Origin of the sequence: uncultured Sphingomonas sp., assembly GCF_937859915.1 — a bacterium.
Classification (GTDB): domain Bacteria; phylum Pseudomonadota; class Alphaproteobacteria; order Sphingomonadales; family Sphingomonadaceae; genus Solisphingomonas.
Map to the genome: position 1 here is coordinate 1 of NZ_CALMAW010000083.1, position 57,012 is coordinate 57,012.

General features: G+C 67.5%; 40 protein-coding genes, 1 tRNA gene, 3 pseudogenes and 1 riboswitch. Of the genes and pseudogenes, 21 read left to right on the top strand and 23 right to left on the bottom strand.

The window, feature by feature from the left end; all coding sequences use genetic code 11:
* The 4 genes and pseudogenes from Q0326_RS10650 to Q0326_RS10665 all read right to left on the bottom strand — a co-directional run.
* Positions 1–196: pseudogene (locus Q0326_RS10650) on the bottom strand (sodium transporter); the annotation flags it as partial.
* A 97-nt stretch (positions 197–293) separates the two neighbouring features.
* Entirely contained in the window at positions 294–1,682 is a 1,389-nt protein-coding gene (locus Q0326_RS10655; protein WP_363303990.1) for a glycoside hydrolase family 3 C-terminal domain-containing protein, read from the bottom strand.
* A gap of 18 nt (positions 1,683–1,700) precedes the next feature.
* Positions 1,701–2,929: pseudogene (locus Q0326_RS10660) on the bottom strand (glycoside hydrolase family 3 N-terminal domain-containing protein); the annotation flags it as partial.
* An 80-nt stretch (positions 2,930–3,009) separates the two neighbouring features.
* On the bottom strand, positions 3,010–4,239 hold the full coding sequence (locus Q0326_RS10665; protein WP_298689957.1) for a glycoside hydrolase family 27 protein: 1,230 nt from the start codon (positions 4,237–4,239) through the stop codon (positions 3,010–3,012).
* A 123-nt stretch (positions 4,240–4,362) separates the two neighbouring features.
* Here Q0326_RS10665 and Q0326_RS10670 point away from each other — a divergent pair, with 123 nt between their 5' ends.
* A complete protein-coding gene (locus Q0326_RS10670) occupies positions 4,363–5,337 on the top strand; it encodes a cupin-like domain-containing protein (RefSeq protein ID WP_298689960.1) in 975 nt (324 codons plus the stop codon).
* 29 nt (positions 5,338–5,366) lie between these two features.
* Here the strand turns inward: Q0326_RS10670 and nagA are convergent, their stop codons facing one another.
* The 3 genes from nagA to Q0326_RS10685 are packed head-to-tail and all read right to left on the bottom strand — an operon-like array spanning position 5,367 to position 8,268.
* Positions 5,367–6,521 (bottom strand): N-acetylglucosamine-6-phosphate deacetylase, encoded by a 1,155-nt coding sequence (gene nagA / locus Q0326_RS10675; RefSeq protein ID WP_298689962.1) that lies wholly within the window; start codon positions 6,519–6,521, stop codon positions 5,367–5,369.
* On the bottom strand, positions 6,518–7,519 hold the full coding sequence (locus tag Q0326_RS10680; protein WP_298689964.1) for an SIS domain-containing protein: 1,002 nt from the start codon (positions 7,517–7,519) through the stop codon (positions 6,518–6,520). Before Q0326_RS10680 ends, nagA begins: the two co-directional genes overlap by 4 nt.
* A 20-nt stretch (positions 7,520–7,539) precedes the next feature.
* Complete coding sequence (locus tag Q0326_RS10685) at positions 7,540–8,268, bottom strand: GntR family transcriptional regulator (protein ID WP_298689966.1); 729 nt, start codon at positions 8,266–8,268, stop codon at positions 7,540–7,542.
* Between the two features lie 181 nt (positions 8,269–8,449).
* Between Q0326_RS10685 and Q0326_RS10690 the strand changes: the two genes are divergently transcribed.
* Genes Q0326_RS10690 through nagE form a run of 3 tightly spaced genes read left to right on the top strand, consistent with a single transcriptional unit; the run spans position 8,450 to position 14,792 of the window.
* Positions 8,450–10,654, top strand: a complete 2,205-nt coding sequence (locus Q0326_RS10690; RefSeq protein WP_298689968.1) for a family 20 glycosylhydrolase — start codon at positions 8,450–8,452, stop codon at positions 10,652–10,654.
* Entirely contained in the window at positions 10,651–13,125 is a 2,475-nt protein-coding gene (gene ptsP, locus Q0326_RS10695; protein ID WP_298689970.1) for a phosphoenolpyruvate--protein phosphotransferase, read from the top strand. Before Q0326_RS10690 ends, ptsP begins: the two co-directional genes overlap by 4 nt.
* Complete coding sequence (nagE, locus tag Q0326_RS10700) at positions 13,122–14,792, top strand: N-acetylglucosamine-specific PTS transporter subunit IIBC (protein WP_298689972.1); 1,671 nt, start codon at positions 13,122–13,124, stop codon at positions 14,790–14,792. Before ptsP ends, nagE begins: the two co-directional genes overlap by 4 nt.
* A 12-nt stretch (positions 14,793–14,804) precedes the next feature.
* Here nagE and Q0326_RS10705 read toward each other — a convergent pair whose 3' ends face one another.
* Positions 14,805–15,791: a cupin-like domain-containing protein gene (locus Q0326_RS10705; RefSeq protein ID WP_298689974.1), complete on the bottom strand. Its 987-nt coding sequence runs from the start codon at positions 15,789–15,791 to the stop codon at positions 14,805–14,807.
* Positions 15,792–15,926: 135 nt separating this feature from the next.
* Between Q0326_RS10705 and Q0326_RS10710 the strand changes: the two genes are divergently transcribed.
* Positions 15,927–17,171 (top strand): ROK family transcriptional regulator, encoded by a 1,245-nt coding sequence (locus Q0326_RS10710; RefSeq protein WP_298689976.1) that lies wholly within the window; start codon positions 15,927–15,929, stop codon positions 17,169–17,171.
* A gap of 19 nt (positions 17,172–17,190) precedes the next feature.
* Here Q0326_RS10710 and Q0326_RS10715 read toward each other — a convergent pair whose 3' ends face one another.
* The 5 genes from Q0326_RS10715 to Q0326_RS10735 form a co-directional block, all read right to left on the bottom strand.
* Complete coding sequence (locus Q0326_RS10715) at positions 17,191–18,645, bottom strand: carboxylesterase family protein (protein ID WP_298689978.1); 1,455 nt, start codon at positions 18,643–18,645, stop codon at positions 17,191–17,193.
* Positions 18,642–19,403, bottom strand: coding sequence for a GDSL-type esterase/lipase family protein (locus Q0326_RS10720; protein ID WP_298689980.1), 762 nt, complete (start codon positions 19,401–19,403; stop codon positions 18,642–18,644). The genes Q0326_RS10715 and Q0326_RS10720 overlap by 4 nt, the downstream gene beginning before the upstream one ends.
* A complete protein-coding gene (locus Q0326_RS10725; RefSeq protein ID WP_298689982.1) occupies positions 19,403–20,752 on the bottom strand; it encodes a sugar porter family MFS transporter in 1,350 nt (449 codons plus the stop codon). The genes Q0326_RS10720 and Q0326_RS10725 overlap by 1 nt, the downstream gene beginning before the upstream one ends.
* A 72-nt stretch (positions 20,753–20,824) precedes the next feature.
* Positions 20,825–24,268, bottom strand: a complete 3,444-nt coding sequence (locus tag Q0326_RS10730; RefSeq protein ID WP_298689983.1) for a sugar-binding domain-containing protein — start codon at positions 24,266–24,268, stop codon at positions 20,825–20,827.
* A gap of 52 nt (positions 24,269–24,320) precedes the next feature.
* A complete protein-coding gene (locus Q0326_RS10735; protein ID WP_298689985.1) occupies positions 24,321–24,482 on the bottom strand; it encodes a hypothetical protein in 162 nt (53 codons plus the stop codon).
* A gap of 29 nt (positions 24,483–24,511) precedes the next feature.
* Here Q0326_RS10735 and Q0326_RS10740 point away from each other — a divergent pair, with 29 nt between their 5' ends.
* From Q0326_RS10740 to Q0326_RS10760, 5 genes and pseudogenes are all read left to right on the top strand, one after another.
* Positions 24,512–25,426, top strand: coding sequence for an ROK family protein (locus Q0326_RS10740; RefSeq protein ID WP_298689987.1), 915 nt, complete (start codon positions 24,512–24,514; stop codon positions 25,424–25,426).
* A 213-nt stretch (positions 25,427–25,639) separates the two neighbouring features.
* A complete protein-coding gene (locus Q0326_RS10745) occupies positions 25,640–28,771 on the top strand; it encodes a TonB-dependent receptor (protein WP_298689989.1) in 3,132 nt (1,043 codons plus the stop codon).
* A 100-nt stretch (positions 28,772–28,871) separates the two neighbouring features.
* Positions 28,872–30,407: a tryptophan halogenase family protein gene (locus tag Q0326_RS10750; protein WP_298689991.1), complete on the top strand. Its 1,536-nt coding sequence runs from the start codon at positions 28,872–28,874 to the stop codon at positions 30,405–30,407.
* A gap of 453 nt (positions 30,408–30,860) precedes the next feature.
* Positions 30,861–32,186: pseudogene (locus tag Q0326_RS10755) on the top strand (IS1182 family transposase).
* Positions 32,187–32,908: 722 nt separating this feature from the next.
* Positions 32,909–33,334 (top strand): hypothetical protein, encoded by a 426-nt coding sequence (locus Q0326_RS10760; protein ID WP_298689993.1) that lies wholly within the window; start codon positions 32,909–32,911, stop codon positions 33,332–33,334.
* 98 nt (positions 33,335–33,432) lie between these two features.
* On the opposite strand, the gene Q0326_RS10765 is transcribed toward Q0326_RS10760, so the two are convergent.
* Both Q0326_RS10765 and Q0326_RS10770 read right to left on the bottom strand, forming a co-directional pair.
* Entirely contained in the window at positions 33,433–34,140 is a 708-nt protein-coding gene (locus Q0326_RS10765; RefSeq protein ID WP_298689995.1) for an SDR family oxidoreductase, read from the bottom strand.
* A gap of 102 nt (positions 34,141–34,242) precedes the next feature.
* Positions 34,243–35,037 (bottom strand): SDR family oxidoreductase, encoded by a 795-nt coding sequence (locus Q0326_RS10770; protein WP_298689998.1) that lies wholly within the window; start codon positions 35,035–35,037, stop codon positions 34,243–34,245.
* 130 nt (positions 35,038–35,167) lie between these two features.
* Between Q0326_RS10770 and Q0326_RS10775 the strand changes: the two genes are divergently transcribed.
* The gene (locus Q0326_RS10775; RefSeq protein WP_298690001.1) at positions 35,168–36,052 is read left to right on the top strand and encodes a LysR family transcriptional regulator; all 885 of its coding nucleotides are present in this window, start codon (positions 35,168–35,170) and stop codon (positions 36,050–36,052) included.
* A gap of 915 nt (positions 36,053–36,967) precedes the next feature.
* On the opposite strand, the gene Q0326_RS10780 is transcribed toward Q0326_RS10775, so the two are convergent.
* Entirely contained in the window at positions 36,968–37,345 is a 378-nt protein-coding gene (locus tag Q0326_RS10780) for a helix-turn-helix domain-containing protein (RefSeq protein WP_298690003.1), read from the bottom strand.
* A gap of 90 nt (positions 37,346–37,435) precedes the next feature.
* Between Q0326_RS10780 and Q0326_RS10785 the strand changes: the two genes are divergently transcribed.
* On the top strand, positions 37,436–38,047 hold the full coding sequence (locus Q0326_RS10785) for an FMN-dependent NADH-azoreductase (RefSeq protein ID WP_298690005.1): 612 nt from the start codon (positions 37,436–37,438) through the stop codon (positions 38,045–38,047).
* A 630-nt stretch (positions 38,048–38,677) separates the two neighbouring features.
* Here the strand turns inward: Q0326_RS10785 and Q0326_RS10790 are convergent.
* The 4 genes from Q0326_RS10790 to Q0326_RS10805 form a co-directional block, all read right to left on the bottom strand.
* Positions 38,678–38,753, bottom strand: a tRNA-Thr gene (locus tag Q0326_RS10790).
* A 17-nt stretch (positions 38,754–38,770) separates the two neighbouring features.
* Positions 38,771–39,658 carry a hypothetical protein gene (locus tag Q0326_RS10795; protein ID WP_298690007.1) on the bottom strand — a complete coding sequence of 296 codons (888 nt, stop codon included), beginning with the start codon at positions 39,656–39,658 and terminating at the stop codon, positions 38,771–38,773.
* On the bottom strand, positions 39,655–39,993 hold the full coding sequence (locus Q0326_RS10800; RefSeq protein WP_298690009.1) for an MmcQ/YjbR family DNA-binding protein: 339 nt from the start codon (positions 39,991–39,993) through the stop codon (positions 39,655–39,657). The genes Q0326_RS10795 and Q0326_RS10800 overlap by 4 nt, the downstream gene beginning before the upstream one ends.
* Complete coding sequence (locus Q0326_RS10805) at positions 39,990–41,300, bottom strand: replication-associated recombination protein A (RefSeq protein ID WP_298690011.1); 1,311 nt, start codon at positions 41,298–41,300, stop codon at positions 39,990–39,992. The genes Q0326_RS10800 and Q0326_RS10805 overlap by 4 nt, the downstream gene beginning before the upstream one ends.
* Positions 41,301–41,534: 234 nt before the next feature.
* Between Q0326_RS10805 and Q0326_RS10810 the strand changes: the two genes are divergently transcribed.
* From Q0326_RS10810 to Q0326_RS10820, 3 genes are read left to right on the top strand one after another with little or no spacing between them, the layout of a single operon-like run.
* On the top strand, positions 41,535–42,191 hold the full coding sequence (locus Q0326_RS10810) for a PadR family transcriptional regulator (RefSeq protein WP_298690013.1): 657 nt from the start codon (positions 41,535–41,537) through the stop codon (positions 42,189–42,191).
* 2 nt (positions 42,192–42,193) lie between these two features.
* The gene (locus Q0326_RS10815) at positions 42,194–42,343 is read left to right on the top strand and encodes a hypothetical protein (protein ID WP_298690015.1); all 150 of its coding nucleotides are present in this window, start codon (positions 42,194–42,196) and stop codon (positions 42,341–42,343) included.
* Complete coding sequence (locus tag Q0326_RS10820; RefSeq protein ID WP_298690017.1) at positions 42,340–42,648, top strand: DUF2218 domain-containing protein; 309 nt, start codon at positions 42,340–42,342, stop codon at positions 42,646–42,648. Before Q0326_RS10815 ends, Q0326_RS10820 begins: the two co-directional genes overlap by 4 nt.
* A gap of 187 nt (positions 42,649–42,835) precedes the next feature.
* On the opposite strand, the gene Q0326_RS10825 is transcribed toward Q0326_RS10820, so the two are convergent.
* Positions 42,836–44,185, bottom strand: coding sequence for a voltage-gated chloride channel family protein (locus tag Q0326_RS10825; RefSeq protein WP_298690019.1), 1,350 nt, complete (start codon positions 44,183–44,185; stop codon positions 42,836–42,838).
* Between the two features lie 23 nt (positions 44,186–44,208).
* Positions 44,209–44,285: riboswitch (Fluoride riboswitch) on the bottom strand.
* Between the two features lie 390 nt (positions 44,286–44,675).
* On the opposite strand from Q0326_RS10825, the gene Q0326_RS10830 reads away from it, so the two are divergent.
* The 3 genes from Q0326_RS10830 (at position 44,676) to Q0326_RS10840 (ending at position 51,559) form a co-directional block, all read left to right on the top strand.
* Positions 44,676–47,807 carry an autotransporter outer membrane beta-barrel domain-containing protein gene (locus Q0326_RS10830; RefSeq protein WP_298690021.1) on the top strand — a complete coding sequence of 1,044 codons (3,132 nt, stop codon included), beginning with the start codon at positions 44,676–44,678 and terminating at the stop codon, positions 47,805–47,807.
* Positions 47,808–47,940: 133 nt separating this feature from the next.
* Positions 47,941–49,842, top strand: coding sequence for a molecular chaperone HtpG (htpG, locus tag Q0326_RS10835; RefSeq protein WP_298690023.1), 1,902 nt, complete (start codon positions 47,941–47,943; stop codon positions 49,840–49,842).
* A gap of 223 nt (positions 49,843–50,065) precedes the next feature.
* Positions 50,066–51,559, top strand: a complete 1,494-nt coding sequence (locus Q0326_RS10840; protein ID WP_298690025.1) for a hypothetical protein — start codon at positions 50,066–50,068, stop codon at positions 51,557–51,559.
* Positions 51,560–51,563: 4 nt separating this feature from the next.
* On the opposite strand, the gene Q0326_RS10845 is transcribed toward Q0326_RS10840, so the two are convergent.
* Positions 51,564–52,706 carry a glycosyltransferase family 2 protein gene (locus Q0326_RS10845; RefSeq protein ID WP_298690027.1) on the bottom strand — a complete coding sequence of 381 codons (1,143 nt, stop codon included), beginning with the start codon at positions 52,704–52,706 and terminating at the stop codon, positions 51,564–51,566.
* 273 nt (positions 52,707–52,979) lie between these two features.
* Between Q0326_RS10845 and Q0326_RS10850 the strand changes: the two genes are divergently transcribed.
* Both Q0326_RS10850 and Q0326_RS10855 read left to right on the top strand, forming a co-directional pair.
* Positions 52,980–54,119 carry an isovaleryl-CoA dehydrogenase gene (locus Q0326_RS10850; RefSeq protein WP_298690035.1) on the top strand — a complete coding sequence of 380 codons (1,140 nt, stop codon included), beginning with the start codon at positions 52,980–52,982 and terminating at the stop codon, positions 54,117–54,119.
* A gap of 124 nt (positions 54,120–54,243) precedes the next feature.
* Positions 54,244–55,842, top strand: coding sequence for a carboxyl transferase domain-containing protein (locus Q0326_RS10855; RefSeq protein ID WP_298690029.1), 1,599 nt, complete (start codon positions 54,244–54,246; stop codon positions 55,840–55,842).
* A 38-nt stretch (positions 55,843–55,880) separates the two neighbouring features.
* On the opposite strand, the gene Q0326_RS10860 is transcribed toward Q0326_RS10855, so the two are convergent.
* Positions 55,881–56,213: a GIY-YIG nuclease family protein gene (locus tag Q0326_RS10860; RefSeq protein WP_298690031.1), complete on the bottom strand. Its 333-nt coding sequence runs from the start codon at positions 56,211–56,213 to the stop codon at positions 55,881–55,883.
* 74 nt (positions 56,214–56,287) lie between these two features.
* Here Q0326_RS10860 and Q0326_RS10865 point away from each other — a divergent pair.
* The coding region (locus tag Q0326_RS10865) for a biotin carboxylase N-terminal domain-containing protein (protein ID WP_298690033.1) at positions 56,288–57,012 on the top strand (725 nt) is incomplete at its 3' end.

Consider the following 57,012-nt stretch of genomic DNA (forward strand, 5'->3'; position numbering starts at 1 on the left):
TCTGCTCGGCCGAGATGTTGGCCGCGATCAGCGAGGCGCCGATCGCCCACCAGGGCAGGTTCTTCGACGCCAGGAAATAGTCGGTGGTATTCTTGGGGCCAGCACCCGCCTTGTCGCGCGACACATATTGCGCGAGGCCGAAGATGGCGACCGCATAGGCGACGATCACGACGATATCGATGCTGCTCAGTGGCACGTCCTGCTCCTCCAGCCGCTGCGCGCTTGCAGGCGCCGGCCGTAATCCGGGCCCATCATGGCGGGGCGGGAGGGGCCCACCCCGCCGCGAGCGATCGTTAGTTCGGGCAGATTGCGCCCTCGGGTCCAGAGCTGAGCGTCATCGTCGTCACCGTCAATGTCAGCGGCGACGCGGTGGTCAGTTTGAACGGGCTCGCGGCATGGGTGATGTCGGCGCCGTGATCGCGCAGGCAGGACAGCCTGACCTTGATCGTTCCGCCACCGCCGGCCGCAGCGATCGCGGGCGCCAGGTCGACGCCGCGGCCGGTCTCGCCAAGCGACAGCAGCACCGGCCCCGTCGGCGCCGCACCGTCGCGCTGGTAGGAGAGCATCAGCAGCATGTCGCCATTGGCCTGGCGCGAGAGGTCGACCGGGGCGCCGGTGACGGCGATGCTCCCCGAGCCGCGACCGTTCCAGACGATCCTGCGGCCCGCCTCCTGGACGCCGCCTGCATCGACCGCCTCGACCTGCACGACACCGTTCGGGCTGGACCCGCTGGGCACCGCCTCGAGGCGCGTCGTGCCGCCGCCGTCGGCCAGCGCGATGTGCCAGGGGGCGTGGATCTTGCCGTGGGTGAAATAGTCGGTGAGGTTGACCACGTCGCCGCTGATCCCCGAGATCTCGGATAGACGCGGGACGGTGACCCGATCGGCGTAGTGGAGCCCATAGCCGAAGGCGAATTGCGGGTCATAGCCGGGCTCCTCGCGGTGAAGCGAGAATTGCGCCGCGGTCTTGGGCCAGGAGAAGCCGAGCTTGCCGTGGAAATCGGAGCGTGGCTTGCCGGCGGCGTCGCCGATCAGCACGTCGGCGACGCCGCCGCCCTCGGTGCCGGGCAGCCAGGCCGCGACGAAGGCGTCGGCCGCATTGATCTCGGGATTGACCCACAGCGGGCGGCCGGACAGGAACAGCGCGACGACCGGGATGCCGCTCGCCTTGAGGCGCTTGAGCAGCGCCAGATCGTCATGCTCGCCGGGCTGATATTCCAGCGTGGGTATGTCGCCCTGGAATTCGGCATAGGGATTTTCGCCGAACACCACGACCGCGACATCCGGCTTGCTGGCGTAGTGGCCGTCGGGGCGGATCTCGGCGCTGCCGCCCATCGCCTGCAGCGTCTGCGCGATCCCAGCGCCGATCGACTGGCCGTTGGGGAAATCCGCATTGCTGTTGCCGGTGCCCTGCCACGACAGGCTCCAGCCGCCCGATTGCTTGGCGATCGAATCGGCGCCGTCGCCCGCCACCAGCACGTGTGCGGTGCCGCGGATCGGCAGCGTGCCCGCCTGGTTCTTGAGCAGCACCAGCGACTCGCGCACCGCCTGGCGGGCGAGCGCGCGGTGGTCGGCGGAGCCGAGCAGCGCAGTCTGTCCCTCGACCGGAAAGGCGCCGTCGAACAGCCCGAGCCGGACCTTTACGCGCAGGATGCGGCGGACCGCATCGTCGAGCCGTGCCATGTCGATCCGTCCGGCGCGGACGTCGGCCAGCGTGTTCTCGTAGAAGGGCTTCCAGCTGTTCGCCGCCATGATCATGTCGACGCCCGCATTGATCGCCTGCGGGCAATGCTCGTTGGTGCAGCCGGGCAGCTGGCCCTGCGCATTCCAGTCGCCGACGACGAAGCCCTGGAACCCCATCCGCGTCTTGAGCACGTCGGTCAGCAGGCTGTGGTTGCCGTGCATCTTGACCCCTGCCAGGAGGAATAGGAGGCCATGACCGTCATCGCGCCGGCGTCGACCGCCGCGGCATAGGCGGGCGCTGCGATGCGGATCAGATCCGCCTCGCTGGACAGGTTGTTGCCCTGGTCCTTGCCGCCGGTGCCGCCATCGCCGAGGAAATGTTTGGCCGACGCGGCGACATGGCCATGCGCCAGCGCGGGCCACTGGCGCGGGGTGCCCTGAAGGCCCTCGATCATCGCGGTGGCGAAGCCGGCGGTCAGCGCCGGATCCTCCGAATAGCTTTCGTACGAGCGCCCCCAGCGGACGTCGCGGACCGTCGCGATGGTCGGGCCGAACGCCCAGTCGATCCCGGCGGCGGCAGTCTCCTGCGCGGTCGCCGCGGCAATCTTCTCGACCAGCGGCAGGTCGCGCGTCGCGCCGAGCGCGATATTGTGCGGAAACAGCGTCGCGCCGACGACGTTGCTGTTGCCGTGGATGACGTCGACGCCGTACATCGTCGGGATCGGGACATGGCCCGGGCGCGCCTCGACCGCGACCGCGCGAAAGGCGTCCGCGGTCGCGGCCCAGGCGGGGGCACGGGCGCGGTCCGGACTGCCCAGCGGCGGGCTGTCGCCGCCCGACAGGATCGATCCGAGCGGATAGCGGCGCAGATCCTCCGGCTTGACCGACCCCGTGTCGCCCTGGACGAGCTGCCCGACCTTCTCCTCGACCGTCATGCGCGCCATCAGGCGGGTGACGAACGCCTCGGTCTTGGCGTCGGTGAAGCCGCGCGGGCTGTGCGCCGCGGGCCAGAGCGCAGGATGGGCCACGCCGGTGGTGGCCGGAACCGGATCGGCCGGCGCGGCACGGCCCGGCGCCGCGACCGTCAGCGACGCGGAGGCAAGCAACATGGCCAGGCGCGCGGCGGTCTTCTCGGTGTTCAAGCGCATCATATCCCCTCGCATCTGCAAACCGGACCTTGTCGATTGCCGCGGCCTATCGGCGCGGAGCCCGTCGCGCCCGCTTCGTTCGTCGGGCGGCGCGATCATGTCGCGGACACAAAAACAAATCAATTTATATAATGGCGGGTGCGAGGCGTTCGCCGTGCGGCATGGCTGTCTGACCGGGGTCAGGGGCGGACCGTCACCATCACCACCCCGTGCGCTGCCACTACGGCGGTAAAGCCGCCCGTCTTCCGGCCCAGCGCTCGGTGTGCCCACAGGTCGCGGACAGCCGCAGTCGTATTGGCGGGATAGCCGATATCGGTCCAAGCGGCGACGATGCTCGCCGCCTGCGTGCCGCGGTTGAGCAGCAGCACGGCGCGGCTGCCGTCGGCGAGCGGGCGCGACCAGACCTCGTGGTCGCCATCGCGGCGGACGCGGCGGCCCTGCTCGCCGAGCGCATCCTGGTCGACCGCGATCACCTCCCGGTTGAGCAGCACGTCGCGCGTCGCACCGGCCATCGCGGCGATATCATTGCCCGCGATCAGCGGTGCGGCCATCATCGCCCACAGGCTGAAATGCGCACGGCTCTCCGCATCGGTCAGCCCACCATTGCCGACCTCGAGCATGTCGGGATCGTTCCAATGGCCGGGCCCGGCATAAGGATAGAGCGGCTCGTTGCGGTCGACGATGTCCATCACGCCCAACGAATAGGTGACGCGGCCGGCCCAGGCGTCGCGGATGTCGGCGGTCGTGCGCCACAGATTGCCGATCTTCTGCGCCCAATCCCATGGGCGGTTATTGCCCCATTCGCAGATCGAGAAGACGATCGGCCGTCCGGTCGCGCGCAGTGCGTCCGCCATCAGCGCATAGGCTTCCTCGGCGTTGCGGATGCCGGTCGAGCACCAGTCATATTTGAGATAGTCGACGCCCCAGCCGGCATAGGTCTGCGCGTCCTGATATTCGTGGCCCTGGCTGCCCGGCCGGCCTCCGCAGGTCTTGCGGCCGGCGTCCGAATAGATTCCGAATTTGAGGCCGCGCGCGTGGATATAATCGGCAAGCGCGCGGATGCCTGAGGGGAATTTGCTGCGGTCCTCGTGGATGAAGCCGTGCGCATCGCGGCTTCCGTGCCAGCAGTCGTCGATGACGACATAGGTGTAGCCGGCCGCCTTCATGCCGTTGCTCGCCATCGCGTCGGCCATCTTGCGGATCACCGTCTCGTTGATCGCGCAGCCATATTTGTTCCAGCTGTTCCACCCCATCGGCGGCGTCTGCGCGAGGCCGTTGGCGGTCCGGTCGGGCTCGAGCGACGGCCGCACCGTATTGGGATCGACCAGCTGGTCCTGCGCCGGGGCGATCGTCGCGAGCATCAGCGACGCGCAGGCGACGCCCCGCGCCAGAATGTGCCGGATCGTCATGTGCCCCTCCCGAATGCGCGACCGTTCGTCTGCGCAGACCGTGCTTAACGGCAGTTCGCGGCGGCATCCAGCCCGCCGCCGCGGCCCCTTTCGCGCAGGGCGCGGCGGTGGCATATCGCGCGCATGACCAGCGGAACCAGCGGCGCGATCGGCCGGCATGTCGAGGAACGCGGGCCGGTCGATCCGGCCCGGCTGCAGGACGAGATCCTGTCGGCCTACCGCCCGATCGTGCTGCGCGGGCAGGCGGCGCACTGGCCAGCGGTGACGGCGGCGCGGCAGTCGGACGAGGCGGTCGCGGCCTACATCGCGCGTTTCGACAGCGGCCGGCCCGCCGAGGTGCTGGTCGGCCCGCCCGAGATCGGCGGTCATTATTTCTACAACGAGGCGCTGACCGGCTGCAACTTCCAGAAGCGCAGCGGCGCGCTGGCGGCGCTGCTCGCACGCCTGTTGCAGCTGCGCGGCACGCCGTCGCCCGATGCGCTCTACGCCGGGGCCGCGGCGGCCGGCGAGCATCTGCCGGGCTGGACCGACGCCAATCCGCTCGGCTTCGACCTGCCGACCGCCAAGGCGCGGATCTGGATCGGCAATGCCTCGCATGTCGCGACCCATTTCGACGAGGCCAGCAACATCGCGGTGGTGATCGCGGGGCGGCGGCGCTTCACACTGTTCCCGCCCGAGCAGTTCGCCAACCTTTATGTCGGCCCGTTCCATCTCACGATCGCCGGCCCCCCGGTCAGCATGGTCGACCTCAGAGCGCCCGATCTGGTGCGCTATCCGCGCTTCGCCGAGGCACAGGCGCACGCGCAGGTGGCGGAGCTGGAACCCGGCGATGCGCTCTACATCCCGCCGATCTGGTGGCACAATGTCCAGGCCGCCGGCCCGTTCAACGTGATGATGAACTATTGGTGGGAGGAGCCCGACGCGACCTCGCCTTTGGCGACGCTGATCCAGGCGATCAAGGCGATGCGCGACCTCGCGCCCGCGCACCGCGGCGCATGGAAGGCGTGGTTCGACCAATATGTGTTCGACGACGCCGCGCCACATGCCGCCGATCATCTGCCGGCGCATGCCCGGGGGGTGGCGGGCCGAGCCCGGTAGACGGCCGCGCGGCCGGCCGCCAATGCCGATCAGGCCATGGCGCGGTCGTACCGTACCTCGCCGCCGCCGATCCAGCTGCGCTGCACAACGAGCGCCTCGTCGGCGAGGATGAGATCGGCGTCGAAGCCCGCGACGATCGCCCCGCGTCTGTCGCCGAGACCCAGGAAGGCGGCGGGCACGGCAGACGCCATGGGAACGGCGGTCGCCAGATCGCTGCCCGTCTGCGCGATCAGCGTCGCGACCGCGCGGTTCATGGTCAGCGTCGATCCCGCCAACGTGCCGTCGGCGCCGACCACCCGGTCGCCCACCCGTCGGATCACCCGGCCTTGCAACAGGAAGGAGTCGGCATCGCTGCCCGCGCACGGCATAGCGTCGCTGACGAGCATCAGCCGCGTCGCGCCTTTGATCCGCAACGCCAGCCGCACCGTCGCGGCGTGGAGATGCTCGCCGTCGACGATCAGTCCGGCGATGCTCGCCTCATCCTCGAGCGCGGCGCCGACCATCCCGGGCGCGCGCGACCCCCATGGCGACATCGCGTTGAACAAATGGGTGAAGCCCGTCATCCCCTCATCGAGCGCGGCCCGCACCTGCTCGTAGCTGGCCTCGCTATGCCCGCCCGCGACGATGACGCCCGCCGCGACCAGCCGCGCGATGTCGCCGGGACGGACGCATTCGGGCGCCACCGTCACCAGTGTGCGGCCGCGCGTCGCCGAGGAGAGCAGCGCGATCGCCGCGTCGTCTATCTGGTCGATCCGCGCGGGATCGTGGATGCCGCGCCGCGTCATGGCGAGGAACGGGCCTTCGATATGAATGCCCGCGATGCCGGGCACGCCCGCGGCGATCGCCTCGTCCACCGCCGCGACTGCGCGTGCGATCACCGCGCGCCTGTCGCTGACCAGCGTGGGCAGCAGCGCGGTGGTGCCGAACCGGCGGTGAGCGGCGGCAATGGTGGCGATCGTGGCGACCGTGGGATCATCGTTGAACAGCGCCCCGCCGCCGCCGTTGACCTGTGTGTCGATGAAGCCGGGCAGCAGCAGCCCGCCTGCGCAATCGATCGGCTCGGCGTCCGTATCCGGCTCAGGGGATACCGCGCGGATGCGGCCGTCCGCGATCGTCACTACCACGTCGCGGCGCAGGCCCTCGGGGAGCAGCACGCGCGCGTTGATCAGGGCTTTGGCGGTCATAGCGTCTCCGTCACCTTGGCGAGATGCGGCGGCCGATCGGGATCGTGCCCACGCAATAGAGCGAGCGCGTTGGCGAGGCGATAGAAGCTCTGCGCGAGCAGGATCGGCTGGATCGCGGGATCGGCCGCAAGCGTGGGCAGGGTGATCGTGCCGGCGACACCGGCAGCGATGACCGGCCCGCCACGCGCCGCGAACAGCTGTGCCGCCGCGTCGACGCTCGCCGCCGACGCGTCGTCCTGCGCGAACAGCAGCACCGGGAAATCGGGCCCGACCAGCGCCATCGGCCCGTGCCGTACTTCGGCGGCGCTGAACGCCTCAGCATGAAGGCCGCAGGTCTCCTTGGCCTTGAGCGCCGCCTCCTGCGCGACGCCGAGGCCGAGGCCGCGCCCGACGACATACAGGCTGCGCGCCGCCGCGAGAGGCGGCATTGCCGCGTGCCAGTCGAGCGCCCATGCCGCATCGAGCTGCGCCGGCAGGTCATCCAGCGCGGCGTTCAAGCTCGCGCTTCCGGTCCATTCCGCGACCAGGTGGACGATCGCCGCGAGCGTGGCGACGAAGGATTTGGTCGCCGCCACGCTGCGTTCGGGCCCGGCATCGAGCGGCAGGGTCACGTCGGCCAGCGCGGCGAGCGGCGATGTCTCGTCGTTGACCAGCGCGACGAGCAGCGCGCCCTGCGACTGCGCGGCGGTCGCCGCGGCGATCAGGTCGGGGCTGCGGCCCGACTGGGAGAAGACCAGCATGACGGTGCCCGCCATGTCCCGGACGGCGCCATAGACCGATACGACCGACGGCGAGACCGAGCTCGTCACGATGTCGACGTGGGTCTCGATCAGATAGCGCGCATAGGTCGCCGCATTGTCCGAACTCCCGCGTGCCAGCGTGCCAAGGCTGCGCGGCTTCATCGCGCGCAGCCGCGCGCCGAGCGCCGCCATCGCTGCCGCGTTGCGCAGGCGCTGCCGGCGGACCACCGCGGCCGCTTCGGCGGCTTCGCGGTACATCAACGTCTCTTCCGCGCGCATCACGAGCCGCCGAGCTCGGAGACGATGTCATAGCCATCGCCGCGATACAGCGAGCGGGCGAATTCGACCGCCCGCCCGCTGGCGGCGAAGCCGCGGCGCTCGATCAGCAATCCTGCGGCGGGCCCATCGATGCCGAGCAGTGCGATCTCCTCGGCATCGAGCAGGACGGCGCGCAGGCGCTGCAGGACGCGCACCGGTCGCGCCGCGCCGAGCGTCGCATAGAGCGAGGCGCCCACCGCGTCGGCGGAAGGCAGGATGTCGGCCGGGATGCTGCTCTGCTCGATCGCCATCGAGATGCCGTCGGCATGGCGTACGCGCGACAGCCGGGTTACCGCGCTGCCCGGGCTCAGCCCCAGCGCGAGCGCCTCCTCGGGCGTGACGATACCGGTGCCGCGCGTGATCCAGCTGCTCGACGGCGTGCGGCCACGCCCTTCCATGTCTTCGGTAAACGACGACAGATTCGCGAAATTCTTTTCGATCGGCGCCGCGACATAGGTGCCGGCGCCGCGCCGCCGGGTCAGCAGGCGCGCATCGACCAATCCGTCGATCGCCTTGCGCACCGTGACGCGCGAGACGTGATAGGCAGCCGCGAGGTCGCGCTCGGGTGGCAGCGCTTCGCCCGGGGCCAGGATACGCGCGTCGATGGCGTCGCAAAGCTTGCGCTCCAGTTGCCGGTAAAGCGGGCCTGGCTCTCCAGCGATCAACCGGCCTACGCGTTCGACGAACATGTGCTTCTCCGCCATCCGACGACCACATCTGCCGCCGTATCGAGCCCAATGAAGAGACCAATATCACATTGGACTGCTCATTGGTATTGCATCTTGTCGGGATGCGCGCATGATGGGCGCCTTCGAACAAAGGATGATCATGCGCAGGTGGCGATCGCTCGCAGTCGGATTGCTGACCCTGATGAGCGCTCCGGCCGCACAGGCGGTACCGCTGTCCGTGCTCCCGCAGCCTGCGTCCATGGTTCCCGCTGCAGGCAGTTATGGCGTGGGTCAGTCGCACCTGTTCGCGGACCCCGGGGATGCCGGCGCGATCGCGGCCGCTGCGCGATTTCGTGCCTTGCTCGATCGCAGCGGCGGTCCCACGCTGCCGATGGCGGGCGATGCACGACATGCGATCGCCTTCGTCCGCGATCCGAGCGTCGTCGGCGCCGAGGCCTATGCGCTGACAGTGACGCCGGACAAGATCACCATCCGCGCGAGCGGCGATGCCGGGCTCTATTATGGCGCCGAGACGCTGTGGCAACTCGTCGCGGCCGCCAAGGATGGCCGTATCCCGGCGGTGCGCATCGACGACAGGCCAGCCTTCGCCTGGCGGGGCGTGATGCTCGACAGCGCGCGGCATTTCCAGCCGGTCGCCTATGTCGAGCAGCTGCTCGATCGGATGGCGCTCGCCAAGCTCAACCGGTTCCACTGGCACCTGACCGACGACCAGGGCTGGCGGCTGCCCGTCGACAATTATCCGCGGCTGACCGAGATCGGCGCTTGGCGGACGCCAGCTGGCCCGGCGGGGCGGGACCCGAAGACGGGCGAGGCGGTGCGCTATGGCGGCTTCTACACGCATGACGAGATTCGCGCTGTCGTCGCCTATGCCGCCGCGCGCCACATCGTCGTCGTCCCCGAGATAGAGATGCCCGGGCACGCCACCGCGGCGATCGCCGCCTATCCGGCGCTTGCCTCCACCGCGACGCCGCCGACCGCGCCGTCGGCCGATTGGGGCATCCTGCCCAATTTGTTCAACACCTCCGACCAGACCTTTACGATGCTGCATGCAGTGCTCGACCAGGTGATGGCGCTGTTCCCGGGGCCCTATATCCACATCGGCGGCGATGAATCGCCCAAAGGGCAATGGCAGGCCGATCCGCGCGAGCGGGCCAAGCTCGCCAGCCTGGGGCTGCACAACGATGGACAGCTGCAGGGCTGGTTCACCGCGCAGATCGGTGCCTATCTCGAACAGCACGGCCGTCGGCTGGTCGGCTGGGACGAGATACTCGAGGGCGGCGTGCCAGCGGATGCGACGGTGATGTCGTGGCACGGGATCGACGGCGCGCTCGCGGCGGCGCGGAGCGGGCATGACGCGGTGCTCGCGCCCGAACCGACCTTCTATCTCGACAATCGCCAGAGCGATTCACCCGACGAGCCGCCGGGCCGCGGCGAGATCGTCGACTGGAAGCGGCTCTACGACTTCCCGCTGCTGCCGGCCACGATAACGTCCGCCGAACGTGCACATATTCTCGGGGTACAGGCCAATCTGTGGACCGAGCATGTCGGCAATGGGCGCGACGCGGATCGGATGCTGTGGCCGCGTGCGGCGGTCGTTGCCGAACTCGGCTGGTCGCCGGCGCAGGGCCATGACTGGTCCGGTTTCTCGCGCCGGCTGGTGTCGGCGATGGCGGGATGGCGTGCGCTCGGCTGGGGCTATGACGAGACGCCGCTGGCGGCCGAGGCGACGGTCGCCGGCGACCAAATTGCGCTGCGTCAGCCTGCCGGGATCGGGACGCTGCGCTACACGATCGACGGCAGCGCGCCGACCACAATATCGCCGGCCTATACCGCGCCGATCCCGCTCGCCCAGGCGGGTGACGTCCACGCCCAAAGCTTTCTCGACGGGGTGGCGCTCGGCGTGGCCGCGCGCTTCCGCGTCGACGCCACCAGCGCGCGTACCGAAGCGGCGAGCGCGATGCGGCAATGCGCGCGCAAGCTGCCGTTGCGGCTCGCGGACAGCGGCGGCAGTGCCGACGGGCGACCGATCCACTGGGTCGACGTCATGGAGCCATGCTGGATATGGCCCGCCGCCCCACTTGACGGCGCCACCCATGTCGTCGCTCAAGTGGCGCAGGTCCCCTATAATTTTTCGTTCGGCAACGATCCGATCCCCGCCCATTTCGCGCCGCCGCGGACGCGCTTCGGCGAATTGGAGGTGCGCCAGGATCGCTGCGACGGCCCCCTGATCGCAATTGTGCCGATGACCGCACCGACGCGGGGCGAGAGCGAGGCCAAGGCGCCGCTTGCCATGCCCGTGACGGGACCGCACGACCTGTGCATGACCTTCACCCAGGCCACTGCCGACCCGCTGTGGGTCCTCGACCGGCTGACGCTCGGCCGATGACCGAGATCGCAAGCCCGTTCGCCGGCTGGCTCGCCGCGCTCGATACGGTGCCCGACCCGGTCTTCGCCGAGCGCATGCTCGGCGACGGGGTTGCGATCGACCCCACCGAAGGCGTCCTCCGCGCGCCTGTCGCCGGCCGGATCACGACCATCCACGCCGCCCGCCACGCGGTCACGATCGAGGCGGCGGGCGGTGCGGTGCTGTTGCTCCATATCGGGCTTGAGACGGTGGCGCTCGCCGGCGCCGGATTCACCGCACTGGTGGCGGTCGGCGCGACCGTGGCGAAGGGCGATCCGCTGATCGCGTTCGATCTCGATACGGTCGGCCGAGGCGCGAAAAGTCTCGTCACTCCGCTGATTTTGACCAGCGGCGAAGCGTTCGCGATCGAGCGTATCGGCGGTGATCGCTTGGTCGCGGCGGGCGAGCCGGTGCTGCGGATCGTCGCGCGGGGCAGCGACGCCGTCGCCATGACCGAAAGCGGGCAGGCGGATGCCGCGCGCAGCCTGGCGGTCCCGCTGCGCCACGGCATCCACGCGCGTCCCGCCGCCCGCATCGCCGCGCTCGCGTGCCGTTTCGAGGCCCGTGCGGAGCTGGTTGCGACGGACGGCCGCGCCGCGTCCGCGCGCAGCCCGGTCGCGATGCTCGCGCTTGCGCTGGTGCATGGCGCGCAGGTCACCGTACGGGCGCGCGGTGGAGATGCCGCGGCGGCGGTCGCGGAGATCGCCGCGCTGATTGAAAGTGGAATGGGCGAGGCGTCGCCGATCGCGATGCCGCCGCTGCCCGCCGCGCCCATGCCGCTGCCCGCCCTGCTGCGCGGCGTGACCGCGGTGCCCGGTCTTGCGGTCGGGCCGGCGTTCCAGCTGCCACAGCCCGACGGCGAGATCGCGATCGACGCCGCCGATCCTGCCGCCGAACATGCCGCGCTCGACGCGGCGATCGCCGTCGTGGATGCGCGGTTGCAAGCGCAGCAAGGGGACGGCGCCGTATCGACGATCGCCGCTGCGCATCGCGCCCTGCTGAGCGATCCCGAACTGATCGCGGCGGCGCGCGGATCGATCGGCACCGGGCGCAGCGCCGCCTTTGCCTGGCAGAGCGCGATCGCGCGCTTCGTCGATCTCCTCGGCGCCAGTGGCGATCGCCGCTTCGCCGAGCGGCAGGACGATCTGCGCGACATCGAGCGCAGCGTCATCACCGCGCTGAACGGAGACGCCGCCGTACTCTCGGTCCCGCGTGGCGCGATACTGCTGGCCGGCGATCTGCTGCCCTCGCAGCTGATGGCGCTGGTCGACGCGGGACTTGCCGGCATCGTCACGGCGCGCGGCGGCCCGACGTCGCATGCCGCGATCATCGCTGCCGGCGCCAATCTACCGATGCTGGTCGCCGCAGGCGAGGCCGTCGAGCGGATCGCGACCGACACGCCGCTGCTGCTCGACGCCGCCGCCGGCACGCTCGCGATCGATCCGCCCTCTGCCGATGCCGGCGCGGCCCTCGATGCGCAGGCCGAGGCAGCGCGTTTCCGCATCGCGGCGCAGGCGCATGCGCACGAGCCCGCGATGACGCGCGACGGGCAGCGGATCGAGGTGGTCGCCAATCTCGGCTCGCTCGCAGAAGCGCAGGCGGCGGTCGACGCCGGGGCGGAGGGCTGCGGCCTGCTGCGCACCGAATTCCTGTTCCTCGACCGCGACACCGCACCGAGCGAGGACGAACAGCACGCCAGTTATCAGGCGATCGCCGACGCGCTCGCGCGCCGGCCGATGATCGTGCGCACGCTCGATATCGGCGCGGACAAGCCGGCGGTCTATCTGCCGATGCCGCCGGAAGAAAATCCCGCGCTCGGCCTGCGCGGGCTCCGGCTCGGTCTGTCACGCCCCGACGTGCTGCGTGCCCAATTGCGTGCCTTGGTTCGCGTCGACGGTGCCGTCCGCATCATGCTGCCGATGGTAACCGACCTCGCCGAATTGGCCGCGGCGCGCGCCTTGCTCGACGAGGCGGCGGCCGCACTCGGACGCTCCGCGCCGCCGCTCGGGATCATGGTGGAGACCCCCGCCGCCGCGCTTCTCGCCGACAGGCTCGCGCGCGATACGGCCTTTTTCTCGATCGGCAGCAACGATCTCTCGCAATATACGCTGGCGCGCGATCGCGGCAATCCGGCGGTGGCGGCCGGCCTCGATGCGCTGCATCCGGCGGTGCTACGGCTGATCGCGATGACCGCCAGCGGCGCGGCGGCGCACGGCCGATGGACCGGCGTGTGCGGCGGTCTCGCCGCCGACGCGGCCGCGGTGGCGGTGCTGATCGGACTCGGCGTCACCGAATTGTCGGTGCCGGTCGGGATGGTCGCCGAGACCAAGGCGCGTGTGCGGCGGCTCGACTTGGAGAATTGTCGCGCTTTCGCCGCGGAGGCGGTCGCGCTGGACGATGCCGCCCAAGTGCGCGCGCTCGTCGGTCGCGCCGATATGGGAGGGCAGGCATGAAGCTTAGCATTCAGTCGCTTCAGCCGCTCGGTCGCGCGCTGATGCTGCCGATCGCCGTCCTGCCGATCGCCGGGCTGCTGCTCCGGCTGGGCCAGCCCGACCTGCTCGGCATCGCCTTCATGGCCGAGGCGGGCGCGGCGGTGTTCGATAATCTCGGCCTGCTGTTCGCGGTCGGCATCGCGGTCGGCCTCGCGCGCGACGGCAATGGCGCGGCGGGGATGGCGGGCGTGGTTTGCTATCTCGTTGTCACCCGCGGCGCGGCGACGCTGCTCGTCGTCCCGCCGGGCACCGCGGCTGGATTGCCGGCCGCCGCCGCCGCGACGATCATCGCAGCCTTCCGCGCCGGCGCGATCGCAAAATTGTCGGTGCCGATCGGCATCGTCTCGGGGCTGATCGCGGGCGGCTTTTACAACCGCTATGCGACCACGCAGCTGCCCAATTACCTCGCCTTCTTCGGGGGGCGGCGGCTGGTGCCGATCCTGTCCGGGCTCGCCGGTCTCGCGCTCGCCGCGCTGGTCGGCCTCGGCTATGCGCCGATCGCGGCGGGGATGGATGCGGCGAGCACCGGCGTGATCCGATCGGGTGTCGTCGGCCTGTTCCTGTACGGCGTGCTCAACCGGCTGCTGATTGTCACCGGGCTTCACCACATCCTCAACAATGTCGCCTGGTTCCTGATCGGCGACTTCCACGGCAGCACCGGCGACCTCAACCGCTTCTTCGCCGGCGACCCGACGGCGGGCGGCTTCATGTCGGGATTCTTCCCGGTGATGATGTTCGGGCTGCCCGCCGCCTGCCTCGCCATGTATCACGCCGCGCGGCCCGAGCGGCGCAAGGCGGTGGCCGGGCTCTATCTCTCGATGGCGCTGACCGCACTGCTGACCGGCGTCACCGAGCCGATCGAGTTCAGCTTCATGTTCGTGGCGCCGCTGCTGTATGCGCTGCACGCCTTGCTCACCGGATTGGCGATGGTCGCGATGGACCTGCTCGGCGTCAAGCTGGGCTTCACCTTCTCGGCGGGGCTGCTCGACTATGCGCTGAACTTTCCCAAGGCAACGCGGCCGCTGCTGCTGCTGCCCGTCGGGCTAGCCTATGGCGCCATCTATTACGGCGTCTTCCGGGTGGCGATTGCGCGGTTCGACCTCAAGACTCCGGGCCGCGAAGCCGATGTCGCGGAGCCGGTCGCGCACGCCATACCCGCCGACCGCGGCACCGCATTCGTCGCAGCTTTGGGCGGGCGCGCCAACCTCGTCGAGATTGGCGCCTGCACGACGCGGCTGCGCCTGGTCGTCGCGGATCCGGCGGCGGTCGACGATGCGCGGCTGCGCGCGCTGGGGGCGATGGGCATCGTCCGGCCTTCGGCCGATCGGATCCAGGTGGTGCTGGGTCCGATCGCGGACATGGTCGCCGCCGAGATGCGCCTAGCCGGCGACGCGGCGCCGGTCCCCCCGATTGATGCGGCGCAGTGGGTCGTCGCGCTCGGCGGCAGGGCCAACATCGCCGACCTCGCCGCCAATGCGAGCCGGATCATGCTGCACCTGGGTGATGCTGCGCGGATCGACGAGGCGGCGCTGTCCCGACTGGGGGTCAGGGCGATCGCGCGCACGGCGCAGGGCATCCATCTGATCGTCGAGGACGCGGAAGCGGTCGCAGCCCGCATCGCGGCCTGAGCGCTCGCCGCGCTACGCCTTTCCGCCGCGCAGATACGCGTCCAGCGCGGAACTCTGCGCCGCACCGGGGCCCCCGAGCAGACCGCGTGCATGGTCGGGCAAATGATCGGCCGCGGCATCGGCGTCATCGCCAAAGACATAATGGTCGAACCACGCGCGCCAGACCGCCTTCTCGGCGGGCGGCAGATCGCGCACGGCCGCGAGCGTATGGATCATCGCCATGAACGGAGAATAGGCGCCGTTGGTGGGCCACCAATAATTGACCAGCAGGTTGAAACCGTCGGCCGCGTCGACCGCATGCCACCAGGTCGCCGGGATGAAGATCGCATCGCCCGGTTGGAGCACCGCCGTGCGGGCGTGCTTCGCCGCCTGCGCAAAGCGCGGATAGCGTTGGTAATCGGGGGCGGCAGGATCGACCATGCTCGTCGGCGGCCCGGCGATGGTGCGATCGAGCGGGCCGCAATAGAGATTGGGCAGCTGATCGGGCGGGAACAGCGTGAACGTCCGACGCCCCGCGACCACGCAGGCAATGTTGGGCGACATGTCGAAATGCGTCGCCACCCGCGTCGCGTTGCCGATCCATAGCCGGGCCGTGCCGCCGGGTGTGGGAAGACCGAGCGGATTGGCGTCGGTCCAGCCGGGCAGATGCTCGTCGGCCGCGGCGGCACTGGCATAGAGCGTCGGCGCGTCACGCAGATCGGCGATGCGCAGCACCTCGGCGATGACATCGCGCAGTGGGACGCGGTCACGTCGGAAATTGAAGCCGCGCATATCTTCGCGGTAGAAGAGATGACCGCCGGCGGCGGGTGGCGCGACCATCACGTCGGTCGACGCCTCGCGCGCGAAGCCCAGCATATAGGCCGCAATCGCAGCCGCATCCTGCCGGCCCGCGGACACGGCCGGCCAGTGAGCCACCTGTCCGCGCAGCACGACCGGCTCGAAAGCGGGCACGATCTGCTCCGCGAAGATGTTGCCGTCTACCGCGGGGCGTTCGATCACTCCTTCACCCATTGTTCACGTCCCGTCGCTCTTTCCGCGTTAAGATAGCGCGGCATTGCGGAAAGGCCACGCTTGCGTAACAGAGGTGCGGCAATAGCCACCCGCCGTGGATATGGCGAGGAACGACCGTCCGGCATGAAGATCGAATACCGTAACAATCGCGCCGCGAGCGCGACCGGAAGCGAACGCGGCGACGAGCGCGGTACGCGACTGGCGACGAGCCTGTCGGGCACCAATCTCGCACGCGCGGGCGATTATAATCAGCGCATCGTGCTTCAGGCCGTGCGCCTCGCCGATCATATCACGCGCGCCGAGATCGTCGAGCAGACCGGGCTGACCGTCCCGACCATCGCCAACATCACCAACCGGCTGCTCGAACGCGGGCTGATCCTGGGTGCCGGCAAGCGATCGGGCGCGCGGGGCCAGCCGGCGCTGCGTTTCGCGATCAATCCCGACGGCTGTTTCGGGATCGGCGTCAACATCGACCGCGATCATGTCAGCGTCGTGTCGCTCGATCTGGCGGGCAACGTCCGGACGCGCGCGACGCGCGAGATCGCCTTCCCGATGCCCGATCAGGTGGTGGCCCACGTTCGCGCGGTGGTCGACGACATCCTCGCCTCGGGCGCGATCGACGAGAGCAGGATCCTGGGGATCGGGGTGGCGCTTCCCGACGCGCTGGGCAGCGTCGCGCTTCCGCACCGGCCCGAGGGCTATGAAATCTGGAACGCGGTCGACGTCGCCGGGCTGTTCGCCGCGGTGATGCCGTGGCCGGTCTATCTCGACAACGACGCCGCCGCCGCCGCGATCGGCGAAGCGCAATTCGGTGCGGGTCTGCTCTATTCGAGCTTCTTCTACATGCTGCTGACCGCGGGGCTCGGCGGCGGCCTGGTGATCGATGGCAGCTATTACCGCGGCGCCACCGGGCGTAGCGGCGAGATCGGCTTCCTGCCGAGCAGCGGCGGGCAGATGCTGCAGGACAGCGTCTCGCTTTCGGGCCTCTATGCCATGCTTGAGGCCGACGGTCTCGCGGTCGCCTCGCCGGACGAGCTGGAAACCGCTGCGTCGCCGATTGCGGCCGTGGTCGATCGCTGGATCGCACAGGCCGCCGACGATCTGGTCGTACCGCTCGCCGCGGTCAATTGTCTGGTCAATCCGGAAGCGGTGCTGATCGGCGGACGCTTGCCGGCGGCGCTGATCGAGCGGCTGGCGATGGCGGTCAACAACCGGCTCGCGGCGAGCGTCAGCGGGCTGCCCAGTCGCGCGCCGGTGATCCGTGCCGACCTAGCCGCCGACGCGCCGGCGGTCGGCGCCGCGATCCTGCCGTTCAACGATGCGGTCTTCCCGTCGGACATGATCCTGATGAAAGTCAGTCACGACTGAACCGATCGGCGGACCGACGTCAGGGCATGTGCGTCAGCGGGCATATCGGATCGGCCTCGACGCGCACGGCCGCCGCGGCCTGCCCGAACTGCATTACGGCGCGCTTGTCGGCGCGGAACCGGGGCCATGCCAAAAGCCCCGGCGCCTCCGGCGCGCCGGTGCGCGCGAACGCAAGCCAATGGTCCTGCATCGCTGACGCCCCACCCGTGCCCTTGCGGAGCACCGAGTCGATCTCCGATCCGTGGACCGCGGGCCTCCCGTCGGCGCCCTGATGATCGAAGCGGTAGACCCAGGTCGTTTGCCCGTTCGCGCCACGGTCGCGCGCCGCGACCTCGGCCGGGCAGCGGAAGACGAGATCGGTCGCCAGCCTGAGCGTCTGCGCGTCCGGGACGGGCCCGATCGGCGTGATGGCGTAGTGTGCAAGGACCATCGGCGCATCGCGGCCAAACCGCTGGCGGATCACGCCGCGGGCATCGCCTCGGATATCGGCTGTCGTGAACTCTTGCGCATTGGTGCCGATGATCAGCGGCGCGGGGTTGCGGTTCGTCGCCAGCAGGCGCTCGGGCGAAGCCGGCAGGAGCATGCCGTCCGCGGTGATCTGAAGCCATAGGAAGCTGTCGTCGCCAAGGCTGGGCTCGTGCACCGTATCGGCGGCCTCGAGCAGCGCCGCGACGGGCAGGCGGCGCAGCGCGGCGGCGTCAGCCCCAGGCGGCGCGCCGGCGAGCCGGACCAGCCGCTCGCCGAGCGTCTCGGCTTGGCCGAGGCTGCGACTGGGCACGCCGAACGCCGGTGTCCCGCTCTCCGCAATCGCGCGCGCGAAGAGGCCGCGGCTCGACGGGATCAGCAGCTGGAGCCCGACATCCTGCGCGCCTGCGGACTCGCCGAAGATCGTCACCTGCGTCGGATCGCCACCGAAGCGCGCGATGTTGGCCTGGACCCAGCGCAGCGCCGCCTGCTGGTCCATCAGCCCGTAATTGCCCGAGCCGTGCGTCGGCGCCTCGGCGCTCAGCGCGGGATGCGACAGGAAGCCGAGCGCGCCGAGCCGATAATTGAAATCGACCAGCACGATATCGTGCGAGACGAGATCCGATGCGATCGCGCCGACGCCCGATCCGCCACGATTGCCGCCGCCGTGGATCCACACCATCACCGGCAGCGGGTGGTCGGGGTGTAGCGACGGCGTGCGCAGCTCGAGCGTCAGGCAATCCTCGACGCCGGTTTGCGCGTCGTGGCGGTTCCAGCTGCCATAGTCGCTCTGCGGGCAGGCGCGGCCGGGCGTCGTGGCGGGGCGGGGATCGGTCCAGCGGATCGGCTGGGGCGGCATCCAGCGGAGCGATCCGATCGGCGGCTGCGCATAGGGCACGCCGCGAAAGGCGACGCTGCCGTCCGTCTCCTGCGTGCCGACGATCGGGCCTGCGCTGGTCGCGACGACCGGGCCTGTGAGCAGGGCGAGGCTTAGCAGCGCTGTGATCATTGCTCGGCGACCGGCAACGGCGTGGGTGCGGGCCGGGACAGTGCCTCGGCTATCGCCGTCCGCGCGACCGGGATCATGTGATCGAAGCCGATCGGATTGGGGTGCACGCCGTCGGTCGTCCATGCCGCGACGAAGCCGCCCTTGCCGTCCTGCAGCGCGGACCAATAGTCGGCGTAAGTCGCGCCGGCCCTCGCGGCATAGACCTTCAGCCAGGCGTTGATCGCCTCGATCCTGTGCGTCACCTCGAGCCCCGGCCGCCAGCTGAAATGCGAGGCGGGCGGGATCGAGGCGAGGATGACGCGGATACCGTGCGCCTGCGCCAGCTCGGTCATGGTGCGGACATTGGCCTCGGTCTCCTCCGCAGTCATCGGGCCGGTGTTGCTGGCGATGTCGTTGGTCCCCGCCATGATCTGAACGACCGACGGGCGCAGCGCGATCACGTCCTGGCGGAAGCGCACCAGCATCTGCGGCGTCGTCTGCCCGCCGATGCCGCGGCCGATGCGACCGGCGACGAAGAAGCCGGGGCGCGCGTCCCGCCACATCTGCGTGATCGAGTCGCCCAGGAACACGACGCGCGGCTCCTTGGACGGTGCCGGGAGCAGCGCGTCCTCCGCCTTGTAACGCGCCATCCACGCCCAGTCGGTGTGCAGTCGCTGCTCGGCGGCCTGATCGGCCGCCGCTTTGTCGGCGGGCGACTGCACGTGCGCGGACGGACTGGCGAGCGTCAGGACGATCGCGGCGAACAGGGCGGGACGCATCAGGCGGTCTCCAGGCGGTGGTGCATGTCCTCCAGCGACACGCCCCTCGTTTCGGGGAAGAACAGCGCGACGACGATCAGCTGGACGACCATCATTCCCGCGAACAGACCGAAGGGCGCGGCAGGCGAGAGATGCGCCACCGCCCACTGGAAGCCGATCGCGATCAGCGCGTTGAGCAGCCAGTGCGTGCCGCTGCCGAGCGCCGCGCCGCGCGCGCGTACGGCGGTCGGGAACACCTCGCTGATATAGACCCAGATCACCGCGCCCTGGCTGGTCGCGAAGCAGGCGATGAAGCCGACCAGCGCCGGCAGCAGCAGCGCACGATCGATCAGGCCGGACAGCGCCGCGCTGGCCGCGCCGAGGCAGAGCGCAGTGCCGCCAGCGCCTGCCAGCAGCAGCGTCTTGCGGCCGACCCGGTCGATCAGCGCCATGCCGACGAGCGTGAACAGCAGATTGGCGACGCCGATCCCGATCGCGGGCAGGTCGGAGGCACGGAAGCCCGCATCGGCGAAGATCTGGTTGAGATAATAGAGGATCGCGTTGATCCCCGAGAGCTGATTGAATGCCGCGACCAGCATCGCGAGCAGGATCGGGCGCTTGTGGCGCGACCAGCGCAGCCGTTGACCACCTGCGGTGCGATCGTCGGCGAGGCTGGCCCGGATCGCCGCGAGCTCCTGCGCGGGCGCAGGATCGCCGATCGCCGCGAGCACCGCCAGCGCCGCGGCGTCGCGTCCCTTGGCGGCGAGCCAGCGCGGGCTGTCGGGGATGCGGAGGAGGAGGAGCAGGAACAGCAGCGCCGGGGCGGCGGCGACCCCGAGCTTCCATCGCCAGGCCATATCGGCCGTGGGCACCAGTGCGGTGACCGCCGCATTGCTCACATAGGCGGCAAGGATGCCGACGACGATCGCGAGCTGGAACATGCCGACCAGCATGCCGCGTCGCGCCGCCGGTGCGATCTCGGCGATGTAGACCGGCGCCAGCACCGACGACCCACCGATCGCGAGTCCGCCGATGAAACGAAAGGCGAGCAGCGAGCCCCAGTCCCAGGCGAGCGCGGATCCGCAGCCGGACACGACGTAGAAGAGCGCCAGCACGCCCAGCACGCGGCGTGCGCCATAGCGGTCGCCCGGCGATCCCGCCGTCATCGCACCGACCAGCGTACCCCACAGCGCCGCCGACACCGTGGTGCCGAGCGCCAAGGGGCTCAACGCGAAATGCGTTGCTAGCGGCTGGGTCACGCCCGAGATGACCGCGGTGTCGAACCCGAACAACAGCCCGGCGAGCGCAGCCGTGCCCGCGGCCTGCACAAACAGCATCCGGGCATTCCGGCTGGCGGCGATCTTGGACATTCGGCATTCCCCCTTACGGGACTTCGCGCCCCGCGAACGACATTCGTACCACGGCGCGGGTGGCGCCGCGGCCTATCCGATCGGGATGCTCGCCGGCGTCACGTTCCAGCCGCGCAGCTGCACCGCGGCCGGCGTGCCCGCCGGTTTGGCGGAGTCCATCGTATCGATCGTGACCGTGCGATGCTCGCCGGGCAGCAGGCTGACATAATTGTCGCTGTAGAAGGCAGGCAGCACGCGCTCGCCCTGCGCGTCGACGAGAGTCAGCTTGGTCTCGAGCAGCGGCGTCGTCCCGTCGTTGGACAGCGTCACGGCGACACCGCCATTGGCGATCTTGCGGACGCTCGCGGTCATCGCCTGCTGCGGCATCGTGGTCAGCGCGCGATAGGCGGCGTCGTCCTTGCCCTGCCAGTAGACGTTGCGGCTGATCTGCCGGCCGCCGGAGTCGACGAGCGTCAGCTCCACCAGCACCAGCCCGTGCGCGTCGAGCAGCGGCTGCAGCGCGAGCGGCTTGAGCGTCGTGGTCTGGTTGGCGGGCGCCGAGACCGTCTCGCTACGGTCGAGCAGCGTGCGGCCTGCGAGATCGACGACATGCGCGCGCATCGTCAGGCCGGGGGCGGCATCGCGCGTGGTGTTGGCGACGGCGATGGCGAAGTCGGGCAGGTTGAGCTGGACATGGACCGGCTCGAGCGCGGACTTGACCCCGTAGAAGCTCGCCTGCGTGTCATAATCGTGGCTGAGAATTTCCCAATGGTTGGACGGCCAGGCCGGCTGCGTCATCCACAACAGGCGGCCGCTGTTCTTGGTCCACAGATGCGCGTTGAAGCCCTCGAAGATCGCGCGATAGTCGACATAGTTGAACATCTGCGCCTTGCGCTCGAAATCCTCCAGGCTGGTCGGCGCGCCGAGCTGCGCGTCGAGTGCGTCCATGAACGTCTTCACGTCGCCGTTCCCGCCGATATGCCAGTCGTGATAGGCGAGCGTATCGCTGATCGGCCAGCGGTCGGCGGGCGGTACCATCGCCTTGACCGCCTCGAGCGTGGCGAGCGACGGCGTACCGGTCTCGACCGAGAAGCCGGTGGCGAGATCGGTGAAATAGCCGACCGGCGGCCGATAATTATACGGTCCGCTGCCCTGCAGCCCGATCCGGTTCGAGCTGCCGGTATAGAAGCGCGTGCCGTCGAGCGACTGGACGAGGCGATCGAGCCCCTCGTTGAGGATCGGCTGCGGCACGCCCTCGTTGCGGCCGAACCAGACGGCAATCGAGGGATGGTTGCGGTAGCGCGCGATCACGTCCGCCGCATTGCGCAGCAGTAGCGCGGGGTCTTCAGCCTCGTTCTGATATTCCTGCGTCGATTCCCAGAAGTCGTTGAGGATCAGCATGCCATATTCGTCGGCGAGATCGTAGAAGACGTCCTCGGTATTCTGCCCCACCCAATTGCGGATGATGTTGATATTGGCGTCCTTGTGGAGCCGGAAATAGGGTTCCAGCCGCGCGCGCGAGACGCGCTTCATGAAGTCGTCCATGCCCCAATTGCCGCCGCGCGCGGCGATCCGCACGCCGTTGACGTAGATCGTCAGATGCGGCTCGGGCATCTCGGCGGGCACGTCCTTCACCGCCGGCGAGACCGCACCGGCGGCGGTGAGCGATTCCGCCCAGCCGGTCGGGGTCTGCTTGATGTCGAGATGGGTCAGCGCGACCAGATCCTCATGCCGCTGATGCGCCATCGTCGGATCGATCACGACCCGGCGCAGCTGGCCGTCGGGGGCGAACAGCGAGAGGCCGTAGCTCATCTCGCGCATGCCGAAGCGCCGGGTCTCGCTGTCCGAGACGGCGCCGCCGACCGTCGCGGTGGCGGTCAGCGTATAGAGATTCTGCGCGCCGTAGCCGTTCGGCCACCAGAGTCTGGGGTGGGCGACATGCAATTGGCCAAAGGCGGCCGGCGCGAACACCACCTCGCTGGTGCCCGGCGGGGCGGTGACCGTGCGCGACACGCTCACGCCCTCGAAGGCGGCGGTGACGACGGTCGCGACCGGCGCGTCCCCGTCGTTGACGACGGGTACGGTGATCGTCACGTCGGCACTGTCGGTGGCGGGCAGCGGCAGTTTGGTCACCACCTGCGGGTCGCCGATATGGACCGCGCCGATCGAGCGCAGTTCGACGGGTTGCCACAGGCCGATGTCGCGGTCGCGCACGCCCGGTATCCAGTCCCATCCTTCGGTCGCGACGAAGGTCGGGCCGTCAAGCGCCAACTGACCGCCATTGCCGCCCGGCCCGCGCGCGATCGATTCCTCGTCGGGGATGCCCGGATGGGGCGGCGGCGCGATCCGGACGGCGATGGTATTGTGGCCGGCGACGAGATAGCGCGTGACGTCAAATTGACCGCGGATGAACGCGCCCTTGAGCGTGCCGACCTGCCGGCCGTTCACCCAGATTTCGGCGGCATAGTTGATGCCCTTAAACAGCAGATAATGGTGACGGTCGCCATCCTCTGCCGGCAGGTCGAAGCCGGCGCGGTACCACCAATCCTCGCGACTGAGCTTTTCGGGGATGGCGAAATTGTTGAGGCCATAGGCAGGATCTGGGTAGACGCCGCGTGCGACAAGCGTGGTCAACACCGTGCCGGGCACGGTCGCGGCATACCATTTCGAGCTGTCGAAGCGCGCCTGGCTGATTGCGGCGCCGTCGCCCTTAACATCAGGCGCAGCCGCCAGCTGCCACCCGCCGATCTGCCAGCGATGGTCGGCAAGCGGGCTGAGCGGCGCCGTGTCCGTCGGCGCCTCGGCGACCGGGTGCGACGGCGGGGTGTTGGCGGTGGGCAGGGTGGCCGGATCCTGCGGCTGGAACAGCCCGCGCCATTGATGCTCCTGCCAATCCCAGCCTTGGCCCGGCTTCTGGAAAGCGACGAGCGTCGGATCGGGCGGTGTCTTTGCGGCGTCGGCGAACGCTTGAACCGATGTCGCCTCGGGCAGCACGGCGAAATCGATCAGCGTCCCGCCGAAATGCGGCTGGCCGGCCAACACCGGTGCCAGCGCCAGATGCGGCACGACCGGCGGCAGTGTGCCGGCGCGCGCGGCGACCTGCCGACCGTCCACAAAGAGCGTCACGCGATGGCCATCGGCGCTGACCCCGATCGCGGTGAGGCGTCCCGGTGCCATCGCCTGTGCGGAACGGACCGTCACGCCACCGCCGCGCACCAGAAGGTGCCCATCGTCGAGCGCGAGAATCCGGCGGTCCGCGCCGGTACCGAGCGCGGCAACGACGACCTCGCCCTTGGCGGGAACGTCGATCTTCAGCCAGCCTTGGATCGACCAGCGATCGCCCGTAGCGGCGCGCTTCGCGTCGCCGGTCAGATCGGCGTCGCTGCCGATGCCGCCGGCAAGCGTCGTCAGATTGTACGGCCCGCGCCCGTCGATCTGGGCGGGAGCGGCCAGCGTCGCCGCGTGCGCCAAGCCTAGCGGCGCGACGCCGGCGAGCAGGGCAGCGGCGCGGACCAGCGAACGACGAACAGGCATCATGACACTCTCCTTCGGCGATCTTTGATTCGGCATGCGCACTTGCCCATGCCGGTCACCTCTCGCCATGATGCCGCAAATACTTCTTCCAATCTTCATAAATTTTCGCAAATGCGTCGAAGAGGATCGGCACGCCTTCGCCATGGTGTGTCGGATCGCGACGCAAGCCGTCCATAACGGCGGCACCGGAGCAAGGAACAGGATGATGGGTATGCATGGCACCTCAACCTTCGCAACGGCCGGACGATGAGCGGACCGGTTTACGCGGGTGTCGAACTGGGCGGCACAAAATGCGTCTGTACGCTGGCCACCGGACCGAATGACATCCTCGAGCAGCACCGTATCGCGACGACAACGCCCGACGAGACGCTCGGCGCGATCGAGCGGCATCTCGAGGGTTGGACGCGCACGCATCGCCCGGTTGCGCTCGGTCTTGCGAGTTTCGGGCCGCTCGATCTCGATCCTCGCTCGTCGCATTATGGCTACATTACCGCGACCACCAAGCCTGGCTGGCGCGATGCCGATGTCGCACGGCGTCTGAGGGGCAGCATGGGGCTCCCGATCGCGATCGATACCGATGTCGCCGGCGCGGCGCTCGCCGAACAGCGCTGGGGCGGGGCGGAGGGGCTGACGTCCTTCGCCTATGTCACGGTCGGCACCGGTGTCGGCGCCGGAATCGTCGTCGGCGGTCGACCGATACGCGGGCTCGGGCACCCCGAGGCCGGGCATATGCACGTCGCGCGCATGGACGGCGACACGTGGCCAGGCGCGTGCACCTTCCACGGCGACTGCGTCGAAGGTCTGGCGTCAGGCTTTGCGATCGAGGCCCGCGCCGGGCGGCCGGCGTCGCAGATCGATGCCGACGACCCGGTGTGGGAGACGGCCGCGCACGCCATCGCTGGTCTGTGCCACAATCTGGTGATGACGGTTGCGCCCGAGCGTATCTTGATCGGCGGCGGCGTCATCGACCGGCAGCCACAGCTTCTGCCTATGGTCCGTCGGATGCTGGCGGCTAGTCTCGCCGGCTATGGAGATGCGGCGCGCCTTGTCGATCGGATCGAAAGCTTCGTCGCGCGGCCGCAATTGGGCGATCAGGCCGGCCCGCTTGGATCAATCGCGCTCGCGATCGATGCCGCCGCTGCCCGTGATCCGGGCATTTAAGCCACATGTACCTATCATTAAAAAAGTTGTTGTTTTTAATATTGACGGGACCGGTGGCCGGCGGCAAACAGATGCCGCTGATTGAGACGGGAAAACCGTCCGCCAAGCGAAGGGGGAGGATGTAGGCAAGCGCGACAGCGCGCCCCGGACATCACCGAACCCGCGCAGGGAAATCGGTGGGATGGCTGCACTCGGCGGCCAAAAGGGGAAGACATGACGACCAGCCGAATTTCCGCGCGTTTCGCACTTCTCGCCGCGGTCTCCGCCGCCAGCCTGACAGGGGCGGCGCTGGCGCAGACCAGCAATCCGACTACCGTCGATCCGGCGACGAGCCCGACCTCGGACCCCGCCGGCCCGCCGGCTCCGACGCCGCCGCTCAACGGCCCGGGCGCCGCCGAAGCCGCGCAGGGCGAAAGCGCGGCGGGACCGAATGCGATCATCGTCACGGGCATTCGCGCCTCGCAGCAGCGCGCCGTCAATCTCAAGCGCAACGCGACCTCGGTGACCGACTCCATCTCGGCCGAAGACATCGGCAAGCTGCCCGACGTCACCATCTCGGACTCGCTTCAGCGCATCCCCGGCGTCGAGATCCGCCGCGACGCGGGCGAGGGCTCGTCGATCAACATCCGCGGCCTGCCCGAGGTGACGACGCTGCTCAACGGCGAGCAATATCTGGGCGCCAACTCGATCAACAGCGTCCAGCCCAATTTCAACGACGTGCCTTCGCAGCTCTTCTCGGGCGCGGATGTCATCAAGTCGTCGACTGCCGATCTGCTCGACGCCGGCATCACCGGCACCGTCAACCTCCGCACGCGCCGCCCGTTCGATCTCAAGAGCGGTTTCACCTTCGCGGCGGACGGCGAGGGCCAGTATGGCGACAAGACCAAGAAGAAGGATCCCAACGTCAACGCGCTGGTCGCGTGGCATAACGACACCGTCGGCTTCCTGCTGTCGGGCGCCTATACCGACGAGCATCTCTCCAACTCGCAGAACGGCATCCTCAGCAATTACGGCGCCACCTATCATGACGAGGGTGCCGACGCGCTGACGACGGGCGGCTTCTCGCCGGCGACCCGTCCGCACGGCAAGGCGGTTGCGGGCGGTATCGACGTCAATGGCGACGGCGATGCCAACGATGCCTTCATCGTGCCGCAGGGCTTCGAGGCGTTCAACACCGTCACCGAGCGTCAGCGCCTGGGCATCAACGGGTCCGCGCAGTGGAAGATCAGCGACTCGCTCGAATTGACCGGCGACGGCTTCTTCACGCGCCAGGACCAGCATGATCACATTGCCGGCGTCCAGATGCAGGACATCAACTGGCAGGCTGCCGAATTCGTCCCCGGCCAGTCGCGGGACACGGGTGCGATCGTGACCGGCCCGGATGGCGGCAGCTATCACCTCAACACGGTCCAGACCTACGACTATGACCTCGGCGACTTCTCGTCCTACTCGCAGAACAACAAATATCTGTCGCAGTCGCAGAACTACAATATCCAGCTCAAGTACGACAATGGCGGCCGTCTCAAGCTGAACCTACGCGGAATCTACGGAAAAGCCTTCCAGGATTACGATCAGAGCTACGTCCAGTTCAGCCCGTCGAACGGCCTGCAGTGGGAAGCCGGCGGCATCGGCCGCTATCCGGCCTCCGTCGGCGGCAACCGTCCTTTCAATCCGGGCGGCTACACCGTCGATACGCTCGCCGGCGTCAATTCGCTGCACTCCATCGTCAATTTCTCGGGCAACCAGCCCGTCTTCACGCTCCCGTCGCAGCTGACCGCCGAACTCAGCAACCCCGCGAATTACGCGCTCAAGACGATCTCGTCCGAGGGCAATTATCGCGAAAAGGGCGATCTCAAGGTCATCCGTGCCGATGGCTCCTACCGTGCCAACGACCATATCAACTTCGAGTTCGGCGGCCGTTACAGCGAGCGTTCGAACAGCGATTTCGCCTTCGACCGCGCGGCGCCGCTCTATGCGGGGTCGGCCACGCAGGCGGCGGGCTGTCTGGTCAAGTGGAAGGGCTTCGACGTCCCGATCAACGATCCCAGCTGCAACGCAGGTGCGGCGGACGGCTATTACACCGCAGGCCTGACCCGTCCTGCCACGGATGCCTCGTTCGGCAATACGATCGTGCAGGTCAAGCCGCCGGTGAACGGCATTCCCTCGGTCTATGTGCTCAATCCGGCGGCGCAGGACAATGCCGAGAAATTCCAGAACCAATTCTACCCCGGCAATGTCGAGATCCAGAATCCCGGTTCGTCCTACCGCGTCGGGGTCAAGCAGATCACCGGCTACAGCCAGATGGATTTCAACGGCGATCTCTTCGGCATCCCGTTCAATGGCAATGCCGGCCTGAAGGTGATCAACACCAAGCTCGACGTTCTGCAGTACATCACGGGTAGTCCGCAGCCCTACGGCGTCGCCGGCGCGGTCGCGGGCACGACGACGACCAAGCGCAGCTTTACCGACTATCTCCCGTCGTTCAACGCGGCCTTCGACCTGACCCAGAAGCTCAAGCTGCGTCTGGCATTCACGCGCACGATGACGCTGCTCAACCTCGACCAGTGGGGCGGCGGCCTGACCCCGAACTATGCGATCGACACCAGCGGGCCTGCGCCCGTGTTCCGGGTGACCGGCGGCAGTTCGACGGGCAACCCGCAGCTCAATCCGTGGCGCGCGAACAATTTCGATGCGTCGATGGAATGGTATGTCGGTCGCTCCAGCCTGTTGAGCGTCGCGGGCTTCTACATCCAGGTCGAAAGCTTCATCCAGCAGGGCTCGGTGATCCGGACCGATCTGCCGGACAATGATGGTGTGGTGCGCAACCGCGCCGTTGCGATCAGCACGCCGATCCAGGGTGCCGGCGGCACGCTGCAGGGCGTCGAAGGTCAGTGGAAGCAGTCGTTCGGCGATCTGCCGTTCATGCCGCACTTCCTGCGCAACTTCGGCATCGACACCAACATCACCTTCTCGCCGTCCAATTCCGGGCAGAAGGATCTCGCGGGCAAGTCGATACCGTTCCAGGACAATTCCAAGCTCCAGACCAATTTGGTCGGCTATTACCAGGACGGCCATCTCCAGGCTCGTATCGCATGGAATTATCGCTCCAAGCGCGCGGTGTCGCAGGACTTCGGCGGTCTCGTCGGGCTGGAACTGTATCAGCGTCCGACCAACTATATCGATGCGTCGGTCAGCTATGATTTCGACTCGCACTTCACGATTTACGCGCAGGGATCGAACCTGGGCGGCGAGTATGAGAAATATTACCTGACCTGGACCGACGAGCACGCGTACAACAACATCTACGAGCGCCGGTACACGCTCGGTGCCCGCGTGAAGTTCTAGACCCCATATCCCCCCTCTGCCCGTCCCGGTCCGCGTCGCGCGGCGGGGCGGGCTTTTTTTTGGTCGCGAGACGCGGCATGGCGGCGTGCGGGAGATGATGATGGACAACGCCAAGGCAGCGCCCAGTCGATCGGGCAACCCCATCCGGTCGGTGGTGATCGTCGGCGGCGGGACGGCTGGCTGGATGACCGCGACGCTGATGGCGAAGCGGCTGGAGGGTCTGGACGTCCAGATCACGCTGGTCGAGTCCTCGGCGATCCGGACGATCGGCGTGGGCGAGGCGACGACGCCGGCGATCCGCGACTATTTCCGCGAGGCCGGGCTCGACGAAGCGGCGGTGATGAAGGCCAGCAAGGCGACGATCAAGCTCGGCATCGCCTTCGACGGCTGGGCAGGCGAGGGCAGGCGCTTCTTCCATCCCTTCGGCCTTTACGGGACGCCCTCCAACGGCGTCGCGTTCCACCAATATTGGCTGAAGATGCGCGCCGGCGGTGATCTTCGTCCGATCGAGGACTATTGCCTCGCCACGCAGCTGGCGTATGCGAACCGCATTCTGCCACCGCCGCGTCCGGCGCCCGATTATGCCTTTTTCGATTGGGCGGTGCACTTCGATGCCGGGCTCTATGCGCAATATCTTCACAAGATCGCGACCGCGCGGGGCGTCCAGCATGTCGACGCCCGGGTCCGGAGTGTGGCACTGGATCCGCAGACCGGCCATATCGCCAGTATCGATACGATCGAAGCGGGGGTGATCGCCGGCGATCTGTTCGTCGACTGCAGCGGGTTCCGCGCGCTGCTGCTCGGCGAGGCGCTGCGCGAGCCGTTCGTCGAATGGACCCATCTGCTGCCATGCGACCGCGCGGTGGCCATTCCATGCGCGCACGCGGCCGACGGCGCGTTCGAACCTTACACCCGCTCCACCGCGCTCGCCGCGGGATGGCAATGGCGGATCCCGCTGCAGCATCGGGTGGGCAATGGCTATGTCTACTGCAGTGGCCACATATCGGACGACGAGGCGGTGGCGACGCTAACCAAGCGGCTCGAGGGCGAAGCGCTGGCAGAACCGAATCTGATCCGGTTCAGGACCGGTCATCGCCGCCACGTCTGGAGCGGCAATTGCGTCGCGATCGGCCTGGCGGCCGGCTTTCTGGAACCGCTCGAATCGACGAGCATCACGCTCATCCACTCGGGCATCGAGCGCTTGCTGCAGCTGTTTCCGGATCGCGATTTCGACCCGGCCTTGGCGATGGACTATAACCGCATCACGACGCTTGAATATGAGCGGGTGCGAGACTTCCTGCTTCTGCATTATTGGGGAAATCGACGCGAGGACGAGCCTTTCTGGAGGGCATGCAAGACCGCGACGCTACCCGACATGCTGGCGCACAAGATCCGGATGTTCACCACCCGCGGCCGCATGGTGCGGTACGAATGGGATTCTTTCCAGGATCCGAGCTGGCTGTCGATGTTCGCCGGGCTTGGATTGCTCCCCGAAAAATGGGACCCGGTCGCGGACTTTTTCACGTCAGACCAAATTGCGGGCGCGTTCGATCGGATACGCGAGAAGATCGTCGACGGCGTGGCCGGCGCCATGTCGCACCGCGATCATGTCGCCGCTCATTACAGCGCGACCTGACGGATCGGAGCCGGCGTCTGCCCGTGCCCAGACGGTCGTCGACCGTGGGACACGGCCGTTGCTTTCGCTCGCTTATATCAGTCGGTAGTTTGGTGACGGCACCCTTTCGGTTCGAACCGAGCGTCGACATCGCGACGATCGCGATAAGCGCTGCAATCCAGCCTTATCCGATCGCGGTGGCGGCCTGGCTGTGCCATGCCAAATGTTCGATACGCTCGATGCTACTCCGGGACCACTCCGCCTGATCGGCCGGCAGTAATTGCTTATTCGCCGTCGTCGCAACTGGATAACGGTCGTGGTGGTGGCTGACGATGGCAGATGTCGCCCGATTGTGTTGAAAAAGGCTGGCTTGCAGTAGTGATGATGGTCTGATTCAATGTTCGCGAGGCGATCGGAGACAGGCCGATGATGGGCGAGCGGACGGTGGCGCAGGAGGCGCTGTTCTAAAGCTTCATCCTGGACGGCATGTGCCGGCCGACCACGTGTTGCGGTCCATAGACCGGTTCGTGGACCTATCGGGTATCCGCGAGCACCTGAAGCCCTTCTACAGCGATACGGGTCGTCCCTCGATCGACCCGGAGCTGATGATCCGGATGCTCATCATCGGCTATTGCATGGGCAACAGGTCCGAACGCCGGCTGTGCGAAGAGGTGCATCTTAACCTTGCCTGTCGCTGGTTCTGCCGGCTGGATTTGGACGGTACCGTGCCCGACCATTCCACCTTCTCGAAGAATCGACATGGCCGCTTCCGTGACAGCGACTTGCTGCGCCGGCTGTTCGAGACGACCGTCGAGCGCTGTATGGCGGAAGGGCTCGTCGGGGGCGAAGGTTTCGCGGTCGACGCCAGCCTGATCCAGGGCGACGCCAATCGCCAGACCGGCGGGTCGGGCAGCGACGGCTTGGCGCCGGACGCGGACAGCCGTGCCGTGCGCGAGTATCTCGCCGCGCTCGACGATGCGGCATTCGGCGCTGCAACGCCTGCGGTGCCAAAATACCTGGCATCAGCCGATCCGGCATCGCGCTGGACGAGCGCGCACCGCGGGCCAGCCTTCTATGCCTACTCCACCGATTACCTGATCGATCTCGATCACGCCGTCATCATGGATGTCGAGGCGAGCACGGCGGTGCGCCAAGTTGAGGTCACCGCGTGCAATCGGATGATCACGCGGGTGCAGGACCGCTTCGGTGTCTGGCCCGAACGGCTGGCGGCCGACACCGCGTACGGCTCAGCCGAGATGCTCGCCTGGCTCGTCCATGAGCGCGACATCCACCCGCACATCCCCGTGTTCGACAAGTAGGCCCGGCGCGACGGCACCTTCGAGCGCAGCAACTTCACCTACGATGACGCCAACGACAGCTATATCTGTCCCGGCGGCAAGCGTCTGCGCCCGAGGAACCGGAACTTCTCCACGCCCCGCAGCGACATCGACCAGGCCGGCTCCATCCGGTACCGCGCCCGCATGCAGGACTGCACCGGCTGCGAACTGCGGCAACGCTGCACGCCAACATGCCCGCGCGCAAGGTCACCCGCTCGATCCATGAAGGCGCCCGTGGCCTGGCCCGGGACATCGCGACCACGACGCCTACGTCACCTCCCGCCGCCAGAGGACGAACGTCGAGATGCTGTTCGCGCATCTCAAACGGAACCTGAAGCTCGACCGCTTGCGCCTGCGAGGTCCCAACGGCGCTAAAGACGAGTTCCTCCTCGCCGCCACCGTCCAGAACCTCCGCAAGATGGACAAGCTCATCCAGCTGCTGGTCGAACCGCTACCGGCCTGAGCCGGTTAGGCTCGCCCACCGTTCTGCGGCGGCAATCGTCACCGCAGCCAACAGCCGATTTCTTCAACTCAATCCACCAAGAGTAGACGCGTGGGGATCACCGTTGGTTCGGACAGAACCCTGAGTGGGTAACGTCCAAACGCCGGCCGTTCCCGTTATCAAGGCTGTCTTTGCCCGGTCGCCCATCCATCAATGGCGCGTAGTAAACCGCCCTAGAAAGCTGCCAGCATCAAGAGCTTTGTCGGGATCTGGTGGTTTTAAACCGACAAACTGTTTGCGATCGACAAATCTCAGTTTTGGCGGGATGTCCTGCGGTTCTCGAAGCGGATCGGACAACGAAACGGTATTCGATTACCGTTACTTCTCAGCGCTCCGCATAACATCTAAGCAGACGCGGCCACATATTGAGATACTGGTGGAGGACGCCGAGAGATAGGCGAGCACCGGCCGTTGCCGCAGGTCCGACCGCGGAACGGCGACGGTTGAGGTTTCGGCATCGTTGCAGTTTAAGAGCCGGCCCAAAATTGCTAACATCTATAGCTGTCCTCGACATCGTCAGGTGCCGGCAATGGCAAATAAGCAGACAGGCTAATCCACCGGACTTGCCGTTCAATATCCGATTCTGAACTGGCTCTTTGCCGCCACAGCCGTAATTTCTTCGGGAAAAGCACACGATGGTTGGTGCGAGGGCGACACGGGCGCAGGACAAGGGCATCGTCGACATGAGCCGGCTGCTCGGCTCGTCGGACCGGGGACCGGTCATTTCTCTCGGCTGGGCGAAGACCACGATCCTGTCCGACCGGGACCAGACCAAGCGCGTGTCGTTCGGATGGCTGCGGGAGGCCTGGGTGTATGTCGACGGCCGGAAGGTCTTCGCGGCGCGCAATCTCTACGGCACAGCCACCAGCCGTGGTCCCGGCGGCCGGCTGTCGTTGGACGACGCGTCCTTCGATCTCCCGCTGAAGAAGGGGCGCAACGACATCGTGGTCGCGCTGGACGACAATTTCTCCGGCGGCCAGCATTTCGGCTGGGGTTTCGCTATGCGGCTCGACAGCGTGAGCGGGTTGCAGATGGGATCCGGGGCCGGCTCTGCGCCGGCGAACGATCCCGTCCGCATCAGCCGACAAGCGAACGAGCGTCCGATGTGACACTGCCCGGTGTCCGCCTTCGGGCGACGAGGAACGGATGCCGGACATTATGACCTCCTCCAAGCGGAGGAGGCCAAATGCCAGGCGGCGGGTCCCGCTCAAAATTGCCAGTCGACCAGTTGCTCGCCGCCGGAGACCTCGAGCACGGTGCCGGTAACATAGGGGTTGGTCATCAGGAACACGGCGGCATGCCCGACATCGGCGGGGCGCCCGATGCGCCGCGCCGGGAAGTTCGCGCGTACCTTCTCGCGCACGTCCGCGGCGTCCGTCTTGGAGAGGAAGTTCCAGAGGTCGGTATCGATGAAGCCGGGCCGAATGGCGTTCACCCGGATCGGGCCGAGTTCGAGTGCGAGCGAGCGCGCCAGCGCCTCCACCGCGGCGAAGGTCGATGTGACGGCGGTCATGCCGAACTTCGAACGCGCCGCAATGCCGCCTGTCAGAAAGGTGATCGAGCCATCGGCGGCAAGTCGGGGGTGGGCATAGCGTGCGCACGCCCAGGAGCCGAGGAACTTGCTATCGGCGTAACTGCGCACGCCCCGCATGTCTTTGTCCATGAACGCACCCCAGCTACCGTCGGTCGGACCCGCGACGACGAGCAGATGATCCAGACTGCCGATCGTCTCGAACGCGGCCCGCACGGCCTCCTCGTCGCTGATGTCGAGCGTGATCTGCTCGAAGGGCGTCAGCTCCGGATGGTCCGCCGCGGGGGCCGAACGCCGGCTGGCGACGGTCACGCTCGCGCCCGCCGCATGGGCGGCCTGCGCGATGCCGAGACCGATCCCCGTTTTGCCGCCGACCACGACCACCCGTTTCCCGGTGAGGTCATAGGACGGCGAGTGTGGACGCGTCGGTTCGTTTTGTGCGGGGGCCATGACAAATCTCCTTTGGCTGGTGACGGTCTGAATGGATTATGCGATCTGCCGGAGCACGCCGCCGTCCACACGCAGGGCGGCCCCGGTCGTGCCGGATGCTTGCTCCGAGCACAGGTAGACGACCATGTTCGCGATCTCGTCGGTCGTCGTGAACCGTCCGAGAAGCGACGTCGGCCGCATCGTCTTCAGAAATCTCTGCTCGGCTTCGGCCTGCGTGATGCCCTCGGAAGCGGCCGTCGCCTGCATCCAGTTCGACATGATCTCGGAGTTAGTAGGCCCGGGAAGAACGGCGTTCACCGTCACGCCCGTGCCGGCGACGGACTCGGCGATGCCCCGCGAAATCGCGAGCTGCGCGGTCTTCGTCATGCCGTAGTCGATCATGTCGACGGGAATGGCCAGCGCCGACTCGCTGCTGACGAAGATCACGCGCCCCCAGCCGCGCTTCGTCATCGCCGGCAGGTGATGGCGCGTCATGCGCACGCCGCTCATCACATTGAGCTCGAACAGGTCTCGCCAGTCGCGGTCGGTCAATTCAAGGAAGGGCTTGGGCTTCGCCGTGCCCACATTGTTGATCAATATGTCGACATCCCCCGCCCGGGCAGCGAAGTCGTCAGCACCTTCGGCGGTCGCCAGATCGGCGGAAATACCGGTGATGTCGGCAGTCGGGACGCGTTCGCGAAGCTCCTCCAGAGCGGCGGCCACCCGATTTTCGCCGCGGCCGTTGATGATGACCGCGGCCCCCGCGCGTGCCAGCCCTTCGGCAATAGCCTTGCCGATACCCGCGGTGGAGCCCGTCACGGCGGCTTTCTTGCCTTTGAGATCGATATGCATGCTGCGCTCCTCTGTTCGATGTCGAGATGGAGTGCAGACGGAGAGTGGATAATGACCCACGATCCCATATAATCCATTCTAGGGAGGAATAGGTCTGGACCGTTTCCACGAACTCAGCACCTTCATTGCGGTGGCAGAGGCCGGCGGCTTCTCAGCGGCGGCGCGTCGCACCGGGGAGCGGCAGCCCGCCGTCAGCAAGGCGATCGCGGCGCTCGAAAAGCGTCTCGGCGTAGCGCTGTTCCATCGCAGCACGCGCAGCGTGACGCTCACCGATCATGGCCGGCGCTATCTCGAGCGCACCAGGCTGATGGTCGAAGATCTGGACGATGCGGACAATGAGATGACGAGCCGGTCGCTCCAGGTTTCGGGATCGGTCAGGATCAGCGTCGCCTCAACATTCGGGCGCTTGCATGTCCTGCCGCTCATCCCGGAGCTGCTGACGCTGTACCCCGAATTCGAGGTGGATCTGATCCTGTCGGACATCGTGCGCGACATGGTTGAGGACCGGGTGGATCTGACGATCCGGATCGGTCCGGTCGACGAACCCGACGCGGTCGTGCGTCGCGTGACGGCCGTGCCTCTGGTGTGCGTCGGCGCCCGCCGCTATTTCCGTGACCGCGGCATCCCGCAAACGCCTGCCGACCTCGTCGACCACAACTGCCTGATCTACGGCGGCTTTCATGAGCCGGCGGCGACTTGGCCCTTCGTCGGCCCGGACGGCCCCTTCAGCGTCGTGGTTCGCGGCAACCTGTCGTCCAACAGCATCGAAACGATCCGGGCGGGGGTGATGGCCGGTGTTGGCATCGGCTTCTTCACGACAGCGTCACTGGCCGATGATCTCGCTGATCCGGACATCATGCCAGTCTTGGAAGACTTCGTGCGAAACGTCAGGGATGTGAGCCTCGTCTGGCCGAAGCGCCGGTTCGTCCCGGCACGCGTCCGCCACACGACCGAGTTCTTCGCGCGCGCTTTGTCAAAGCGCCTGTCAGGCTGCGGCCACGTCGATCCGACCTGATTGGGAACTCGTGATCGACACTGCCAGCGTCCTTGCCCGGACGGCCATACCGAATTGCCAGTCTCGCGCTCGCAAGATGGTTGGATCCGAGATTAATCGCCAACTGTGGACGGGGCGGTCGGCGGCTCGGGAAACGACAGCCACGGGACGTCGATGCGAGGTTCCGACCAAATCATGATCAGGCGACGTCTCCCAAGCGCGGGACGCTGACCCATGCTGGTCGGCATGCAGGCGACGGGTTCGTTTCATCCTCGCGCACCCGCGCGGCGAGGAACGTCGATCAGATTGCCGATCGGTGGACATTAACAAGCGCCGGCTTCCGAGGAGCGCGATGCGGATGCGGATGTCCACTTGTGATCTTTCTCTTGAAAAGGATCGCTATTAGTCGAAACGCCGGGGGCGTTTCACTAATTATCAAATGTACGGGCAGCAGGTTGGACGCACCAGGATCAACGTCGATGACGCAGGAGGGTCGGTATGTTCGTTCAGTACTCGTTCGTTAACCACACGCGCAAACTCTCTCGGCCGGATCGCCTGCCTTTCCAGATGAACGAGTCGCTCATATCGCTTGTCGGCGTCACATGTATGCTCCTCACAGCGAGTGCCTATATTTTGGCGTGAACGTCACTGCAAATACCGTGTTCGTTCAAGGTTTGGATCTGACTATCTTCAGCGAGGCGAGCACTGGAGGGGAAATGCCATGGGCGCGGTCAAGACCATGCTCGCCAGAATGACGGATGCGCCTCAATAATAAGCCGGGTGGATGCGGCGGCGGATAGTGATGTCAGCGACCGGTCCCGCGAGGGCAAATAGCGTGACCGCCCCGAACATACCAAAGGAGCGGCTATACCGAACGACTCCATCGGTAGCAGCCTGTGCGCGCGATGGTCAGGGGCGCCAACGCCCTGAAGGTCTTTAGGCTGCGGCTTTCGCCGTATCGAACGCGATCCTGTTGCCTTCGATATCCGCGATGTGGATCCTAGCCCATTTGCCTAACGCGTGGATTGGGTCTGCCAACGAGTGGCCTAGGTCGGTGAGGGCGTATTCCACTTGGGGCGGAACGGTCGGGTGGACGGTGCGCCTCACCATGCCGTCGCGCTCGAGGGCGCGCAATGTCCGGGCGAGCATCTGCTGGCTGATGCCGCCGATGGTACGCTTGATGTCGTTGAAACGGCGCGGTCGCTCGGTGAGCGTCAGCACGATCATCACCGTCCACTTGTCGCCGATCAGGCTGAGAACGCTGCTGAAGCGGCCGCACTCGACATGCATCGGTCCGGGGGTAGTCAGCTCCATATGACCAGGTCCTCTAAAAATGACTTCTTGGCATGATGCCCCCGGTCACATAGCTGGTGCAGGTCACTTTTCCATACTGGAGCGGACCGCATGAACATCCTGCATATCGACGCCAGCGCAAGCGACGGCGAGACCTCCCATACCCGTCGCCTGTCGAAGGAGCTAGTCGAGCGGCTCAAGGTCGCCAAAGCCGACGCGACGGTGGTCTACCGCGATCTCGTCGCCAACCAGCTTCCCCATGTCGACATGACCATCCGCCACGCCTGGTTGCCGGAGAATGGCGGGGATCCCGCATTCGCCTCGACGCTCGATCGCTCCAAGGCGCTGGTGGAGGAGCTGAAGGCGGCCGACGTGCTGGTGATCGGCTCGCCAATGTACAATTTCTCGGTGCCATCGACCCTGAAGGCGTGGATCGATCACGTCGCGATCGCTGGCCAGACCTTCGGCTACACCGCCGAGGGGCCACGCGGTCTGCTAAGCGGCAAGGCCTATCTCTTACTGTCGTCGGGCGGTGTCTACTCGCAGGGTCCGTTCGCGCCGAACGACCACCTCGCAACCTACCTCGAAGCGATCCTCCGCTTCCTCGGCATCAGCGACATCGAAACCATCCGTGCCGAGGGCATCGCCTACGGCCCCGAGCAAGACCAAGCCGCGATGGCACAGGCCTCTGAGCAGATCGGAGCAGTTTCAGTCACCGCCTGAGCATATCGTCGAAGCAAGAGTTACCAGCCACGGCAAGCAGCCGTGGCTGGTGAAGCCGTTCGTGAACGAGCGGCCGCTTTCAGAAAGCGAAAGCAAGCTCTCGCGTGACTGCAGCTGCGTCATCGCTGCCGCTGCAGGTGTAGACTATAATAAGACATTGGTTTGTGATCTTACCATAGCCGCTTTAGTCCAAAGCTGTCATCCGGACCGATGGTATGAATCTTTTGCTGATCGACAAACTTTTACGCGCGTGTGAACGTGCACGACGGAACTCAATTGTAATTGGGAAACACTAGAGGTCGATTTCGACATTCCCGATCAACATGCCAGACCCAACCCCCTCATGTGCTTCAGTAACACGCTCAAAGGGGAATCAAGCGGCAATGACATGAACGAATGCAGGATCTGTTAGAACTTCTTGGAGCGCCTTTGGCTGTGCGGCGCGGATTTCTGCGGCACTGAGCATGTTTTGCTGGCCACGAAATGAGAGCGGTTCTCGTGCCCCCAAAATGGCCCCCAAAACGACCCGGATGGGGGTTGATTTGGATGGACGGATCTGGATGCCCGATACCGCATTTTACGCAGTTTCCGCCCTTTCCAGCAGGATATGGACGTCGCTGGACGGGCTGCTGGTGCCGGCTGCAGGAATCGAACCCGCGACCTACTGATTACAAATCAGTTGCTCTACCAACTGAGCTAAGCCGGCACGCGCCTGTCTTTGCGTCAGGAAAGCCCGAACGTCCAGCCTTCGGTTGCGGCCAGCGCGGCGGTCAGATCGGTCGGCGCCCATAGCGCGTCGTCATCGGCGGCGCGGCGCAGCCAAGCGGCGGTGAGCAGCGCGTCGCTGGCATGGTCGACGATCGCTTCGCTGCCACCGCCCAGCGGCACGCTGCCGATCGCGGGATGGACCAGCGCGGCGTCGAGCGCCGTGCTCGTCCGCATCTTGCTCGCGCCGCGCCGGCGTCCAGCGGCGGTCGCGGCGATGCTGGTGTAGATCTCGACGATGACCGGTCCGTTCGTGGGGACGGGATCGAACGGCCAGACCGGGATACGACCGCCGATTCGATGAAGCACCCGCATGCCGGTCAGGCTCGACAGCCCGACCTGGCTCGCGCCGACGAGATTGAAGCAGGATGAGGGTCGGCCGCAGCCGGCATGCCGCTCGGCGACGCGCAGCCGGCCGTTGCGATCGCGCGAATCGCCGAAGCGCGCGCCGGTGACCGCGCCGACACGGAAGTGCGGGGCGACCTCTGGGTGGCGGACGAAGGCGGTTGCCGCGAGATGCTGATCGCCGGCGCACAGCTCGTCGACATGGCGCCACAGCCCCACCGCATCGCGCGGCATGCCGGGGACACCGGGGAGATAGCCGCCGACCGGATCAAATGGCAGCGCGGTCGAGAAGTCGATCCCGACAAGCATGTCGGTTTGCGCATCGGCGTGCGCGAGCAGCCAGTCGCGCACCGCCATGCGCGACCAGTGCCGACCGGAAGGCGACACCAAGCCCGGCGCCGCGTCGCCGGTTTCGCAGACCGCGATCGCGATTCCCGGCTGCCATCGCCCCACCGCGCCCGACCAGTCGATGCAGGCGAAGCGCGCAAAGCGGCGCATCATCGTGCCGTGCGCGGACGCGGCGGCCTTTTCGCCGAGGCGCGCGCATGAGCGCGGTCGATCATCTCGCGGACCAGCATGTCGTCGGTCGTCCGGTAGCGCACCAGGACCGCCGCATAGCCTTCATAGTGCGAGGTTTGCCAGAAGGTCTCGGGATGCGTGTCGATCAGCATCGCGACGAGATCGGGATCGAGGTGGAGCACGAAGCTGGTGTCGGCTTCCTGCCCGACGGACAGGAACGTGTTGCCGTTCGCCTTGATCGCAGGCCGGCCGTAGCTCGCCGACGCTTCGGCGCCGTCGAGCGCAAGCGCGTGCGCGACGGCCGCGTCCCAGATCATTGGTCGCGATCCCGGCGGAGGCTATCCCAATACGCCAGCCGCTCGGCGATCTTCACCTCGAAGCCGCGTGGGCTTGGCGTGTAGAAGGTCTGCGGTGTCATCTCCTCGGGCCAATAGTCGTTGCCCGAAAAGCCCTCCGCGCTGTCATGGTCGTACGCATAGCCCTTCCCGTAGCCGACCTGCTTCATCAGCTTGGTCGGTGCGTTGAGGATATTCTTGGGCGGCATCAGCGAGCCGGTCTCGCGCGCCGAGCGCTGCGCGGCGCCGAACGCCTTGTAGCCGGCGTTCGATTTGGGCGCGGTGGCGAGATACAGGCACGCCTGCGCGAGCGCCAGTTCGCCCTCGGGCGAGCCCAGGAAGTCGTAGGTATCCTTGGCGGCGATGCACTGGACCAGCGCCTGCGGATCGGCGAGGCCGATATCCTCGATCGCCATCCGCACCAGCCGCCGCGCGAGGAACAGCGGCTGCTCGCCGCCGACCAGCATCCGCGCGAGATAGTAAAGCGCTGCCTGCGGATCCGAGCCGCGCACCGCCTTGTGCAGCGCCGAGATCAGATTGTAATGGCCCTCGCGGTCCTTGTCGTAGACCGGCATGCGGCGGTGGAGCAGTGCGGCAAGTCCCGCGGGATCGAGCGGCGCGGGCAGGTCGACCGAGAACAGCGTCTCGACCTGGTTGAGCAGGAAGCGTCCGTCGCCGTCGGCCGACGCGATCAGCGCGGCACGGGCATCGGTTGTGACCGGCAGCGGGTGGTCTTCCACCGCCTCGGCGCGCGCGATGAGTTCGCCGAGCGCTGCCGCGTCGAGGCGGTTGAGGATCAGAACCTGCGTGCGGCTGAGCAGCGCGGCGTTGAGTTCGAACGACGGGTTCTCGGTGGTCGCCCCCACGAGGATGACGGTGCCGTCCTCGACATAGGGCAGGAAGCCGTCCTGCTGCGCGCGGTTGAAGCGATGGATTTCGTCGACAAAGAGCAGGGTACGCGTGCCGGTGCGGGCATGATCGCGGGCCTCGGCGAACAGCTTCTTCAAGTCGGCGACGCCGGAGAACACCGCCGAGATCATCACGAAGCGCAGACCGACCGCATCGGCGAGCAGCTTGGCGATCGTCGTCTTGCCGGTGCCGGGCGGCCCCCACAGGATCATCGACGACAGTCGGCCCGCCGCGACCATCCGCCCGATCGCCCCGTCGGCGCCGGTGAGATGCGCCTGACCGACCACATCCGGAAGCGCCTGCGGTCGCAGCCGGTCGGCGAGCGGCGAGGCCTCGGCGGGGAGGGCGGCAGGGGCGGTGTCGGCGAAGAGGTCGGCCATCACCTCCATATAGGCGGTCTTGGGCTATCGCGCAGCCTTCCCGACGAGGCGGTCTTTCGGCGCAGGCCGGGACGCATGCCCCTTCTCCGACCGGCGTTGCGTCCGCCACGGGCTCCGGGCCTGCGCCGCATTTTGCCGGGAGGACCACCGTCTTGACGAAGTTGACAGGCTGGCCTTGTCTTTTCGCGTATCTGAGATATATCTCAGAACATCAGAGACAGGAAAGAGACGATCATGCGATTCGGATTTCACCTTCATGGCCGCGACGACGAGCGCGGCGATCATCGGCACGGCCATGGTCACGGTCGGCACGCCATGCGCGGCGGCTTCGGCGAGCGCGGGGGTCGCGGCGGCGGCTTTGGCGGATTCGGCGGCTGGGGCGGCGACGACGAGGGCCGCGGCGAGCGCGGCGGTCGGCGGCGCGTGTTCGACGGGGGCGAACTGCGCCTCGTGCTGCTCCGCCTGATCGGCGACCAGCCGCGCCACGGCTACGACCTGATCCGGGCGATCGAGGACCGCACCGGTGGCGGCTATGCGCCCAGCCCGGGCGTCGTCTACCCGACGCTGACGCTACTCGGCGACATGGGCCAGATCGAGGAGACGCCGAGCGAGGGCAACCGCAAGATCTTCGCGGTCACCGAAGAGGGCACGCGCGTCCTTGCCGACAAGGCCGACGAGGTCGCCGCGTTGATGGGGCGGCTCGACACGCTGGGCGCGATGCGCGAGCGGACCGAGAATATGTCGGTGCGCCGCGCGATCCACAATCTGCGCGCAGTGCTTGCCAACAAACTGGTCGGCCAACGCGTCGGCGGTGCGGAGCTTGCGCCCGAGACGCTGCACGAGATCGTCGCCCTGATCGACGAGGCGGCGCGCAAGATCGAACGCCTCTAGCCATGACGCGGCTGCAAATGCTTCGGCGCCGGCTCGGCCTGCTCGACGGCAAATCCGTCCGGGCGGCCGCAGCCGCGCGCGCCGCGCGCACCGTCGAGAAGCCGCGTGCCGCCATGCCCGCCTCCAATTGGGGAAGGATCATTCACGAATGACCGACACGACCATCGCGCGATCCGCGACTGCGACGATCGCGACCACCCACGGCAGCCGCTATCTCCAGCAGCTCGCCAAACATTGGTCGCACAAGCTGGAGGTGACGTTCGACGCCGCGCAGGCGACGATCCGCTTCCCCAACGGTGTGGTCGCGTCGCTCGAGGCCAGCGACGCCGCGCTCCTTGCGCGTCTCGATGCGCCCGACTCCGAAACGCTCGCGCGGATGAAGGGCGTCCTCGCCGAGCATCTCGACCGCTTCGCCTTCCGCGAGGCGCCGCTGCCGTTCGTCTGGGCGGTGGAGTAGGGGGTTTGCACGCCTGCGGTTCGCGCGCGGTGCCCTCGCCTCGGCAGAGCGGCCTCCGTCCGCGATCCGTCGTGGCGCGCCTAGCGACGTGATCGAGCGCGCCACGCGCCGCGCCCAAATTGCCGCTGCGCTGTGCGCCGCGCAGTGACGGGATGCGTCGACGAGGATCGCCGACGCCTGACCGACGCTAGCGAAGGCGGAACGCGCGATGCGCGCGGGCGTCGCGCAAGGTCGCGTCGGGCACGAGATGCGCCGCCGGGATCTTGGGCACGGCAACGCGCTGCGACAAGTAGATGCCATTGTGACCAGAACAAAGATAGGCGACGAAGCACGCGACCGCGATCGGCACCGCATAGGCTGCGCCGAACAACTCGATCCCCATGAACGTACAGGCGAGCGGCGTATTGGCCGCGCCCGCGAACAGCGCGACGAAGCCGATTGCGGCGAACACGCCGGTCGGCACGCCGAACACCGGGGCGAGGGCATTGCCGAGTGCCGCGCCGATGAAGAACAGCGGCGTCACCTCGCCTCCCTTGAAGCCGGCGCTGAGCGTGACGACGGTAAACAGCAGCTTCAATGCCCAGCTCCACGGGTATGTACCAGGACCGAAGAAGCTGGCGATCGTAAGGCCACCCGGGGTTGTCGTCAGCGTTCCCAATCCAAGATAGTCGCGCGTGCCGACGAGATGGACCAACGCGATCACCGCGAGGCCGCCAAGTACGGGTCGCAGCGGACCATAAACGACGATGCGCTTTAGCCATCCCCCTAGCGCATGATTGGCCTCGGCAAATGCAAGGCCCGTCAGGCCAAATGCGATGCCCGCGATGCCGGCCTTGGCGACGAGCAGCGCATCGACCGGCACCAACGCATCGATCCTGTACACGCCGTGGTGGATGCCCCACGCGATACAGGTCCAGTCGCCGACCAGCGCCGCCGCGAGGCAGGGCACCAGCGCGCGATACTCGATGCGCCCGATCGCCAATACCTCCAACGCGAAAACCGCACCGGCGATCGGCGTTCCGAACACTGCGCCGAACCCCGCCGCGATGCCGGTCATCAGCAGGACGCGCGTCGCGTCCGCATCCAGCCGCAATGCCCGGCCGAACCCGCTGGCAAGGCTGCCACCCAATTGGACGGCGGTGCCCTCGCGTCCCGCCGACCCGCCCAACAAATGCGTCACGACGGTGCCGATGAAGATCAGCGGTGCCATGCGCAGCGGCACGCCACCGCCCGGTTGATGTATCTGCTCGACGATCAGGTTGTTGCCGCCCTCCACCGATCGCCCGGTTAAATGGTATAGCAGGCCGACGACGAACCCACCGAGCGGCAGCAGATAGAGCAGCCAGGGAAAGGCGAAGCGTAGCCGCGTTGCCGCGTCGAGGGTCCATAGGAAGGCGGCGCACAGCGTTCCCACCGCCGCCGCCATGGGGATCAGGATCAGCGCCCAACGCAGGACCGACACGGCGTGGTCCTGTCGGTTGCGGACGAACGCGGCCACGTTGAACTGGTGGTAGAGATTCCGAAACGTCGCGCGCACAATTCCTCCTTGCTGCCTTCCGGCGCTTGGTAGGAATCATCGGCCCTTGCCAGGGCGGTTCGGCCTGATGGCCCGGCGGAAATCCATCGCCGTCGCCGCACCTAGCTTTTCGAGCGTGATCGGTCAACCGATGGATGCATTCCCATGACACGATCGTGTCGGGACGGTCTGGCACGGCCGCGGAACCTGCCAGACCACAAGCCGCCCGATCCCTATCATGCCAACCAGAATGATTGGCTGGCCGATGCCACGACGGCAACCGCCGCATAGTCGGTCGTCAACGGGCCCGCCAAAACAGCAGCCCGTGGTTCAGCCGTATCCGAAGCCGTCCGGGTAAGCCGACCGCGTTCGCCCGCGGATCGCCGGCGGCGTGCGTACATTGTTCAGATTCGCGCAATCCGGCGTGGGGCCAAAGCGCGCCCACAGGGTCGAAAATGATGAGCGCGCACCGCACGCCAACGGGCGACGTCGCGCGGATTTGAGGGGTATCATGCGCCGTTTTCTGGTTGCGACCACATGTCTGACGCCGTTCGCGATCGTCTTCGCCGCCCAGGTGGCGTCTGCCGCGTCGGTCAGCGTCACCGGCACGCAGACCACACCGATCCAGACCTCGACCGCCAGCAGCGGCACCGCCGCCGACGTGAGCATAGCGAGCGGCGCCACCCTCTCGCCCGCGGCCGGCACCGCGGTGACGATCGACAGTGCCAACAGCGTCACCAACGCTGGCACCATCACGATCACCGGCGCCGACAATTCGGCCGGGATCGTCGCCAACGCCGGCCAGACCGGCGCGATCGCCAATAGCGGTACGATCACCGTCAACGAGACCTATACGCAGACCGACACCAATGGCGACGGCGTCGTCGACGGCGTCTTCGCCGAAGGCACCAACCGCTTCGGCATCCAGACGCTCGGCGCGCTGACCGGTGACGTCACCAACAGCGGCACGATCACCGTCAAGGGCAACAACAGCGCCGGCATCGCGCTCGGCGGGACGCTGACCGGATCGCTGAGCCAGAGCGGCACGATCACGGTCACCGGCGACAACAGCAACGGCATCACCACCGGGGCGGTGACGGGCAATGTCGGTATCGCCGGCACGGTCACCGCCACCGGCGCCAACGCCTCGGCCGTGCTGCTCGACGGCGCGATCGGCGGGACGCTCACCGTCCAGGCGACGCTGACCTCGACCGGTTATACCTCGACCACGCTGCCGGCCACGCAGACCTCGCTCGGCGCGGACAATCTGCTGCAGAACGGCCCGACCCTGCAGGTCGCCGGCAGCGTCGCCGGCGGGATGATCTTCACCGCGGCGCCCAGCACCACCGATTCGAGCGGCGCCGCGGTCACGACCACCGCCGCCACGATCACCTCCTTTGGCTCCGCGGCCGCGGTGCAGATCGGCTCGGCTTCGCAACCGGTGACGATCGGTGCGCTCGCCGCCGACACCAACGGCTACGGCTTCGACATGAACGGCACGGTCAGCGCGACCGGCGTCTATGACGGTGTCGCCGCGCATGCGCTGGTGATCGGTGGCCTCGGCGGCGCCGTTTCCATCGCCGGCGGCGCGTCGATCACGGGCACGATCTCGGCGGCGTCCAACGATGCGTCTGCGACCGCGATCGAGATCGGCAGCGGCGCGACCGTGCCGATACTGGCCCAAGGCGGCACGATCAGCGCGGTCGGCGCGGCGACGGCCGGGCAGACCAGCACGGCGCTGCTGATCGACGCTGGCGCGACAGCGCCGACCATCACGAACAGCGGCACGCTGACCGCGACGTCGTCGAGCACGAGCGCGGCCGCGCTCGCCTTTGCGGACCGCTCCGGCACGGTCACCCAGTTCACCAACAGCGGCACGGTCACTGCCAGCGGCGGCGCCAGCAATGTCGCGCTCGATCTGTCGACCGGCAACCAGGCGGTCACCGTCACCCAGGTCGCGCCGAGCAGCGGCACCAGCGTGCCGTCGATCACCGGTGACCTCCTGTTCGGATCGGGCAACGACACGCTCGCCGCATCGGCGGGCAAGATCAGCGGCAACGTCAGCTTCGGCGGGACCGGCACGATCGCCCTGTCGGGCACCGCGACGCTCACCGGCAACGCCGATTTCGGCAATCATGCGGGGCTCTTCTCCCTGGGAACCGGATCGGCCTTCACCGGCGCGCTGAACAATGCCGGCGGCGTCGCGCTGACCGTCGCGGGCGGCACGCTGTCGCTTTCCAACACGGGCGCCGTCGCGCTGTCGTCGCTGACGGTCTCCAACGGCGGCACGCTCGGTGTCCAGCTCAACGGGTCGACGGGTGCTGCGACCGACTATCTCGTCGCCGGCACTGCCAGCTTCGCCGCCGGTTCGACGATCGCGCTGCATTTCGCCAATATCTCCTCGGCAGTCGGCACCTACACCTTGGTCCAGGCCGGCACGCTGACCGGTGCCGGCAACGTCTCGGTCGACGCAGCGACGTTGCCCTATCTGTTCTCGGCGACATTGGCCCAGACGACGGGTGGCACCGGCCTCGACCTGTCGGTCGCGCCGAAGACGGCCGCGCAGCTCGGCCTAAACCGTGCGGCGACCGCGGCCTATCAGCCGATCCTCGCCGCTATCTCGGGCGACACCCCGCTCGGCGACTCCTTCCTGACCTATACCAATGCCGCCAGCCTGACCCGCGCTCTGAGCAGCATGCTGCCCGATTATGCGGGCGGCACCTTCAAGCAGGTCAGCCTCGGCTCGCGCCAGAGCGCGCGCTGGCTCGAGGATCCGGCAGCGCCGATGTATCAGGACGGCCGCTGGGGTGCCTGGATCCAGCAGGTCGGCTGGCTCGACAACAAATCGACGGGCGACACGGCCGGATATCGGCTGAGCGGTTGGGGCGTGTCGGCGGGCGGCGAATATTCGCTCGGCAAGATCGGCCGGATCGGCATCTCCGGCTCGTTCCTGACCGGCAACAACGATACCAAGGACACCAGCAACAGCATCCGCGACGATCAATATGAGCTCGGCGTCTATTGGCGTGCGGACTGGGGCGGGCTGCACGCCTTCGCGCGGGGCAGCGTCGCCACGATCCGCTTCCACGACGATCGCCAGTTCGCTGGCAGCGACGACGGCACGGCGTTCACGCGCACCGCGCAGGGCGCCTGGACCGGCAAGATGGAATCGGGGCTCGGCGGTCTGTCCTACCAGATCGCGCTGGGCGCCTTTTCGCTGCGGCCGCAGGCGTCGATCGATTATTACCATCTGCGCGAGCCGGGCTATGCCGAGACCGGCGGCGGCGTCGGCTACGACCTGCTTGTCGACACACGGACCAGCAACGAGCTTGCGGCGAACGGATCGCTCGTGGTCGGCTACCGCATCTTCCAGGACGAGACCGACGACAGCGCCTATATGCGCGTCGAGCTAGAGGGCGGGCGTCGCGCGATCATTGGCGGGACGCTCGGTGCGACGACGGCGAGCTTCGCCGGCGGCCAGGCGTTCACGCTGGTGCCCGACGCCGACAAGGGCGGCTGGACCGGCGCGCTCCGGCTCAAGGGCGGCAATAGCGGCTTCACGGCATCGGGCGAGGTCGATGGCCAGCGCGAGGACGGCGGCACCGCGGTCGCGATCCGGGCCGGCGTGCAGATGAGCTTCTGAGCGGGCGCGCCTCGCGCGGCGGATCGGCCATGGCGCAGGCCGGCGCGGCGGCGCCATCGCGCGGCCCTTGAAAGCCCCGGGTCCATCGGCCATCTGCACGAGCGACCACGATGGGAGCGCATAGGACAGCACCATGACGACGACCCCCGAGACGACCACCGACGCCGCGCCCGAGACGCGCTCCTTCGAGGCCGATGTCGCGAAGCTGCTGCACCTGATGGTGCACTCGGTCTATTCGGACAAGGACGTCTTCCTGCGCGAGCTGATCTCGAACGCGGCGGATGCCTGCGAGAAACTGCGCTACGAGGGGCTGAGCGACGCGACGCTGCTTGGCGACGACGGCCAGCCGCGGATCACCGTCACGCTCGATGCCACCGCGCGCACGCTCACCATCGAGGATAATGGCATCGGCATGAGCGAGGCCGAGCTCGCCGACGCGCTCGGCACGATCGCGCGCTCGGGCACCAAGGCGTTCATGGATCGCATCGCCGATGCCAAGGGCGATAAGGAACCCGGCGGTCAGCTGATCGGCCAGTTCGGCGTCGGCTTCTATTCGGCGTTCATGGTCGCCGATCATGTCGACGTCAGCTCGCGCCGCGCCGGCGCCGAGACGGCCGCGATCTGGTCGTCGGACGGGCTGGGCACCTATACGATCCGGACGGTCGATCTCGCCGAGGCGCCCGCGCGCGGCACACGCGTCCTGCTCCACCTGAAGGAGGATGCGGCGAACTATACCGAGCGGCACGCCGTCGAGCGCACGATCAAGGCGCAGTCGGGCCATGTCCCGGTGCCGATCTTTCTCAAGGAAAGCCCCGAGGCCGAGCTGGCCTCGATCGCCGACGGTGCCGCGCTGTGGACGCGCCCCAAGGCCGAGATCACCGCCGACGACTATAAGGATTTCTACCGCACCGCCGCGGGCCAGTTCGACGATCCGGCGCTGACGCTGCATTACCGTGCGGAAGGGTTGCACGAATATACCGTGCTCGCCTTCGTGCCCGGTACCAAACCCTTCGACCTGTTCGATCCCGATCGCGCCGGCCGGATGAAGCTCTACGTCCGCCGCGTGTTCATCACCGACGAGGCGCAGATCCTGCCGCGCTATCTGCGCTTCGTGCGCGGCCTGGTCGACTCCGCCGACCTGCCGCTCAACGTCTCGCGCGAGATGATCCAGGAGAGCCCGGTGCTCGCCGCGATCCAGAAGGGCGTCGCCAACCGCGTCCTGTCCGAGCTCGAAAAGCTTTCGGCGAGCGATGCCGAGGCCTATCTCAGGATCTGGGACGATTTCGGCGCGGTGCTCAAGGAAGGCCTGTACGAGGATTTCGCGCGGCGCGAGACGCTGCTCGGCCTCGCGCGCTTCAAGACGACGGCGTCGGGCGGCGAATGGCGCTCGCTCAAGGACTATGCCGCAGGTCTCAAGGAGAACCAGACCGCGATCTATTATGCGACCGGACAGGATCTCGACCGACTCGCCTCGTCGCCGCAGCTCGAGGGCTTCCGCGCGCGCGGGATCGAGGTGCTGCTGCTGCCCGATCAGGTCGACAGCTTCTGGGTGACCTCGGGCGTCGATCACGACGGCAAGCCGTTCAAGTCGGTGACGCAGGGGCTCGCCGATCTCGGGCTGATCCCGCTGCTCGACGGCGCGCAGGCCGCGCCGGTGGCCTCCGACGCGGTCAATGCATTCATGGCCTTCGTCAAGGCGACGCTGGGCGACGCCGTGTCCGACGTGCGCGCCTCCGAGCGCCTGACCGACAGCGCGGTCTGCCTGGTAGCGCCCGATCATGGCATGGACCGCCAGCTCGAGAAGCTGCTTGCCGGCGCGGGTCAGCTCGGTGCGGCGGCGAAGCCGGTGTTCGAGATCAATCCGCGCCACGCGCTGATCACCAGGCTCAGCGAGGTCGCCGACGGCGATGCCCTACGCGAGGATGCCGCACACCTGCTGTTCGACGAGGCGCGGATCGCCGACGGCGAACTGCCGCTCGATCCGCGTGCCTTTGCCGAGCGGCTGACGCGCGTGCTCGGGCGCGGATTGGGGTGAGGGCTAGCGCTTCGCCGGCCTTCCATTGTCAGGTCGGACCCGATCCGGCATCGCGGGCCGCACGTAGCGGCGTGTTCAGCCCTGGATCCCGGGTCAAGCCCGGGATCGCGGTGGGAGAGACGCGCGCCGCCACCCGCTCCGTCATAGGCCTCGCATCGGCGGAATCGAGCCGCGCGGTGTCGGTTGCGCCGTTCCGCGGGATTCGCGCGCCCGTGACCATGCCATGATCGGCGCAGATCGTCTCGGCGCCGGGCAGTCGTCCCGGCGCTACGCGCTGTTCGTGATGGCGGTCGTTGCGGTCGCGTTGCTCACCCGCTTCCAGCAGTTCGGCAATCCGATCGTCCATATCGACGAGCAATTCTATCTGCTCGTCGGCGATCGCATGCTGCACGGCGCGCTCCCCTATGTCGACATCTGGGATCGCAAGCCGATCGGGCTGTTCCTGATCTATGCCGCGATCCGCGAACTCGGCGGGTCGGGGATCCTCCAATATCAGCTCGTCGCGACCGGCTTCGCGATCGCCACCGCGCTGGTCGTCGAGCGTTTGGCGGCGCGCTGGGCGGGGCCGCGCGGGTCGCGGATGGCGGCGCTGCTGTATCTGTTGTGGATTCCGCTGCTGACCGGGCAGGGTGGCCAGTCGCCGGTGTTCTACAATCTGTTCGTCGCGCTCGCGGCGTTGTCGGTATGCCGGGCGGCGGAGAGCCGGCGATCCCCGTCATCGCTGATCCTGACCGGTGGCGCCGCCATGCTGGCGATCGGCGTCGCGCTGCAGATCAAATATAGCGCGGTCTTCGAAGGCGGTCTGTTCGGACTGACGCTGATCCTGGTCGCGCTGCGGGACAAGCTCCGCTGGACGGCGCTCGCGCTCGTCGCCCTCCTGTGGATCGCGCTCGCGCTGCTGCCGACCGTGCTTGCCGTCGCGACATATTGGAGGCTCGGGCATCTGCAGGACTATTGGTTCGCCAATTTCGTCTCGATCTTCCGGCGCCACGCGCTCGACAAGCATGACGGGCTGCGTAACGCGGCGACGCTGTCGCTCTATCTTGCGCCGCTGATCATCCTGGCGACGCATGGGATACGGCTGCGACTGACCGCGACCCGCGATGCGGTCACGCTGTTCCTCTCGGCCTGGCTCGCGGTCGCCGTCCTGTCGGTGATCGCCTTCGGCTATTATTTCGATCATTATGGCCTGCCGATCGTCCTGCCGGCCGCCGTCGGTGCGGCGGTTGCGCTCGATCGTCGCCGTCGCGCGGATTGGCCGCTGCTGATCCTCACCGGCGCATCGCTCGCCTGCCTGATGCTGCCGACCCTCAACCAGCGCCGTCGCGGGACGCCCGCCCAGTTCGCGCGCCTCGTCGCTGTGATCCGCCCCTATGCCGCGCAGGGCGTCTATGTGTGGGACAATCTGCCGATCATCTACCATGTCCTCCCCGCCGCTCTGCCGACACGCTATGTCTTCCCGACCCATTTGCGCGATCCCAACGAGCAGGGCGCGGTCGGCGTCGATCAACCGCGCGAACTCGAGCGCATCCTTGATGCGCGCCCTGCGGTCATCGTGATCGAAAACCAGCCGGGCAGTGAGCACGAGCCGCCAGTCGTCCAGATGGCCGCGCATCTTGCGCGCGACTATCATCCGATCGCCGCGATCCGCGTCGGCCGTCGCGACCAGATCGTCTATGCGCGAAACGGTGCCCGGCCGGACACCGCGTCGCGCTGACCGGTCAGCGCTTGCGCCAGGTCACCAGCGTGGAGGCGAGGAAATTCCACAGCGAGCCGACCAGCGCGCCTGCCACGCCCGACACCCACCAACGGTGATGCTCGGCGAACAGCAGCGCGCCGATGCCGACATTGGCGAGCGCGCCGAGCCCGCACACCGTATAGAAGGTCGCGAGTCCGGTCAGCAGCCGCCAGCCTTTGAGCCGGCGATCGCGGAAGGTGATCATGTTGTTGATCGCGAAGTTGAACGCGATCGCGGCGATCACCGCGACCGTCTGCGCTTCGTCGAATCCCGCGCCGCTTAGCCCCAGCATGCCCCTTAGCACCGCGAGATGGACGCCAAGGCCGAGCGCGCCGACGCCGCCGAACATGACGAGACGCGGCGGCAGCACGCGCTCGATCAGCCGATCGGCGATGGTCACGATATAATCGAGCACGACGCCGGTGCCGAGCTTGCTCTCGCCCGCGGTCCGCGCGCGGAACTCGAACGGCAGCTCGACCGCGCGCAGCGGCTCGGGGCTGGACGTGAGCAGATCGAAGAGGATCTTGAACCCGCGGCCGGACAGGCGCGGCAGCAGCGCCTCGACGCGGTCGCGGCGGATCGCGAAGAAGCCGCTCATCGGATCGGCGACCGGCGCGCTCAGCACGAGCTGCGACAGACGCGTCGCCGCGCGGCTGCAGGCGACGCGCGCACGGCTCCACTCGCCGGTCGACCCTGCGCTGCAATAGCGCGAGCCGATCGCGACATCGGCGCTGCCGTCGCGCACCAGCGCGAACAGCCGGGGCATCAGCCGCTCGTCATGCTGGCCATCGGCGTCGATCACCGCGACGACGGGCGCCATCGTCGCCATCATCCCCTCGATCACCGCGCTCGACAAACCGCGCCGGTCGAAGCGGCGGATGACCCGAATGTCGGCGCGATCCGCCGCGAGCTCGGCGATGCGCTCGGGCGTGCCGTCGCGCGACCAGTCGTCGACGAACAGGATTTCGTAGCGCAGGCCCATCAAGGCGACGTCGAGCGCCATGACCAGCGGCGCGACGTTGGCCGCCTCGTTAAAGGTCGGAACGATGACCGCCAGATCATAGCCCAGCGGATCGAGGCCAGGGCGGTCTACGGTACGAGTGGCGAGTACGGCGCCAGGGGCCACAATGTTCCTTCCGATCGCGGGGCTGCTGCATAGCCCAACGCCTCATTACCTACACTGGGTACCGTATGACAAAAATGTCAGAAGGTAGCGGTGCCATTGCGAGCGCAGTTGGCGCCGGATCGATCGCCGCGGGGATGTCGTCGCCGGTGCGCGGCGGGCGGCGCAGCCTGCGCTTGCGCTTTGGGCTTTTTCTGCGAGCGTCGATCGCGTAGCGCGGGCCGCAAAGAGAAAGAGGAGAGCGGGTTGGCGGAGCTGGATTTCGGGCTGGGCGAGATGGCGGACATGATCCGCGAGACGACGCGGCGCTTCGCCGTCGACAAGATCGCGCCGCGTGCCGCCCGGATCGACGCGGAAGACCGGTTTCCGCGCGAGCTGTGGCCCGAAATGGGCGCGCTGGGGCTGCACGGCATCACCGTCGAGGAGGAATTCGGCGGGCTGGGCCTGGGCTATCTCGAACATGTCGTCGCCTGCGAGGAGGTCAGCCGGGCCTCGGCTTCGGTCGGCCTATCCTACGGCGCGCATTCCAACCTGTGCGTCAACCAGATCCGCCGCTGGGGCTCGGCCGAGCAGAAGGCGGCCTATCTGCCCAAGCTGGTCTCGGGCGAACATGTCGGCAGCCTGGCGATGTCCGAGGCGGGGGCGGGGTCCGACGTCGTCTCGATGAAGCTGCGCGCCGACAAGGTCGACGGCGGCTGGCGGCTCAACGGCACCAAATTCTGGATCACCAACGCCGCCTATGCCGACACGCTGGTCGTCTACGCCAAGACCGTGCCCGACGCCGGATCGAAGGGCATCACCGCCTTCCTGATCGAGAAGGACTTCGCCGGCTTTTCGATCGGGCAGAAGATCGACAAGCTGGGGATGCGCGGGTCGCCGACCGCGGAGCTGGTGTTCGACGACTGTTTCGTGCCGGACGCGCAGGTGATGGGTCCGCTCAACGGCGGCGTGAAGGTGTTGATGTCCGGCCTCGACTATGAGCGCGTCGTGCTCTCGGGCATCCAGCTCGGCATCATGCAGGCCTGCCTCGACGTGGTCGTGCCGTTCGTACGCGAGCGCCGGCAGTTCGGCCGCGCGATCGGCGAATTTCAGCTGATGCAGGGCAAGATCGCCGACATGTATGTCGCGCTCAACTCGGCGCGCAGCTATTCCTATGCCGTGGCGCGCGCCTGCGACGCCGGGCAGACGACGCGCTTCGACGCGGCCGGTGCGATCCTGCTCGCCTCCGAGAATGCGGTGAAGGTCGCGGGCGAGGCGATCCAGGCGCTGGGCGGGGCGGGCTACACCAAGGACTGGCCGGTCGAACGCTATTGGCGCGACGCCAAGCTGCTCGACATCGGTGCTGGCACCAACGAGGTCCGCCGCATGCTGATCGGCCGCGAACTGATCGGCCACGACGCACCGAGGGCGCAATGATGCGGGGTAGCCAGCAGCAATTTCCACTTCGTCACCCTGAACTTGTTTCAGGGTCCCGCCTCGGCCAGGCCGGACAGCCTCGAAGCGGGATGCTGAAACAAGTTCAGCATGACGGGGACAAATGATGGGAGCGACCCTTTCGACCCTGGCCGATCCGTCCTCGGAAGCCTTCCGCGCCCGCGCCGCACACAATCGCGCGCTTGCGGAAAAACTCCGCGCCGATGTCGCGCGCACCGCGCTCGGCGGAGCGCAGGCGTCGCGCGATCGCCACGTCTCGCGCGGTAAGCTGCTGCCGCGCGACCGCGTCGGCCATTTGCTCGACCCCGGCGCGCCCTTCCTCGAGATCGGCCAGCTCGCGGCCAACGGGCAGTATAACGACGAGGTGCCCGGTGCGGGGGTGATCGCGGGGATCGGCCGCGTCTCGGGGCGGATGTGCATGATCGTCTGCAACGACGCGACGGTGAAGGGTGGCACCTACTACCCGCTCACCGTCAAGAAGCACCTGCGCGCGCAGGAGATCGCGCTCGAGAACCGGCTGCCGTGCATCTATCTGGTCGACAGCGGCGGCGCCAACCTGCCGCACCAGGCCGAGGTCTTTCCCGATCGCGACCATTTCGGCCGGATCTTCTTCAACCAGGCGCAGATGTCGGCGCAGGGCATTGCGCAGATCGCCTGCGTGATGGGCAGCTGCACCGCGGGTGGCGCCTATGTGCCGGCAATGTCCGACGAGAGCGTGATCGTCCGCAACCAGGGCACGATCTTCCTGGCCGGTCCGCCATTGGTCAAGGCCGCGACGGGCGAGGTGATCACCGCCGAAGAGCTGGGCGGCGGCGACCTCCACGCGCGCAAATCGGGGGTGGTCGACCATCTCGCCGAGAATGACGAGCATGCGCTGACGATCGTGCGCGACATCGTCGCGACGCTGCCCGCCGACCGCACTCCGGATGTCGCGCTGAAAATCCCGCGTGCGCCCAAATTCGCAGCGGAAGAGCTGTACGGGCTGGTTCCCGAGGATGTTCGCGCCCCCTACGACGTCCATGAGATCATCGCGCGGCTCGTCGACGCGTCCGAGTTCCACGAGTTCAAGCCGCTCTACGGGACGACGCTGGTCACCGGCTTCGCGCATATCTGGGGGATGCCGGTCGCGATCCTCGCCAACAACGGCGTGCTGTTCTCGGAGGCCGCCGTCAAAGGCGCGCATTTCATCGAGCTCGCCTGCCAGCGCCGCGTGCCGCTGCTGTTCCTGCAGAATATTTCGGGCTTCATGGTCGGCGGTAAATACGAGGCCGAAGGCATCGCCAAGCATGGCGCCAAGCTCGTCACCGCGGTGGCAACCGCAAGCGTGCCCAAGATCACGGTGCTGATCGGCGGCAGCTTCGGCGCGGGCAATTACGGCATGGCGGGGCGCGCCTACAGCCCGCGCTTCCTGTTTTCCTGGCCCAACAGCCGGATCTCGGTGATGGGCGGCGAACAGGCGGCTTCGGTATTGGCCACCGTGCACCGCGACGCGGACACATGGTCGCCGGAGCAGGCCGAGGCGTTCAAGGCGCCGGTCCGCCAGAAATATGAGGAAGAGGGCAATCCCTGGAACGCCACCGCGCATCTGTGGGACGACGGGATCATCGATCCGGCCCAGACCCGCGACGTGCTGGGCCTGAGCCTCGCCGCCTGCCTCAACGCCCCGCTTGCGGAGGGCCCCCGCTTCGGGGTGTTCCGGATGTGAGGGGGGCAGATCCCCTATGCCGTCACCCTGAACTCGTTTCAGGGTCCCGCCCGCTCCCCGTCTCCGTCGGTGAGAGGCGAGAAACCAAGCGCAATCGCCAAATCCTCCCAATGTGGGTTGGCGGCCTCGATCAGATTGAGCTTCCAGTCTCGATGCCAACGCTTGAGCTGCTTTTCGCGGCCGATCGCGGCGTCCATCGTATCCGCCATCTCGAAATAGATGAGCCGCTTCACCCTGTACCGTGTCGTGAAGCCCGGCACCGTGCCGCGCCGGTGCTGGTCGAGCCGCGACAGAAGGTTGGACGTCACGCCGATATACAGCGTCCCGCGCGGCGCGCTCGCAAGCATATAGACGCACGGCTGCCGATCCATAGCGGACGTGAGGATACCGCAGTCTGCGGGATGCTGAAACGAGTTCAGCATGACGGGATGGAAAGAAGGCTCGCATGATCACCTCCCTGCTCATCGCCAATCGCGGCGAGATCGCGTGCCGGATCATCCGCACCGCGCGCGCGCTCGGCATCCGCACCGTCGCGGTCTATTCCGAAGCCGACGCCCAAGCCCTCCACGTCCGCTCCGCCGACGAGGCGGTGGCGATCGGGCCGGCGCCGGCGCGCGACTCCTATCTGGTCGGCGAGCGGATCATCGCTGCCGCCAGGCAGACCGGCGCCGAGGCGATCCATCCCGGCTACGGCTTCCTCTCCGAGAACGCGGACTTCGCCCAAGCCGTGATCGACGCCGGGCTGGTCTGGGTCGGGCCCACGCCGGCGAGCATCCGCGCGATGGGGCTCAAGGACGCCGCCAAGACGCTGATGATCGCGGCGGGCGTGCCCGTCACGCCGGGCTATCTCGGCGACGACCAGTCGCCCGAGCGGCTCCAAAGCGAGGCCGATGCGATCGGCTATCCAGTGCTGATCAAGGCGGTCGCGGGCGGCGGCGGCAAGGGGATGCGGCGCGTCGAGTCCGCCGCCGACTTCCGCGACGCGCTCGATTCCTGCCGGCGCGAGGCGGCGTCGTCGTTCGGCGACGACCGCGTGCTGATCGAGAAATACATCCTCAGCCCGCGCCACATCGAGGTGCAGATCTTCGGCGACAGCCACGGCCAGGTCGTCCATCTGTTCGAGCGCGACTGCTCGCTCCAGCGCCGCCACCAGAAGGTGATCGAGGAGGC

Coding starts and splice junctions, on each gene's coding strand:
- Q0326_RS10655 (WP_363303990.1), bottom strand. CDS start 1,682: ATGGCACGGCTCGACGATGCGGTCCGCCGCATCCTGCGCGTAAAGGTC.
- Q0326_RS10665 (WP_298689957.1), bottom strand. CDS start 4,239: ATGACGATCCGGCACATTCTGGCGCGGGGCGTCGCCTGCGCGTCGCTG.
- Q0326_RS10670 (WP_298689960.1), top strand. CDS start 4,363: ATGACCAGCGGAACCAGCGGCGCGATCGGCCGGCATGTCGAGGAACGC.
- nagA (WP_298689962.1), bottom strand. CDS start 6,521: ATGACCGCCAAAGCCCTGATCAACGCGCGCGTGCTGCTCCCCGAGGGC.
- Q0326_RS10680 (WP_298689964.1), bottom strand. CDS start 7,519: ATGTACCGCGAAGCCGCCGAAGCGGCCGCGGTGGTCCGCCGGCAGCGC.
- Q0326_RS10685 (WP_298689966.1), bottom strand. CDS start 8,268: ATGTTCGTCGAACGCGTAGGCCGGTTGATCGCTGGAGAGCCAGGCCCG.
- Q0326_RS10690 (WP_298689968.1), top strand. CDS start 8,450: ATGAGCGCTCCGGCCGCACAGGCGGTACCGCTGTCCGTGCTCCCGCAG.
- ptsP (WP_298689970.1), top strand. CDS start 10,651: ATGACCGAGATCGCAAGCCCGTTCGCCGGCTGGCTCGCCGCGCTCGAT.
- nagE (WP_298689972.1), top strand. CDS start 13,122: ATGAAGCTTAGCATTCAGTCGCTTCAGCCGCTCGGTCGCGCGCTGATG.
- Q0326_RS10710 (WP_298689976.1), top strand. CDS start 15,927: ATGAAGATCGAATACCGTAACAATCGCGCCGCGAGCGCGACCGGAAGC.
- Q0326_RS10715 (WP_298689978.1), bottom strand. CDS start 18,645: ATGATCACAGCGCTGCTAAGCCTCGCCCTGCTCACAGGCCCGGTCGTC.
- Q0326_RS10720 (WP_298689980.1), bottom strand. CDS start 19,403: ATGCGTCCCGCCCTGTTCGCCGCGATCGTCCTGACGCTCGCCAGTCCG.
- Q0326_RS10725 (WP_298689982.1), bottom strand. CDS start 20,752: ATGTCCAAGATCGCCGCCAGCCGGAATGCCCGGATGCTGTTTGTGCAG.
- Q0326_RS10730 (WP_298689983.1), bottom strand. CDS start 24,268: ATGATGCCTGTTCGTCGTTCGCTGGTCCGCGCCGCTGCCCTGCTCGCC.
- Q0326_RS10735 (WP_298689985.1), bottom strand. CDS start 24,482: ATGCATACCCATCATCCTGTTCCTTGCTCCGGTGCCGCCGTTATGGAC.
- Q0326_RS10740 (WP_298689987.1), top strand. CDS start 24,512: ATGAGCGGACCGGTTTACGCGGGTGTCGAACTGGGCGGCACAAAATGC.
- Q0326_RS10745 (WP_298689989.1), top strand. CDS start 25,640: ATGACGACCAGCCGAATTTCCGCGCGTTTCGCACTTCTCGCCGCGGTC.
- Q0326_RS10750 (WP_298689991.1), top strand. CDS start 28,872: ATGGACAACGCCAAGGCAGCGCCCAGTCGATCGGGCAACCCCATCCGG.
- Q0326_RS10760 (WP_298689993.1), top strand. CDS start 32,909: ATGAGCCGGCTGCTCGGCTCGTCGGACCGGGGACCGGTCATTTCTCTC.
- Q0326_RS10770 (WP_298689998.1), bottom strand. CDS start 35,037: ATGCATATCGATCTCAAAGGCAAGAAAGCCGCCGTGACGGGCTCCACC.
- Q0326_RS10780 (WP_298690003.1), bottom strand. CDS start 37,345: ATGGAGCTGACTACCCCCGGACCGATGCATGTCGAGTGCGGCCGCTTC.
- Q0326_RS10785 (WP_298690005.1), top strand. CDS start 37,436: ATGAACATCCTGCATATCGACGCCAGCGCAAGCGACGGCGAGACCTCC.
- Q0326_RS10795 (WP_298690007.1), bottom strand. CDS start 39,658: ATGATGCGCCGCTTTGCGCGCTTCGCCTGCATCGACTGGTCGGGCGCG.
- Q0326_RS10800 (WP_298690009.1), bottom strand. CDS start 39,993: ATGATCTGGGACGCGGCCGTCGCGCACGCGCTTGCGCTCGACGGCGCC.
- Q0326_RS10805 (WP_298690011.1), bottom strand. CDS start 41,300: ATGGCCGACCTCTTCGCCGACACCGCCCCTGCCGCCCTCCCCGCCGAG.
- Q0326_RS10810 (WP_298690013.1), top strand. CDS start 41,535: ATGCGATTCGGATTTCACCTTCATGGCCGCGACGACGAGCGCGGCGAT.
- Q0326_RS10815 (WP_298690015.1), top strand. CDS start 42,194: ATGACGCGGCTGCAAATGCTTCGGCGCCGGCTCGGCCTGCTCGACGGC.
- Q0326_RS10820 (WP_298690017.1), top strand. CDS start 42,340: ATGACCGACACGACCATCGCGCGATCCGCGACTGCGACGATCGCGACC.
- Q0326_RS10830 (WP_298690021.1), top strand. CDS start 44,676: ATGCGCCGTTTTCTGGTTGCGACCACATGTCTGACGCCGTTCGCGATC.
- htpG (WP_298690023.1), top strand. CDS start 47,941: ATGACGACGACCCCCGAGACGACCACCGACGCCGCGCCCGAGACGCGC.
- Q0326_RS10840 (WP_298690025.1), top strand. CDS start 50,066: ATGATCGGCGCAGATCGTCTCGGCGCCGGGCAGTCGTCCCGGCGCTAC.
- Q0326_RS10850 (WP_298690035.1), top strand. CDS start 52,980: ATGGCGGACATGATCCGCGAGACGACGCGGCGCTTCGCCGTCGACAAG.
- Q0326_RS10855 (WP_298690029.1), top strand. CDS start 54,244: ATGGGAGCGACCCTTTCGACCCTGGCCGATCCGTCCTCGGAAGCCTTC.
- Q0326_RS10860 (WP_298690031.1), bottom strand. CDS start 56,213: ATGGATCGGCAGCCGTGCGTCTATATGCTTGCGAGCGCGCCGCGCGGG.